We start from the raw sequence: 57,671 nt of genomic DNA, 5'->3' as shown, positions 1-57,671 counted from the left end.
TTGTACTCACTACCTTCGTACAATACCGTTACTTCCGGCGAACCGCTGCTTTCCTCGGTTGTATTTTCAACCACCTCGCCGGGCGTTGGGGCTGCCGTCAGGAAGCTTTCTTTACAGACACGGTCAGCCGGTACGTTCAGAATCGACAGCGCATTGCGTACCTCATCCATCATACCATCCGGCCCGCATAAATAGAAGCTGGCCGATTGCCGTTCAGCAGCCGGCATATTTTCCAGCAACCTCACCAGCATGTGCTGGTTCAACCGGCCAGACAGGCCGCTCCAGCCATCATTTGGCTGGCTCAGCACGTGCGTAACCTGAAAGCGATTGGCTCCGTATGCCTGCTCCATCGCATTCAGATGGGCCTTGAAGATGATCGAATCCTGATTCCGGTTGCCATAAATAAGCCACACGTTGCTTTTCGGCTCGGTGTGCAGAATCGATTTGGCCATCGAGAACAGAGGCGTAATACCGCTACCCGCTCCGATCAGCACAACCTGCCGGCTGTTACTACCGTCGAGCTTCGGCACAAACGTACCCATTGGTTCAAGGCTCTCCAACACATCACCCGCTTTCAGACGATCCAGGAGATAATTGGAAACCAGACCACCCGGCACCCGTTTGATGGTTACAGACAACGATACATCCGTGTGCGGTGAGCTCGACATGGAGTACGAGCGGCGTACTTTCTGGCCGTTGACGGTCATCAGAAAGGTCAGGAACTGTCCTGGCTGGTAGCGAACTTCTTCGTTGATCGGATGCCAGAAGCTGACCGTTACAGCATCCGGCGTTTCACGCGTAATATCTTTTACTTTCAGAAAATAACGACTTGCCATAATTGACGCGATGCAACACGGCCTCTCCGGCACATGTTGTACTTGATAATTGACTAGTGAGGTTGTTTATGTAACAACGACCTGTCAGCTGTAGTTTGTAAAAAGAAAAAATTATCCGTTTTGCGTAAGCAGCTGCCGGTGATACTGTACCAGCCCATCGCCCGGTGCTTTGAGGATAGTACCCATCCGGTAACCGTTTCCGGTTACCTCCACCCGCAGGATATCCGCAAAATAATACGCAATTGAGCCGACAAAGTGTACCGGCCACGTAGCGGCTTCCGGAAATGACGTTACATAAATAGTCAGGAAATCACGGAACGCCTGACGGACCAGCTGCTGTACATAAGGATGTGTCAGATGCTCCGACAGGAACGGCGTAAATGCCGCAAAATACCGGTTCGGAAAGGGTTTCCGATAGGCATTTTCGAGTAGTGTGGCGCGGTCAAGATCATACCGGCGATCAAAGACCACTTTCAGGTCAGCAGGCATACGGTTCTGGAAGGCATCACGCACGAGCGTTTTCCCTAAATAGCCGCCACTGCCTTCGTCACCGAGCCAGAAACCCAGCGGCTGCCCCCAGCGAACAATATCGTGCCCGTCGTAACAACAAGCATTCGAGCCCGTTCCCAGGATACAGACAATTCCCTGTTCCTGCCCGGCTGCCCCTCTGGCTGCTCCCACCATATCACTGGTAACCTCAACAGCGGTCAGGTTCGGAAATAAAGCCCGCAACGCCGTTTCTACTGTTCCACAGGAAGCAGGACTATTGCAGCCTGTACCGTAATAATAAATCCGGCTAACAGCGGTCGGGTCAAGCGAGGGAATCAGTTGCTCCCGTAATTTTGTGATGATCTGTTCCGGATCTTCAAAATAAGGATTAATGCCGTCGCTAATCATCTGCTGCGCCGGTCCGGAAGGGGTTAGTAGCCGCCAGTCCGTTTTGGTTGAGCCGCTGTCTGCCAGTAAAATCATATGGTTTCAGTACCTGTTCGTCCGTTGAAGTAACTTCATATACGAATCAGGCGTATCATTCGTTTATAGATATGCATCAGGCCAGCCGGCCGACTGCCGCAAACCGTCCGAAGACCTGTTCCGTATGCGGGGCATCGGCAAGTTCATCGGTTAAGTCCTGGCCAGCCCAGTGCTCATAATGCCTGCCATTACGCCAGAGCCTTGATCCGGTTACATCGTAGATAATTCCGCGAAAGGCAATCCAGATTTCTTCGCGGTCTGATCCATTCCGTAAAGCAAGCTGTGCGCGGCTGTAAGCAGGTAATTCGTTCACTATTTCTTTTATTAACTTAGCAACACCCGTCAGCAAATCATCGTACTAATTGACAGTTCATCCCGTCAAATATCCGTCTTACGCTGACTCCATTTGCGAATGCACACAAATTTACTGTATCTTTAACCACTTGTGTTACGATTACTAACAATCATGAAAAAGACCTCGCTTGTAGCCTTTTCTTTATTAGTGGGCTTATTCGTTATCATGTCAGGGTGCAAAAAAACACCGACGCCACCTGTATCTGAACGGATTGCCAAAGCCTGGACTGCCCGCATCGTTGACGAAAACCAGACAACCGTTTACACGCGGGGAGGCACCAATAATGTCCGCCCGGGCTATTCAAGCTTTAAAATAGACCTCAGCAGTGCCACAACGGCCAGCCTGGTTGAATTTGACGGCAGTAAGTTTACAGGACAGTGGTCTGTACCGAGCGATACCCGACTGGTACTGAGCAACCTGAATCCGCAACCGACCGGTACCAACGGTACGATCGAATTTACCATCAACAGCCTGACGGATACCGAACTGAAACTGACCCGTACAACGGCCAGCCAGAAAACCGGCGGTACGATCAACGTCTATACGCTTTCAAATCCGTAAGCGGAAACGAACATATTTTCTTTCTAAGCCGTTTCTTTCAGGAACGGCTTTTTGTTATTACCATCCGCTCAGCCAGAGCATTCAGTATACTTATGACAGATTTGAAAGAGTTAGGCGAATTCGGCCTGATTGACCGGATCCGGCAGGCAACCCCTCCACCGGTCCGCCCCGAAACAATCCGGGGTATTGGCGACGATGCCGCCGTTTTCGATTTTGGCGGCGACGAATTTGGCCTGATTTCGACGGATATGCTGCTCGAAGGCATTCACTTCGACCTGACCTACGTGCCGCTAAAACACCTCGGCTTTAAAGCAATTGCCGTTAATGTGTCCGACATTGCCGCCATGAACGGCATCCCGACACAGGTAACGGTCAGCATCGGTATAAGCAGCCGTTTTCCGGTAGAGGCAATTGATGAACTGTATGAAGGCATCCGCACTGCGTGTGAGGCCTATAAAGTAGACCTGATCGGCGGGGATACGACGTCATCGCGTACGGGGCTTACTATTTCAGTTTCGGTACTGGGTAAAGTACCGAAAGACCTGATTGCGTACCGGAATACGGCACAGGCTAACGATGTTATTTGCGTAACCGGTGATTTAGGCGCGGCTTACATGGGTCTGCAATTGCTTGAGCGCGAGAAACAAGCCTATATGGCCGATCCGAATATGCAGCCGGAGTTGTCGGAAGAACGTTCGTATCTGCTGCAGCGCCAGCTCCGTCCCGACGCCCGGACCGACATTGTTCATGAACTGCGGGATCTGGGCCTGCGCCCGACCGCTATGATTGACATTTCCGACGGACTGGCTTCTGAGGTCATGCACCTGTGCCGGCAGTCGAATACCGGTGCCGTCATTTTTGACGAAAACGTCCCGATTGATGATCAGACCCATCTGGCGGCCACCGAATTTAAGATCAGTGCGCTGACGGCGGCGCTGAACGGCGGTGAAGATTACGAGCTTTTGTTTACCGTCCGCCCGCAGGAGTTTGAGGTTTTGAAAAATCATTCCCGCATCACGGCCATTGGCTACATGACTGCCGATCCGAGTCAGATCATTCTGTCGACCCGCGCCGGTCAGCATTCGCAGCTCCGCGCGCAGGGCTGGGGCCATTTTTAAGGTAAAACCGGCCGAAGGCAATTCCTTCGGCCGGTTTTATTGATTCGTGTCCTGAAGAATTTTCCGAAACTGTGCAAATGGTATTGCTGGAACAGGTGGAAATAGATCAGGAATTTTCATTAAATTAAGAATGTGCCGGTCATCGGTTACCAAGTAATCTACATTTGCGCCTATTGCACAATCAACAAATTTGTTATCATCCGGATCATCCGTGACTAATTGGTATTTAAAAGACGGTTCAAAGCGTTCATGATTAACAGCAACCAGTAACGAACTAACTACATAATTAGCTACATCCTGGTTAAATTTCACGCTGATCAACTCGGTATACTCTGTTAAAATTTCATTGCTGAACACCCAAATGAATGATTCCTTTACAAACGCATTATAAAGCCATTTTTTCGACCCACGTTTAGCCACAGCACTTAGTAGTCCATTCGTATCAACAACCACTTTCATGCTGTTTCGGAGCGTAACTTATTGAAGTACTGCGTACGGTTCTCATTAATACCATTCGTCTCCTTCTCTATTGTTTTTGCATCTATTCGCTTCTCTTTCAAAATTCTTTCTGCTTCTGCTTCTGCTTTCTTTGCCAGATGCTTTACTAAAACCTGACGTACAGCGGTTAAATCCTCTTCTGTCAGCTCCCGTTCAAATAATTGCAGTAATAAAGCCTGGCCGTTGGTCAGCTTTCTGGGTTGCGGCATATTTCCCATAATTGTATCATTAAGTTGTATTCCTATTTTATAACAACAAATGTCAGCTCAATATTTCTCGCTTCTAACCGTAAATCACTCCGTAAAGATCGCCAGCCAGGTTTTCACGCCCTCCACATAATTGCCCAGCCGCAGATTTTCGTTTGCCGCATGCTGGTTATTGTCCAGATTCACCATCGGCACGTGAATGGCCGGAATGTTTAAGGTACGCAGGAACGGTACAATCGGAACCGAGCCGCCCGTCATCCGGATCTTGATCGGATCACGGCCAAACGCCCGCTGCATGGCATGGGTCAGCCACTTGTCTTCAATACCGCCGAAATCGGTCCGGAAGGGCAACATGGCCGCTTCACCGGACTTCATCTGAATAAGCTTCGGGTATTGCGCCCGCTCGGCTTCCGTCGGTTCGTGATCAATCACCTGATAGCCCCGTTGTTCGATATGCTGCCGGATCAGCGCTTTCAGGCGCTCAGGGTCCGACTCAGGCACCAGCCGCAGGTCAAGCTCGGCAATCGCCTTATCCGGAATAACGGTTCCGGCCTGCTTACCAACGTTGGCGCTCGACAAACCACGGATGTTCAGTGACGGATATTGTAGCGCTTCCTGATAATTCCGGCCCACTTTGTCGGGTGCGGCAAAGCCCAGTTTCTGCTGAATTTCAGCCGGATCGTCGGGCACGGCAGCGAGAATTTTAGCCGCCGCTTCGTCAATGGTAACACCGTCGTAATAGCCCCGAATCGTTACCCGGCCGTCTTCGTCTTTCATACTACCCAGTAACTGTGCCATCCGGAGAGCCGGATTCGGGGCATAATTCCCGTAATGACCACTGTGTTGCGCCCCGCGCGGGCCGTAGGTTGTGAGCGTAACCGTTGCGATGCCGCGGCAACCATAGACCAGCGTCGGCTGGTTTGACAGGTGCCGCCCTCCATCCATGATCATCATAAAGTCGGCAGCCAGCTTGTCTTTATAGGCCAGTACAGCGCCGGCCAGGTACGGCGACCCGATTTCTTCCTCACTGTCCAGAATCACTTTGATGTTGTACCGGAACGGGATTTTCTCTGCCTGCATGGCCGTCAGTGCGCTCAGCAGCATGACAATCGGCCCTTTATCATCCGACGACGACCGGCCGAAAATACGCCAGTCGGGGTCGTATTTCGACTGAAGTAGCGCCCAGTTGATAACCTCCCACTGGTTACCTTCCGCCATTTTTTTCTTCAGCACCGGCTTATACGGCGATTCCTGCTGCCAGTCGGCGGGGTTAACCGGCTGGCCGTCGAAGTGCATGTAAAACAGCAGCGTTTTCAGCTGACCTTTCGGCGTCACCTCGGCTTTGTGTTCTGCAAACACCAGCGGGTGGCCGCCCTTTGTGGGCAATACCTCAACGGAGAACCCTCGCTGCGCGAAAGCCTGTTTCAGCCAGTCGACATTCGGCTGGATGTGCGCATCTATGTGGGCATTATTCGGCAGCGACAGAAAGTTGAACAGATCGCCGTACGACTTACGTACGTGTTTCTGCGTGATCGTTTCCAATTGGTCGGGCGTCAGCGACTGGGCGTATCCCGGCCTGACAAGGCTTGTGATGAGTGTAAGGCTAAACAGCAGTTTTTTCATAATACCTTAAAAATAAGCGTATTTTGATTTTCTGCTATAAGATCCTGCATTTTCATGTGCCTGCCTGTTTAAAAAGCCCGTACAGATACACATAATCACGGTTTTAGTATCGTCTTACCGATCGCTACCTTTTCAATCTCAGCACGGTTCATCCGTTCGGGCCGCGAGCCGCCATCAACAAACAGCTGCGCCTGATCTTTCACATGCGGGTTCATAAAATACCCGGACTGGCCGGTCGGCAACACGCTGCGGCCCGTTTCCGGCTGACCGAAATCAACAATCCGGCGCAGGGCAGGTCCGGCACTCACATTATACAAACCGGTTGAATCCATCCGGAAATCCATATTGTTAATGGTGTTCCGGCCACCCGGTGCTGCCAGCGGGCCTACGCTGAACCATTTACCAATCACCGGCAAAATGCCCAGCGGATGCTTATGCTCAACCGTGTGGACGCGCTCCCACTGCCAGTTGGCAGCATCACTTCCCAGTTGCTTTTCCAGTGCGGCGGCGGTTTCATTCAACGAAGCCGTCAAGATCATGGCCCGTGTTTCCTTAGCCGGCGTTTTCCGGTTATCCCACCACGGCGAGGCGTCGTTACGGAACCAGTGCGGCATGTTGCGTTCCATATTCATGTTATGTTCGAACGCCTGGAACGTCTCTGTACCCAATTCATCTTCAGCGGCATTCCGCAGGATTGTGTAAATGAACTTATAGTACATCGCCGGTTCTACATCTTCGCGGTTATGACGACCATTCCATGTTGCCAGTTTCTGCGCTATAGTTTTGGCAAGCGGCGTAAGCTTTGTCTTATCAACGACGGGCAATATATCCCTAAGCAGTGACGCACTGACCGGCGACGTTACATCATTGATCACCGTCCGTACATCGGCTTCGGTCCAGTCCTTTTTCGGCGTACGGATCAGCTGGTCAATGCGGCCGGCGCGGTCACCGGCCACGTAATAACCAGCCACCAGTCCGTTGCCCATATCATCAGGCTGATTATTGGCCGTATACAGTACTCCTGAAACCGGATTTAAAATCTGCGGATTCAGGTCAAAATCAACCCAGCCCTGCGGATCGTCCTTACCGGTTGATCCGTCAAGAATCAGCATCGGGTTTACGCCCGGTGCCCGCTTCGGTAATTTTCCGGCCGCCCACCACGCAATGTTACCGGCCGTGTCGGCCCACATGATATTCAGGCCGGGTGACGTCAGCTTCGACGCAGCTTTCCGCGCCTCGGCCGCATTTTTTGCGTGTGCCAGGTCATAAAACATTTCCAGACTCCGGCTCGGAAACTGCTGATAAATCCACCACAGGGCAATCGGCTCTTTTTCGCCCTCGATTTTGTCAAATGAGCCATTCAGGATTACCCCGTGCCGCGACTGTTTCACCGGCAGTGTCACATCTGCTTCGCCCTTCACCTTAATGGTTTCCTTCCGGATCGTCAGGTTTTCCCAGTGGTCTTTATACCAGACCTGACCGGGATTGGCCGGATTAGCTTTTTCGCGGAAGAAATCAGCATCGTCGTTTTCAAACATGGTCAGGCCCCACCCACCGTGTTCAGAATGACCCAGCAACGGCACCGGCGAACCCGCCAGAAAACTGCCGTAGAACCGGAAGCCGGGGCATTCCAGATGCGCTTCATACCATACCGATGGTTGTGCAAAGGCGATATGGGTATCATTCGCCAAGATAGGCTTCCCTGATTTTGTCTTCTGTCCGCTGATCACCCAACCGTTTGAGCCGTGGTATGGCGGAAAAGGAGCTTCTCTTTCCAGTTGAGTCAGTTGCTCACTCATCCGCAGTAATGACCGGGCGGCCAGAATATCACCGGGAGTTGCCTGCACCGGTGTTTTGGGATCTCCCTCCTGCCACATATTCATGACATCGTTAAAGTATTCCGTGCCGAGTTTAGCGTTGATCATGGTTGCCATTGCTTCAGTTCGGAAGGCATCGACAAATGTATAGCCCATGTATCCGGCAATGATCTGCATATCCTCCAGCGTAAACTCCGATTTCGGAATGCCGGCGATAGTAAACTCGACGGGTGTTTTTCCCTTTTTAATATACGCGTTAATGCCTTTCAGGTAGGCCTCTGCCGCTTTCCAGTGGGGTGCATCCGGATTTTCCCGCCGCAGCGAGTCATTGGACCATTCCGCATGCTTCCGAAAGCCGAGTGTCCGGAAAAACCGGTCAGATGCCAATGCTTTGGCACCGAATAATTCTGCCAGCCGGCCATCGGCCAGCCGCCGGATCATTTCCATCTGAAACAGCCGGTCCTGCGCATGCACATAGCCAAGGGCATAGAACAAGTCGGCTTCGTTCTGCGCATAAATATGGGGAACGGCATAGTCGTCGTACAGTACGTCGACCGGTGCTGATAATCCCTGCAAGGTTACTTCAGCATTGTAGTCCGGATTTAAGCTACGGAGCCAGAGCCAGATACTTATACCGGCCAGGATAAGTAACAGAAAAAGGGTTATCAGAATCTGCCTGAAAAGACGCATAATTTCTCTAATAGTAGTATGTGATGATTACCCGTAAAAATAGGACAAATTCCATGCATACGACTTATATTTACCGGTCATTCCCGACAGAGACTATAAAAAAAGCCTCTCCGGATTCCGGAGAGGCTCTCAAATTGGTGTCGTAACCGAAAATTAGAACCGGAAGTGCGAGAACGCCTTGTTGGCTTCGGCCATACGGTGCGTATCATCCTTCTTCTTCACAGCTGCACCTTCACCTTTTGAAGCGGCAACGATTTCAGCTGCTAAACGGTCAACCATAGTTTTTTCACCGCGTGAACGAGCGTAACGGATAAGCCATTTCATGCCTACCGAGACTTTCCGATCCGGCCGAACTTCAGTAGGTACCTGGAAGGTAGCACCACCAACGCGACGACTTTTAACTTCTACTGAAGGCATTACGTTGTTCAAAGCCTTTTTCCATACGTCGATACCGTTTTCGTTTGTACGTTTCTGTACAACGTCCAGGGCATCATAGAAAATAGAATAAGCTAAGCTCTTTTTACCTTCGAGCATCAGGTTGTTAACGAATTTCGTTACCAGAACTTCCCGGAATTTCGGGTCTGGTAAGACATATCTTTTGGGCGGTTTTGCCTTTCTCATTGTGTCTTCAGATGTTAATCTTACTCTGCCACCTCATATAGGGCGGGCAGTTAATTAATTTTATTTCTTTTTACCTTTTGCCGGCGGTGCACCTTTGCCACCTTTAGCAGGAGCCTGACCTGGCTTAGGACGTTTTGTACCGTATTTAGAACGGCTTTGCAGACGACCGTTTACACCGGCTGTATCTAACGCACCACGAACGATGTGGTAACGTACACCCGGAAGATCTTTTACCCGGCCACCACGCACCAGCACGATTGAGTGCTCCTGCAGGTTGTGACCTTCTCCAGGGATATAGGCGTTAACCTCTTTACCGTGTGACAAGCGTACACGGGCTACTTTACGCAGCGCCGAGTTTGGTTTTTTAGGCGTCGTTGTGTACACACGTGTACAAACACCCCGACGCTGAGGGCATGCATCGAGCGCCGGTGATTTCGACTTCCACACCAGCTTCTCCCGACCCTTACGCACTAACTGTTGTATGGTAGGCATTATAAGAATTGATTGATAATTACAGTCTTATCGAAAATTGAGGTGCAAAGATAGACAAACCTCCTTGAAAATCAAAACATTTCCCGGATGATTTCTTGCTTTATAGCCGTTTTCTGGTTACGCATGTAACTCCTGACATCGGATTTGGCTAAGTTTTAGTAACATAATGCCGTATATTGACGTTAGGCCTTACATATGGCCCTTTCTAAATGACAAATCGTTATTTTGGCCGTCAACAGGGTTCGTCCAACATTCCTCTATACTTGTGAAAAAAGCTGTTACAACAATATTGCTCATCATACTGGCACTTGTCCTGCTGGTGGCTGGCTTCGTTGTTTTCATCGCCACAACCGGCTGGGGGCAGCAGATCGTTACGCAACAGGTCAATAATTATCTGGCCAAGAAACTAAGCTCGCCTTTCCGGATCGGCCGCGTTTCCTACCAGATTCCTGACTATGTAGCGCTGGAAGATGTACTGTTCATTACACCTAAAGGCGATACCTTACTCTCCGGCCAACGCCTCTTTGTAGACCTTGACATGTGGGGCCTTACGAAAGGACGTATTCAGCTCAATCAGATTGATCTGGAGCGTGTACGGCTGAATCTCACCCGTACACTCCCCGATACGACCTTTAACTTCCAGTATCTGGTTGATGCCTTTGATACCGAAGAAACCGGCGAACAGGTTCAGAAAGCCGATACAGCCGCCGCACCACTCGATTTTAACCTGGCTGCCGTCTTCCTTAAAGATGTCCGTATAAAGTATAAGGACGATGTTGCCGGAGCTGATGTGAATGCCTCGGTCGACAGCCTGCGGGCAAATCTGGACAAAACGATTCTGGATAAATCTGTTTACCACATTAAGGACGTTACAGTAGACGGTCTGACGGCAAAAGCCCGTATTTACCCCGGCCTGCCGGCTACCGAAGAGCGTGATCCTGACCCCAGCGATACCCTCGATCTGGGCTTAGGTAAATGGCAGATCCGGCGGTCTGCCTGGGATATACAGGTTGATGAAGCCAATTTTCAGTCCAGAGGTCAGATTGGCAGTCTTGCGATGGAATCAGATTTTTTCTACCTGAACGGACAAAAAATAGGTATCCGCTCCCTGCAACTCAGTAACTCAGACATTGCTGCGATTCTGACTAAACCTGTTACGAAACTGCCGCCGATCACGAAAGCCACTACGGCGCAAAAGAAAGAAATTGTAAAAGAAGCTAAACAGGAGGTTGCCACTGATCCGGGCTGGTCGGTTGCGCTGAAGCAATTACAGCTGGCTAATAACCGGCTTCGCTTTGATGACCAGACACAAGCCCGCCAGCCAAAAGGCCTCGATTACGGCCACCTCGACCTGACTGGTCTCTCGCTGACCGGACAGGCGATCTCGTATACACCCGACCGGACTTCGGCCCGTTTGCGGCAGGGAAAATTTCAGGACAAAAGCGGTTTTGGTATCCAGCGGCTGGATGCTGACGTGATTTACGCGAACACCACCACCTCACTGACCAACTTACTGGTCCAGACCGGCAAATCAGGGCAGAAAGCATCGGTTATCCGCGATAAAATGGTCTTGCGGTATGATTCACTGGCCCAGCTGAGCCTTCCGGCACAGGCCGGCCGTGTCAATGTCCAGGTAAGCCTGCGTCAGAGTACACTTACCATCAACGATATTCTGCAACTGGTACCCTCTCTGAGTACAACACCACCCTTTGCCGGTAACCAGGGCGCAATGATCAATGTAAACGGTAGCGTTACGGGAACGCTCGCGGCGCTGAACATTCCGTCGTTTGATATGTCGACCTTATCAGGCACCCGCCTCAAAGCAGCCGGCCGCCTGACGAATGTACTCGATACTGACCGCATGGGCGTTGATTTAACCATTTCAGAAGCAACCACCCGTCTGGCCGATATCAAAAAGCTGGTGCCAAAAGGCTCCCTTCCCGATTCAATCGGAATCCCGAATCAGCTACGGCTGACGGGGCATGTGAAGGGCTTGCTGAATAATCTTACCCTTGATACGCAGCTTCAGACCGACTGGGGCACTGCCAGCTTCGACGGCAACCTTCAGGGCTTTATGGCCGGTAAAAACCAGAGCTATCAGGGAACGCTGCAATTCGCCCGCTTCGACCTCAACAAATGGCTCATGAGCCAGCAATACGGCCCGGCAACCGGCCGCGCGACGGTAAACGGCCGCGGGATTGATGTAAAAACCATGAATACGTCGTTCCAGGTTGCCATCGACGAAGCGACTTATAATAAATACCGGTATAGTAAGCTTCAGGCAGAAGGACGGCTCGCCAACGGTAACCTAATACTCGACGGGAACCTTGACGATCCGAACGCACGGGTAGCGCTCAATACGCAGGTAAACCTGAATACCGAATACCCAAGCATTAACGGTACAGTCAATATCGCTAATCTGGACGTTACTACGCTTAATTTTTACAAAGAGCCCCTGTCGATGCGCGGCAATCTGGTCATTAATATGACCTCGACAGATCCGGCGCGGCCAATCGGTACGATTCAGGCGCAGGATGCGCTCATACGCTATCAGGGACAGGACTACCCGATTGACTCACTTTACCTACGCGCCAATGCTACCGGTGACCGTAAAGAACTAGTTGCCGCCATGCCGTTCGGTCAGGTTACGCTGAGTGGTTTATTCCCTTACGACCGCCTGTACGACATCATTGCGTCAGAAATCGGCCGGTATGTTTCCCTGCCACAACTGGCTTACAAACCGGTTACCCCACCGTATGATTTCAAGGTGGATGCTACTGTAAAAAACCATCCGCTGATCAAAGCGTTTGTACCAGAGCTGACACGGCTGGATCCCGTACGTTTTCAGGCTTATCTGGATAATACAAAAGATACCACGTTCTCGGCAACAATGGTTGGCGGCGTTGTTGAGTATGACACCATTACCGTTGACAATCCACGCCTGAGCCTGCGCGCCGTAAACAACCAATTGTCACTGAACGGATCCCTGAGTGGTCTGCGTAACCAAAGCGTTCAGCTGAAAAAGACAGAAATTAAGGCGACCGCCGCCAATAACCTGGTTCGTTTTCAGGTAGCGACGAAAGATTCAGTCGATACCGACCGGTACGCGGTGAATGGCCAGGTCGCTATTAATAAAGACACATACAAGGTACAGCTGGATCGGCGCGGCGTGCTGGTAAATTACCAGCCATGGAGCGCCGACACATCCGGATTTGTCCAGTATGGTCCGCAAGGTTTGCTGGTTAACCGCTTTGCGCTGCGGTCGGCTACTCAATCCATCGATGCAAACAGCATTGAGCAGTACCCGAACGCACCGATACGCGTTACGTTACACAATCTGGATCTGTCAAACCTGGCGAAGCTGGCTAATCAGGACACTACACTGGCCAGTGGCAGAATGGACGGAACGGTCATCGTGCGCGACTATATGGGCGACTCCGAGCTTTCGTTTCTGGGTAACCTGTATGTGGACAGCCTGAAGGTGATGGAAAAACCGCTTGGTAACCTGACCGCCCGGTTTACCAATCAATCGGATCAGAAGATTGGTGTGAATACGACGCTGGTTGGTCCGTATAACAACGTACAGGTTAACGGTTTTTACAACCCTAACAACGAAAAGCAGGCGCTGGATCTGAAAGTAAACCTACAGCGGCTGGATGCCCGTACGATTGAAGCGTTCAGCTTCGGCGAACTGCGGCAGGCGCACGGGCAGCTGACCGGCAATATGGACATCAACGGCTCATTGACCAAACCAACGATTAAAGGTTCGGTGGCGTTTGATACGGTGGCGTTTAATATCAAACAACTGAATGCAACGTACCGCATTGATCAGGAGCGTATCCTGTTCAACGGCCAAACCATTACGCTCGACAACTTTGACGTCCGTGATACACTGGGACGCGTACTGACAACAAACGGAACGGTTGTGCTGAATGAATTGCCGGATGTCAGCTATAATCTGAATGTTACGGCGAAAAACTTCCTGGTACTGAATGCCGGCCGGAAAGACAATGACTATGTGTATGGCAACGCGGCGATCTCTACCAACCTCCGGATCCGCGGAAAAGGTACCCAGCCAGCCGTTACGGGGACGATCAAGGTGGATCGTGAGAGCAAAGTAACCCTGGTACTGCCCGACGAAACGCTGGATGCCAACGAAGCACGTCAGGTTGTTACGTTTATTGCGCCCGGCGATACACTGGCCCTGAACAAATACCTGCAACCGGCCAAGATCGATACCATTCCACGGATTGCGTTTGAGCAGCTGAGTAACGCCAACATTTCGCTTAACCTGGAAGTAGACGACAGTTCGGAATTTACCATTGTTATTGACGAGCGTAACGGCGACAACCTGCGCGCGCGCGGAAATGCCAATCTGAACGTAACCCTCAATCAGGCCGGTGAGGTGCAGGTCCTTGGCCGCTACGAGGTGACCGAAGGTGAATATGACCTGACCTACGAGGTCCTGAAGCGGCAGTTTGCGATAGATAAGGGAAGCTACATCACCTTTACCGGTGACCCCTTAAAGGCTGACGTCAACATTACGGCGATTTACCAGACACAGGCGTCGCCGGCTAACCTGATTGCCAATGAATCATCCGGACAAACCAGTGCAGTGGCTCAGAACCGTATACCGTTCAATGTAGTGCTGAACATGCGTGGAAATCTCTCAAACCCCGATTTGAGTTTTGATATTGTAATTCCTAAGGAGAACTCGAATGTTGCCATTGACCCTAATACTAAACGGGATATCGATAATAAGCTATCGACCCTCCGCCAGGACCAGTCACAGATCAACAAGCAGGTTTTTGCACTCCTGATTCTGAATAGCTTCATTGCCGAAAACTCATCTAATTTCTTTTCTGGCGGTTCGGGCGGCGGCCTGGATGCGGAAAACCTTGCGCGGACCAGTGTTAGTAAACTGCTTACTGAACAGCTTGACCGGTTTGCTTCCAGCATCATTAAAGGAGTGGACGTTAATTTTAACCTGCTGTCATCAAGTCAGGCGAATACCTCCTCACTGGGCGCCACAGGGACACGGACTGACCTGAATGTGGGGTTATCAAAACGTTTCCTCGACGGACGTTTATCGGTGTCGGTCGGCCGTAACTTTGAAATCGAAAATAATACAGGCATTAACCGGAATCCAAATGAAGTCTTTGATAATCTGTCTGTAAATTATAACCTCAGTAAAGATGGCCGGTATATCCTGCGCGGTTACCGGCAGAATCAGGCGAGTGCATCTAACTCCAGTCAGGGAGTTATCTATGGGTATGTGATTGAAACCGGCGTTGGTTTTATTATCACCGTTGATTTTGATACGCTTAAAGAGGTTTTTAACAAAAATAAAGCCTCAGAACTATGAGACTATCTGTGCTGAAATCCATCGTCAGAAATATATTTTTTACTTGTCTGTTCGCCTCTTTGTATGCCTGCAATGTTGCCAAACACTTACCGGCCAATGAACGACTTTATGTCGGTACAGATATCACTCTGAAAGCCGATCCAAGTGTTTCTAAAGATGAGCAGAAAGCATTAAAGACCGGTCTTGAGGGGCTAGCCCGCCCGCGACCAAATAAAACTTTGTTTGGTTATCCATACAAAGTAGGGCTTTATTATTTGCTGGGCGAGCCAAAAAGTGAAAATGGATTCAGAGCATGGTTCCGTAAAAAGCTGGGCGAACCTCCCGTCTTTGCCAGTTCCAAAGCCATTACATCGAACACAGTGGTATGGGCGGCTTATCTGGAAAATGAGGGCTATTTTCGCTCCGGTGCAAGCGGAGAGTTGAAAGAAACCGGTTATAAAGCTCGTGGTGTTTACACGGCTACTATACAACCCCGGTATTACATTGACTCAGTCACTTTTCTGGTTGACTCAAGCGATGCGCGTAAAGCACTGTATTCAAGCTCACCACGGACTATACTGAAAAAAGGCGACCCCTATCGATTTGAGAACATTAAGGTTGAGCGGGAGCGTATCAACCAGAATCTGAAAAACAGAGGTTTCTTTTATTTTCAGCCGGATTACATTTCACTGTTAGCAGATACGGCCCGTAATAATCACACTGTACGGCTGTATGTAGCCATTAAACCGGATGTTTCTGCAGCAGCTTTGCAGCAGTACTATATTCGTAATCTTTACGTTTATACCAATTTTAGCCTCGACAATCTTTCCCGCAATGACACAAACCGTTCGCAGGCTTATACGGCAAAAGGGGATACATCTTTACGACGGGTTTACATTGTTGATTCTGCGCGTTTGTATAAACCTCAGCTGTTTAACGACATTCTCGGGTTAAAGCCGGGCAGACGATTCAACAGCCGCGGGCAGGATATTACGTTAAGCCGGTTTATCAATGTAGGTGCTTTTAAATTTGTACGGAATCGGTTTGCTCCCCTCTATGAGCGGGATACGGCGTTTCTTGATGTACATTATTATCTGACCCCCCATCCAAAACGGTCTGTTAAACTGGAGCTGGACGGCATTACACGCTCTAATGGACTGGCAGGTTCGCAGTTAACCCTCGGCTGGCTCAACCGTAATTTTTTTGGTCGCTCGGAACAGCTATCGATTAACGGAACCGCCGGCACCGACTTTCAATTGGGTGGTAATGCTGCAGTGTCCCGTAATTTTCGTTTCGGTGGGAATATCTCTCTCACCTTCCCAAGACTTGTGTCGCCCTTAAAGTTTCATTATGATAGACGACAGCTTTTACCAAAAACAGTTTTTACAATTGGGGCTGAACGAATTATTCAGGGAGCAGCAGGTGTGGCTGATATTCCTGATTCTGTTAGAAAAGGACGGCTCTATAGTATTAACTCACTAAATACCTCATTCGGATACAGCTGGCGAAAAAATCAGCAGATTGAACAAACATTTACTCCGTTCAGTATTAATTATGTTTTCCTCAACCCGAACAATGACCTGTTTTTGCCGTTGCTTGTTGATACACTAACGAGGCCGAGATACGAAAACCTGTATTTTAACACAGACCAGTTTATTTTAAGTACGCTTTATTCTGTTGCTTATAACTCTCCGTTACGCTCTAATTCGAAGAGTACTTATCGCATCCAGTTTACCGCTGAAACCGCAGGTAATTTAGCTTCTTTACTTATAAAAGCAGATGAATATGGAACGAAGCGTATTCTGAATAATACCTTTTCTCAATACATACGGGCAGATCTTGACATTAGATATTACTATAAACTATCGAATAACATTACTTGGGCCAATCGCCTTTTTACAGGTGTTGGTAATCCTTATGGAAACTCTACAATTATGCCTATTACAAAACAGTATTTTGTCGGTGGCAGTAATAGTCTTCGGGGATTTCGGGCCAGAGCTATAGGTCCCGGACCGGCAGCTCGTGATACTACGGGTAAAGTACCTTTCTTTTTTGATGGCGGCGGTGATATGAAGCTCGAGGCAAATACAGAGCTCCGCGCTAAGTTTACTCAATATTTACATGGCGCAGTATTTGCCGATGCTGGTAATGTATGGATGCTCAAAGAGCAAATTCTAAATGGAAAAGGCAGTATTTTCTCTAAAGACTTTTACAAGCAGATTGCTGTTAGTGGCGGTATCGGCCTTCGCGTAGACCTGTCCTACTTCCTGGTCCGCGCCGATATAGGTATCCCGCTTCGAAAACCATATCAGACTAATGGCAGATACTGGACGTTCAGCCAAATGGATTTCGGGGATGGTTACTGGCGGCGACAGAACCTTATTCTCAACATAGCTGTTGGCTATCCGTTTTAACAAAAAAGGCGAAAGAGATCATCTTTCGCCTTTTTTGTTACGCCTGACCAACCGGCCCGCTGAAACCGCCGGGGAACGGAAAGGCACTGTCTTCGCTGTTAATACTTCCGTACGCTTCTTCATACTTCCGGATATTATCCTTCAAAGCCGATAATAACCGTTTGGCATGCTCCGGCGTCAGGATTATCCTTGACTTAACCTTTGCCTTCGACAGGCCGGGCATTAACCGGATAAAATCCACAACAAACTCACTGTTTGAGTGAGCAATCATGGCTAAGTTAGCATACACTCCTTCCGCAATGTCTTCCGGTAATTCAACGTCGATCGTTGTTTCCTGATTAGGTTGTTGAGGGTTCATCCTGCGTGTAGTTTGAGTTCTTGCCTTATACAAATAAAGCCAGCCCGTTTCCAGGCTGGCTTTGTAATTTACTGCCAATCCGGCTCACCCTTTGATAAGCCTGCTGACTATACCGTTGCCCGGCGCTTGCTCCGTGAGAACTGCTCGCGGGATTCGGTAATGGTATCGTATTCTTCTTTCGAGCCGACAATCGTTTTCTGGTAACGGCGAACCCCTGTACCGGCCGGGATCAGGTGACCTACGATCACATTCTCCTTCAGACCTTCCAGCGTATCGTTCTTACCACGAATCGATGCTTCGCTCAAGACTTTCGTTGTTTCCTGGAACGAAGCTGCTGAGATGAAGCTTTCCGTACCCAGTGAAGCCTGCGTGATACCCATCAGCGTCGGCTGAGAAACCGCGGCCATGGCTTCACGAACGGTTACCGTCCGCAAGTCACGACGTTTCAGGCTTGAGTTCTCATCGCGCAGACGGCGGGCTGAGATAATCATACCTGGTTTCACGTTTTCTGAATCACCGGCGTCAACAACTACCTTCGCATCCATCACCTTGTCGTTTTCTTCGCGGAATGTCCACTTGTCAACAACCTGGCCTTCGAGGAAGTTTGTATCGCCTGAGTCGATGATTTCAACTTTCTGCATCATCTGACGCACGATGGCTTCGATGTGCTTATCGTTGATTTTTACACCCTGCAGACGGTATACTTCCTGAATCTCGTTCACCAGATATTCCTGTACGGCAGTCGGACCTTTGATGGCCAGAATGTCGCTCGGCGTGATAGCCCCATCCGACAGCGGATCACCGGCTTTCACGAAGTCGTTATCCTGAACAAGGATGAACTTCGACAGAGGCACCAGGTATTTCTTCTTGGTACCGTCTTTCGACTCAATATAGATTTCGCGGTTACCACGCTTGATCGTACCATATGTAACAACACCGTCGATTTCCGAAACGACCGCCGGGTTCGACGGGTTACGTGCTTCGAACAATTCTGTTACCCGTGGCAGACCACCCGTAATATCCCGTGTTTTACCAACGTTACGCGGAATCTTGGCCAGTGGCTGACCGGCTCTGATCTGCTGGCCTGATTTTACAACCAGACGCGCACCTACCGGAAGGTTGTAGCCTTTCTCGGTGATGTCTTCCAGCAGCGTACTCTTACCGCTCACCACGATAGCCGGGTTTTTCGTCTTATCACGGCTTTCGATGATCACCATTTCCTGGAAGCCTGTCTGTTCGTCAAACTCCTCGCGGTAGGTAATGCCATCTTCAATGGCGTCAAAGCTGATCGCCCCTGTCAGTTCAGACAGGATAACGGCGTTATATGGATCCCAAACGGCAAGCTCGTCGCCTTTCTTCACCATATCACCATCTTTCACGCGCAGGAATGCACCGTACGGTACGTTGTTGCTGATCAAAACCAGGTTACGGTCTTCGGCACTGACAATCCGGACTTCACCTGAACGACCCATCACAACAGTCTGAGAGTTACCTTCGTTGTCTTCCGATTCAACGGTACGCATCTCTTCAAACTCGATACGGCCGTCGAACTTCGCACGGATTGAGGCATCAACCGCAATGTTTGATGCCGTACCACCTACGTGGAATGTACGAAGTGTCAGCTGTGTACCCGGCTCACCGATTGACTGAGAAGCAATTACACCCACGGCCTCGCCGATATCAACGATCCGGCCTGTTGCCAGGTTACGGCCGTAGCATTTCGCACAAACACCTTTCTTCGACTCACAGGTCAGTACAGAACGGATTTCAACCGTTTCAAGACTGGTTTCGTCAATCTGGGCTGCAATTTCTTCCGTAATGATGTCGCCTGACGCAATGATCAGTTCTTTCGAGATCGGATCATACAGATCGTGAACCGTTACACGGCCCAGAATCCGCTCTGACAGTGGTTCAACGATATCTTCGTTGTCTTTCAGCGCTGAAATCTGCAGACCACGCAGTGTTCCACAATCGTCCTCAGAGATAATCACATCCTGTGCAACGTCATGCAGACGACGCGTCAGGTAACCGGCATCGGCTGTTTTAAGGGCCGTATCGGCAAGACCTTTACGGGCACCGTGCGTTGAGATAAAGTACTCCAATACGTCGAGGCCTTCTTTAAAGTTCGACAGGATCGGGTTTTCAATGATCTCACCAACCGAGCCCTGCAGGTTTTTCTGAGGCTTAGCCATCAGACCCCGCATACCACCTAACTGACGGATCTGCTCGCGCGAACCACGGGCTCCCGAGTGCATCATCATGAAGATTGAGTTAAACCCTTGCTGGTCTGACTCCAACTGCTTCATCAGTGTTTCGGTGATCCGTGAGTTAACACGTGTCCAGATATCAATTACCTGGTTATAGCGTTCGTTTTCCGTAATCAGACCCATCAGGTAGTTATCCCAAACGCCCTGTACCGACTGTTTCGCTTCCTCAATCAAGCCTTGTTTAGCTTCAGGAATCTTAACGTCGTTCAGACCGATTGACAGACCACCACGGAAGGCCATCTGGAATCCGAGTTCTTTAATTTCGTCAAGGAATGCTGCCGTTTTTGAACCACCCGCAATTTTAAAGATCAGGGCAATGATCTGCTGAAGTTTCTTCTTCGTCAGCAGTTCGTTGATGTACCCTACTTCTTTCGGTACTGACTGGTTGAACAACAAACGTCCGGCAACAGTCTCAATAAGTTTTGTCTCCAGCTCACCCTGCTCATTACGTACCTGAACCCGGCACTTAATGTTAGCGTGCTTCGACAATTTACCTTCATTGATCGCAATGATCACCTCTTCCGCCCCGTAGAATGTCATGCCTTCACCCGCAATCGGATACTCAGGTGTGCTGCGACGTCCTTTCGTTACGTAATACAGACCTAACACCATGTCCTGCGATGGTACGGTAATCGGTGCACCGTTGGCAGGGTTCAGGATGTTATGCGAGGCAATCATGAGCAGAGACGCTTCCAGAACGGCTTCCTGACCCAGCGGTACGTGAACCGCCATCTGGTCACCGTCAAAGTCGGCGTTGAAGGCCGTACACACAAGCGGGTGCAGCTGGATAGCCTTTCCTTCGATCAGCTTAGGCTGGAACGACTGGATACCCAGACGGTGAAGTGTAGGAGCCCGGTTCAGCAATACAGGGTGACCTTTCAATACGTTTTCCAGGATATCCCAGATAACCGGATCTTTGCGGTCAACGATCTTCTTCGCTGATTTTACCGTTTTCACAATACCCCGTTCGATCAGCTTGCGGATAATAAACGGCTTGAATAATTCAGCCGCCATATCTTTTGGCAGACCACACTCGTGCAGTTTCAGTTCCGGACCAACAACGATTACCGAACGGCCTGAGTAGTCAACACGCTTACCAAGCAGGTTCTGACGGAAACGTCCCTGCTTACCTTTCAGCATGTCTGACAGTGATTTCAGGGCACGGTTACCTTCTGAACGAACCGCGTTAACCTTACGTGAGTTGTCGAACAGTGAGTCAACAGCCTCCTGTAACATCCGCTTCTCGTTACGCAGGATCACCTCAGGTGCCTTGATTTCGATCAGACGCTTCAGACGGTTGTTCCGGATAATTACCCGGCGATACAGGTCATTCAAATCTGATGTTGCGAAACGGCCGCCATCCAGCGGGACAAGCGGGCGCAGTTCCGGCGGAATCACCGGCACCATCTTGATCACCATCCACTCAGGGCGGTTTTCAATACGGCCGTTGGCTTCGCGGAATGCCTCAACTACTTTCAGACGCTTCAACGCTTCTGCTTTCCGTTGCTGCGACGTATCCGTTGCAGCTGCGTGACGCAGGGAGTATGACAGCTCATCAAGGTTCAGGCGTGATAACAACATTTCCAGTGCCTCAGCCCCCATTTTGGCGATAAATTTCTGCGGATCTTTATCATCAAGATGTTGGTTGGTACCTGGCAGTTTGTCGATAATATCGAGATATTCGTCTTCAGTCAGGAAATCAAGTTCGTTGATACCATCAGCTTCCTTCACACCTGCCTGAACGACAACATACCGTTCGTAATAGATAATCTGGTCGAGTTTCTTAGTAGAAAGACCGAGCAAATAACCAATTTTGTTTGGTAAGCTCCGGAAGTACCAGATATGCGCAACGGGCACCACCAGTTCGATGTGTCCCATACGCTCACGGCGTACTTTTTTCTCGGTAACTTCCACCCCACAACGGTCGCAGATAATGCCTTTATAGCGAATCCGCTTGTATTTGCCGCAATGGCATTCCCAGTCTTTCACTGGCCCGAAGATCCGCTCACAGAACAAGCCGCCCATTTCAGGCTTATATGTCCGGTAGTTGATGGTCTCGGGTTGAGTTACCTCACCGTATGAACTCTCCAGAATCGACTCGGGCGATGCCAGACTGATCGTCACGCTCGCAAAATCGCTATTGAGTTTTTTGTTCTTTTTGAAGGACATTGGTTCGGTCCGCCGAAGCGGGAGTTTTATGTTTAAGGATAGAACGGATAATGCAGGAAGAGGAGGCAGAAAACAGGCAGTTGTTGCCCGTTTTCCGTCCTCCCTTTACCGGTATCTCCTTTATTCTAAAGTAATTTCAAGTGCAAGACCGCGCAACTCGTGTACCAATACGTTGAACGACTCCGGAATATTCGGCTTCGGCAGGTTCTCACCTTTTACGATTGCCTCATATGCCTTCGCACGGCCAACAACGTCATCGGATTTAACAGTCAGGATCTCCTGCAGGATGTTTGCCGCACCGAATGCTTCGAGGGCCCATACCTCCATCTCACCAAACCGCTGACCACCGAACTGTGCCTTACCACCCAGCGGCTGCTGCGTAATGAGGGAGTATGGTCCGATCGAACGGGCGTGCATCTTATCATCTACGAGGTGACCAAGTTTCAGCATGTAAATAATACCTACTGTTACCGGCTGGTCGAAGCGGTCACCCGTCAAACCGTTGTACAGATATGTACGACCGAATGATGGTAATCCGGCTGCGTCAAGCTCGGCTACAACCTGAGCCTCGGTAGCTCCGTCGAAGATCGGCGTAGCATATTTCCGGTTCAGTTTTTCACCGGCCCATGCCAATACCGTCTCGTAAATCTGTCCAAGGTTCATCCGGGAAGGTACACCAAGCGGGTTCAGAACGATATCCACCGGACGACCATCTTCCAGGAACGGCATGTCTTCATCACGGACAATCCGGGCAACAACCCCCTTGTTACCGTGGCGACCCGCCATCTTATCCCCTACTTTCAGCTTACGCTTCTTAGCAATATATACCTTCGCCAGTTTCACAATACCTGCCGGCAGTTCATCACCTACTTCAAGCGTAAAACGCTCACGTTTGAAGCGGCCGGTAATTTCATTACGGCGGTTGTTGTAATTCTTGATTAACTGAACAATCAGCTTGTTGGTATGCGTATCTTCCGTCCAGCCGTCAAGGTTCAGATCCAGCAACAGGTTCACCTCTTCCGCAACCGCATAACCACTTTCGTCGCGGTATGGGTTTTTGTCCGGGAACAGGTTCTCCGACACGTTGCGGCGGTTAAACTTAACGCCTTTGCTGACGATTTCGTCGCCAAACTTATGCCGCACGCCCTGGCTTGTTTTGCCTTCGAGCAGTTGCGTCAGTTTTTCGATCATCCGCTCGCGGATCGCAATCAGATCACGGCTGTAACGCTTCATCAGCGCCTTTACCTCGTCCTTATGCTTGCCACGGTCTTCTTTTGACGGACGCGCAAACAGCTTCGTATCGATCACAACACCTTTCAGTGAAGGCGGTGCTTTCTTCGAGGCATCTTTTACATCACCGGCTTTATCACCGAAGATGGCACGGAGCAGTTTTTCTTCCGGTGTCGGATCGCTTTCACCCTTTGGTGTAATCTTACCAATCAGGATATCGCCTTCCTTCACTTCAGTACCTACCCGTACAATACCATTTTCATCCAGGTTACGAACGGTTTCTTCGGATACGTTCGGGATTTCAGACGTTAATTCTTCTTCACCACGTTTTGTATCCCGTACTTCCAGTTCAAACTCTTCGATGTGAATAGATGTAAAGATATCTTCCCGAACAACTCGTTCAGAAATCACGATAGCATCCTCAAAGTTATATCCCTGCCAAGGCATGAACGCCACTTTCATGTTACGTCCAAGCGCCAGCTCGCCGCCCTGCGTCGCATACCCTTCACAAAGCACCTGACCTTTTTTCACCTTTTGATTCTTCAGAACAATCGGTTTCAGGTTGATGCATGTATCCTGGTTGGTCCGGCGGAACTTAATCAGGTTATATGTTTTCCGGTCTTCGTCGAAGCTAACAGCCAGTTCATCATGGCTGAGTTCATAGCGGACAACAATTTTCGTTGCATCCACAAACTCAATCATACCATCTGCTTCAGCGACTACCAGCGCACGTGAGTCAACGGCAACACGACCTTCCAGACCCGTACCTACAATCGGCGCCTGCGGGCGCAGCAGTGGCACAGCCTGGCGCTGCATGTTTGAACCCATCAACGCACGGTTGGCATCATCGTGCTCAAGGAATGGAATCATTGACGCCGCCACCGATACAATCTGGTTTGGCGCAATATCCATATAGCTCACATTGGTAGGCTCAGCCATCGGGAAGTCACCCTCAAAGCGCGACTTAATCCGGTCAACCTGGAACGTACCGTCATTATTGATCTGGGCGTTAGCCTGAGCAATGTAGTGTGAGTCTTCCTCTTCCGCAGTCAGATACATCACCGGCTTCTCCGGCGCAACTTTACCGTTCTCAATGACACGGTACGGCGTTTCGATGAAGCCCATGCTGTTAATCTTAGCATAGACACAAAGTGATGAAATCAGACCGATGTTCGGACCTTCCGGCGTTTCAATCGTACAGAGACGACCGTAGTGCGTATAGTGAACGTCACGAACCTCGAAACCGGCGCGCTCACGCGACAGACCGCCTGGCCCGAGTGCAGACATACGACGCTTGTGCGTCACCTCTGCCAGCGGGTTCGTCTGGTCCATAAACTGAGACAGCTGGTTGGTACCAAAGAACGAGTTGATAACCGAAGACAGTGTCCGTGCGTTGATCAGGTCAACCGGTTTGAAATCTTCGTTATCCCGCACGTTCATCCGCTCTTTGATTGTCCGGGCCATACGGGCCAGACCAACACCAAATTGCGCATATAATTGTTCACCTACAGTCCGTACACGACGGTTGCTGAGGTGGTCAATATCATCGACTACTGCCTTGGCATTGATCAGACCGATCAGATACTTCACGATCGACACGATATCCTGTGTCGTCAGCACTTTTGTATCCGAAGCGACATCAAGGCCAAGTTTTTTATTAATCCGGTAACGGCCTACATCCCCTAAATCATAGCGTTTGTCTGAGAAGAACAGGCTCTGAATGATTTCACGAGCGGTTTGTTCGTCCGGGGCATCGGCGTTACGTAACTGCCGGTAGATTTGCTCAACGGCCTCTTTTTCCGAGTTCGAGCTATCTTTCTGCAGCGTGTTATAAATGATATTGTAATCGGCCACATTCATGTCCTCCTTGTGCAGGATAACTGATTTCTGACCAGATTCAATAATCGTATCGATATCGTCAACCGAAATAACCGAGTCGCGCTCCATGAGCACCTCGTTGCGGCTGATTGATACTACCTCACCGGTATCTTCATCCACAAAGTCTTCTGTCCATGTACGAAGCACCCGTGCAGCCAGACGACGGCCGATGGCTTTCTTAACATTAGCCGGTGTCGCCGGAACCTCTTCGGACAAACCGAACAGGTCAAGAATGTCTTTATCAGAACCAAAACCAATGGCACGTAACAGCGTTGTAACCGGGAATTTCTTTTTCCGGTCAATATACGCGTACATGACGTTGTTTACGTCTGTTGAAAATTCAATCCATGATCCTTTGAATGGAATGATCCGCGCAGAGTAAAGCTTGGTACCATTTGTGTGCTTGCTCATCGAGAAGAACACACCTGGTGAACGGTGAAGCTGAGAAACAATTACCCGCTCGGCACCATTGATAACAAACGAGCCTTTTTCAGTCATGTAAGGGATATTCCCTAAGAACACTTCCTGCTCGATTGTTTCAAAGTCTTCGTTGTCGGGGTCATTATTTGACAGCCTCAGCTTTGCTTTGAGAGGCACTGAATAGGTCAGGCCGCGATCAATACACTCGTCAACGGAATACTTCGGCGGATCGACAGAGTAGTCAATAAACTCCAGTACGAAGTTTTCCCGTGAATCAGAGATTGGGAAATTTTCTTGAAACACCTTAAACAAACCCTCTTGTGAGCGGTGGTCAGATGGCGTATCAAGCTGGAAAAAATCTTTGAAGGATTTAATTTGAACATCCAGGAAATCCGGATATTCAATCACTGGCTGGATTGTCGCAAAGTTTTTGCGCATGCTGTTGTTTTTTGCGTTTGTAGCCAAGAATGTGAGCAAAACTGTATAACTTTACCCTGAGAATATTCGTTATAACTCCTGCTAAGGTAGTCATACAATGCCCCAGACGTCACCCGTCCCGAGGGGGCATAAAGGAACAACGTGCAGTAACTTAAAATAGTTTACTGACACGAACTTTCATAGACAAAAAAGCCTCCAAGCAGAAAAGACCTGACGTTGGCCAGGCCTCCTCTACTTGGAGTGATATCAGAAATAGGGCTGAAATTATTTAATTTCTACTTCAGCACCAGCTTCTTCCAGTTGTTTCTTCAGCGCTTCAGCTTCGTCTTTCGACACGCCTTCTTTCAAAGGCTTAGGAGAGCTGTCAACTAATTCTTTCGCTTCTTTCAGGCCCAGACCTGTCAGATCTTTAACCAGCTTCACAACAGCCAGTTTACCGGCACCCGGAGCCTTCAGGATCACGTCGAATGAAGTTTTCTCAGGAGCGGCTGCAGCAGCATCGCCACCACCTGCACCACCAGCTACCATTACCGGAGCAGCAGCAGCCGGTTCGATGCCATACTCATCTTTCAGGATAGCTGCCAGTTCGTTAACTTCTTTCACTGTCAGGTTTACAAGCTGCTCAGCGAACGCTTTCAAATCTGCCATTTTAGTATTCTTGATTAAATTGTTTTACGATTTTGTTAGATTTTGTGGCTTTCTTGTTTGAGCCACGAGTATTGTTTTGCACTGGTAAGAGCAGTACGACTGACTGTCTTACGCTTATGCTTCCTCGCGCTCTGAAAGCGTTTTGAGGATGCCGGCCAGTTTGCCGCCGCTGCTCTGAAGGGCTGAAAGCACATTCTTCGCAGGTGACTGCAGTAAGCCAACGATATCGCCGATCAACTCCTGACGGCTCTTCAGCGAGATTAATGTATCCAGCTGATCTGCGCCGATAAACAGGCTTGCATCGATCGAAGCTCCTTTTAGTTGCAGTTTATCATTCGTTTTACGAAACTCTTTGATCAACTGCGCCGGTGCTTTCTGGTTTTCAGCATGGAACATTACGCCCGACTGACCCTTCAGAACCGTATCGTTAAACGGAGTAAAATCCGCTCCGGCAACTGTTTCAAGTGCTTTTTTGATGAAGGTATTCTTCACCACTTTGTACTCGATACCACGTTCAAAGCACATGCGGCGGAGTTGGTTGACCTGGTCAACCGTCATGCCACTGGCTTCGGTGATATAGAAGAAAGGAATGGTCTGAAACTTCTGAGCCAATTCCTCAATGATTACTCCTTTTTCCTCCCGTGTCATGATTAAATTCCAACTACTGTGCTTTTGTCAATGATTACGCCCGGACTCATTGTGCTTGACAGGTGAATCGATTTTACGTAAGTACCTTTAGCCGATGATGGCTTCAGACGTAACAGCGTAGCGATGATTTCCTGTGCGTTTTCAGCAATTTTCTCCGGATCGAAAGATACCTTGCCAATGCTCGTGTGAATGATACCGGTTTTATCAACTTTGAAGTCGATTTTACCAGCTTTTACTTCACGTACAGCGTTGCCAACTTCCAGTGTTACCGTGCCCGATTTAGGGTTTGGCATCAAACCGCGCGGACCCAGAATACGTCCCAGACGACCAACTTTAGCCATGACGTTAGGCATCGTGATGATCACGTCTACGTCTGTCCAGCCTTTTTCAATCTTCTGAATATAGTCATCTAAGCCAACGAAGTCAGCACCAGCGTCTTTCGCTTCTTGCTCCTTGTCCGGTGTACAAAGTACCAGTACGCGAACCGTTTTACCTGTACCGTGAGGTAACGTAGCAACGCCACGAACCATCTGGTCAGCTTTACGCGGATCAACGCCCAACCGAACGTCAATATCTACGGAAGAGTCAAATTTCGTGTATGAAATCTGCTTCAGGATATCAGCAGCTTGCAGCAGCGAATATTCCTTGGCAGCATCATACTTCGATAAAGCTTCCTTTTGTTTTTTTGTCAACTTAGCCATGTCTCGTAAATTGCGTTTGGCTTACTGGTTGTCCCAGGGAGCGGTACCCGACACTGTGATCCCCATGCTGCGAGCTGTACCAGCGATCATGCGCATTGCAGACTCAACTGTAAAGCAGTTCAGGTCCGGCATTTTCGTCTCAGCGATTTGCTTTACCTGATCCCACGATACTGAACCAACCTTTGTACGGTTTGGCTGAGCTGAACCACCTTTAACCTTGGCTGCTTCTTTCAACAGAACGGGCGCCGGCGGAGTCTTGATTACAAAGTCAAATGTCTTGTCTTTGTAATAAGTAATCAACACCGGCAAGATCATGCCCATCTTATCCTGCGTACGGCCGTTGAACTGCTTGCAGAATTCCATGATGTTAAGACCTTTGGAACCCAGAGCCGGACCGATCGGAGGTGAAGGGTTAGCTTGACCGCCTTTTACCTGCAACTTTACGTAGCCACCTACTTCTTTTGCCATTTTCTTGTGTCTTTAAACAGACTCAATTTGTGTTTATCATTCCAGAGGGAAGCCTGAACAATAAACGGAAAACAAGGATTAACCTAGCTTTCTTTATCTACTTGTGCGTAACTCAATTCAACAGGGGTATTCCGGCCAAAAATCTTAACAACAACGTTTAATTTTTTACGGTCATCGAATACCTCTTCTACTGTACCAACGAAACCACTGAACGGTCCGTCAATTACCTTTACAGATTCACCTTTCAGGAACTGTACGGTTGGTGCGGCAACTTCCTGCGTTTCTTCATCCACTTTACCCAGAATCCGGTTAACTTCTGCCTGACGCAGTGGAACAGGTATCTTTGTGGTACCGCTTGTGTTGCCTAAAAAACCAAGAACACCGGGCATGTTTGTGATCAGGTCAAGCGCACGGTTATTTGACAGATCAGCCGAAATCAGGATATAGCCAGGGAAGAATGATTTTTCCCGAATGCGCTTCTTACCGTTACGCATTTCATATACCTTTTCTGCAGGAATTAATACCTGCGGAATAACTTCGTCTAACTTTTGCCGAATAATTTCGTTATCCAGGTAGGATTTAATTTTTTTCTCCTGCCCTGATACCGCCCGGATGACATACCAATTAATGCCGTTGCTCATAATAATGTTGATTTTGGACTTACGATTACCGCGTTAATACACCCGTAACCGTTATTCGTAAATCAGTTTAGAACGACTGATAAAAGGCATTCAGTGCATTCTCAAACAAGAAATCGATCAGACCAACGACCATCGCAAAAACTAATGAAGCCACTAGAACCAGAGTAGAACTGGCCTGTAGCTCACTAAATTTTGGCCAAGTGACATTGTGCTGAAACTCCTCCCAGGAGTCTTTCAGAAACGAAATAAACTTGTCCATCTGTAAAAGGATTTGCACGGGTGGAGAGATTCGAACTCCCATCAACGGTTTTGGAGACCGCTATTCTACCCTTGAACTACACCCGTAGATTGTGAAGAAAGCCGGTAGAAATCTCTTTCCTCTTATATTGCCCGTTGAAACGGACTGCAAAATTACTAATTAATTATAAAAAAACAAGTGCACCATCTTTCGATAATGCACTTGTTTCAAATAATATTATTCGATGATCTCAGTTACCTGACCGGCACCTACAGTACGGCCACCTTCGCGGATCGCGAAACGAAGACCTTTCTCCATAGCGATCTGGTTGATCAGCGTTACTTCGATAGTGATGTTATCACCAGGCATAACCATCTCTACGCCATCCGGCAATTTGATCTCGCCAGTTACGTCAGTTGTACGGAAGTAGAACTGAGGACGGTATTTGTTGAAGAACGGCGTGTGACGGCCACCTTCTTCTTTTGACAGAACGTAAACCTCAGCTTTGAATTTAGCGTGTGGTTTTACTGAGTTTGGCTTACAGATAACCATACCACGACGGATATCGGTTTTCTCAATACCACGCAACAGAAGACCTACGTTGTCACCAGCTTCACCACGGTCCAGAATTTTCCGGAACATTTCAACACCAGTTACAACTGACTTCAGGTTCTCAGCGCCCATACCCAGGATTTCAACCTGCTCGCCTGAGTTGATGATACCACGCTCGATACGGCCAGTTGCAACAGTACCACGACCAGTGATCGAGAATACGTCTTCGATTGGCATCAGGAATGGCAGATCAGTCTGACGTGGAGGAAGTGGAATGAAGCTATCAACAGCAGCCATCAGCTCGTCGATTGTAGCAACCCATTTCGCGTCGCCATTCAGACCACCCAGTGCAGAACCCTGGATAACCGGAATGTTGTCACCGTCGAATTCATAGAAGCTCAACAGTTCGCGGATTTCCATTTCTACCAGTTCAAGCAGTTCCGGATCATCCACCATGTCCACTTTGTTCATGAACACAACCAGCTGAGGTACACCTACCTGACGGGCAAGCAGGATGTGCTCACGCGTTTGTGGCATCGGACCGTCAGTTGCAGCAACTACCAGGATAGCACCGTCCATCTGAGCGGCACCAGTAACCATGTTTTTCACATAGTCAGCGTGACCAGGACAGTCGACGTGTGCGTAGTGACGGTTAGCAGTCTGGTATTCTACGTGAGAAGTATTGATGGTAATACCACGTTCTTTCTCTTCAGGTGCATTGTCAATTGAGGAGAAGTCCCGAACTGCGGCTAGACCTTTTTCCGCCAAAACTTTCGTAATGGCAGCCGTCAGCGTCGTTTTGCCGTGGTCAACGTGACCGATTGTACCGATGTTTACGTGCGGTTTGGAGCGGTCAAAGTTCTCTTTTGCCATGTTTAAAAACGTTAAAAAACGCTTAAAGAATTAACTATTAGTTTATTTTTGAATTTGCTGAGAAACAAGAAAGTGCCCTGATGAGCACTTTTCCGTAGGCCTGAGCAGAACATTTTACTGTTCTTCCCGAACGGGGCAAATCAACGCGTCCGATGGCTGGAGCCTTCTATCGGATTTGAACCGACGACCTCTTCCTTACCAAGGAAGTGCTCTACCCCTGAGCTAAGAAGGCGAACATAAAAATGTACAATGTATAATGATTAATGAGTAGCATTTTTCATTTTACACTGTACAACTTTTTGTCGTAGAGCGGGAGACGAGGTTCGAACTCGCGACCTATAGCTTGGAAGGCTATCGCTCTACCAACTGAGCTACTCCCGCATTTATGTCTGCTTCCGGTTTTCCGACTGTTTAGTACTATCACCGCCGGACAGTAAAAGCGTTGTGGGGAGTGGAGGATTCGAACCTCCGAAGGCGTACGCCAGCAGATTTACAGTCTGATCCATTTGGCCACTCTGGAAACTCCCCTGCTCTTTTTATTCGTATTTCCAACCCGCGTTCCGGTTTGGAGTTGCAAAATTACACGGTTTTAGCCTTTTGTCAATATCCAGCTCAAAAAAAATGTTTTCATTTCCAACATTTTTTTTGAGCATGCCCTTTGCTTCTCGCACAAATTTACTGTCTATCAGAGACTTACACCAAAACTAAGTCCTCGTACATCAGGTCCTTTTCCAGACTGAAATACAGGATTTAACTCATACTTAACAAAAAGGTTCGTTCTAACGATCCCTAACTGAGCCATGAGCCCGTAACGCAGATCATTGGTGTAATAGCGGTCATGATCCCGTTTTTTTGATCCGTCTTCGAACTTAATTTTTGAATAGCTGTCTACCCTATAACCGGCATAGGCACCCAGTCCGATGTGCAGTATTTTTTTCCCGGATTCATTGTAAAAACTCACTCTGGGTACAATTGGTAACTGAACATTACAAACTGTAAGCTTCGTACGCTTTACTGCCTCCTGAATATCCACAAACTGAAGTTGTGCCGGCCCTTTCTGAACGGTTACATCATTCTCAAATGAGTAGTTATTCCAGGCTACCTCAATACCGTACTGCAGACTTAAACGGGCTTTCTTTCCTTTAATGAGCGTTGGCCGCTGTCCTATTCCGAGTGCAAAATAGCGCGAACCCAGTGGCTTCAGATCATAACGGTTTGATGGATAGGCTGCCGTTTCCGTTTCTGTCAACAGTGTATTTAACCCGATCTGGAAGCTCGTAAATGAGTTCAGGCTTGTGGCTTTTTTGCGGGCTTTTTCAGCTTTACTATCGCTAACTTCCCGGCTTTTCTGAGATGTCTGTGAGCTACTCTTTATACTATCTCTGTCCGCTTTTATCGTTACACTGATCCTGCCTTTATCTTTGGTTACCACAATCACCGTATCGCGCAGATACCGCTGACCATTGGCTCCTTCAATCGTGATTCTGGCCTCCTGTCCGTCCGGAATCGAATCCAGCTTGGCTCCCATATCACGGATTACCTTGTTCAGATCATAGTTAGCCAGTGCTTTTATACCTGCCTTATCCGGTGCATGGATGACAATTCTGGTTTTATTTGCGAACTGAATGACCAGTGAATCCGCCACACTACCCGATTTCGCCAGTACGCCGGCTCCGTGCAGGATACAAATCAGGCCGACAACCAGTGAGCTATATACTTTCATTGTTTACTTGCTTTTTTTGTCTCCAGACTCTGTCTGACGTTACCATATAACCTTGAAATAAGACCTGCGTCCTCTTCATCTCCTGCTTCACCCTTATATGCCAGTGCTTCTCCGCTTTTTATCCTTTTCAGCTTCTTAAACAGTTTACTGGCTTTTGACAAACCTTCGTCCTCTGCGTTTTCCTGCTGACTAAGCGCTTCTCGTTGAATTATTCCGCCTGCCTCACCGGCTTTGGGTATCGTCTGCACAGGCGTATTGATTACAACAACCAGTTTCCGCTCCACAGACTCTTCAGTAATTCCCGGTTTCAGTGATTCTACGGTCATTGGCTTTACTGTCTCCGGTACGGCTGCCGGCAGTTTCTCCACAGGTATCGAAACCTTTGCCACCGCTTTGTTCTCTTCCGGCACCGGCCCTTTAACCGGCTGCGGGATACCAGTAACCTCAGGTTGAGGCATAATAACTCCCTGTCGGGATATTTCAGTGCTGGTTCCTGCTTTATCGGCCACCTTTTTAGCTTGTCTTCCGGACTCATTTTCAGCAAGTGTTGTCTCGGTATTCACCGCTAAAGGCATTTTGTCAGGCGCCGGCAAGCTTGTTGCCGTACGTGGCTTACTGGTTATACCGGTTTCATTCGCCTTTTCAGTAATTACCGCCACTGCCGGTTTTCCGGTTTCATTTGTCGGATACAGCTTCCAGCCAATTCCGCCTGCCAGCACAACACAGGCTGCCGCAGCGGCATACCGATACCATACGGGCACAATCCTCGCCGTCCTGTCATTTCCCAGACGATGCTGCAGTTCGTCCCATGACTTTGCCCCTGGTGTAATCGACATATCGCCTAGCTTACGGGCAAACAGGTCATCAATTGGCTGTTTTTCTGTATGCTTCTTCATAGTGATATTCCTGAATTTTCTTTAAACCTGCCTGTAATAATGAGCGTGCGCGGCTTAACTGTGATTTTGAGGTGCCTTCGCTGATTTTAAGCATCTCAGCGATTTCGGCATGTGAATAACCTTCAATGGCATACAGGTTAAATACTGTCCGGTAGCCATCCGGCAATTGATTTACTAACCGCATTAGTTCCTCCGATTCCAGCGATGTTTCAGCCCAGTCATAATCCGGTTCGGCGCCCATTTCATCAATCGGGATTTCCTGACGCCATGCCTTCTTTTTCCGTAAAAACATCAATGATTCGGTCACCATTACCCGTTTCATCCACCCTTCAAAACTTCCTTCTTCTCTGAACTGATCAATTTTTTCATAGATTTTCATGAATCCATCGATCATCACCTCTTCCGCATCAGCCCTGTTGGCAACATAACGAACGCATATTGCCAACATTCTACCCGAATATCGCTCATAAACCACCTTCTGGGCACGGGCTTCCCCACGCTTCAAAGCTGTTACGAGTTTAGCTTCTGTCGGATAAAAAGGTATAATTCTTAACATAACGCTGCTTTACCGTCCGTTTGTTATCAAGATGCTCAATCTTCCCCGTAAGGTTGCATGGGCATCCGTTTTTTTATAAAAAAAGCCGGAGTCGTTAGTAACTCCGGCTTCTCACTATTTATAAGTCAGGTCTGTATCGGATACCTGCCACAAAATGCAACCATACGATCCTTGATATTCTGAAATTAACCGGCGCGATCAGCAGCATGATGGGCACAATCACACCAACATAAACCCATCCGTCCGGATCACCGGCAAAATAGAAGAGCGTGAATGCAGTTAATAGGGCAATCGCTCCGGATATCGCATAGCTTACATACATAGCTCCATAGAAGTACCCAGGTTCTATTTCGTACCGTAGTCCGCAATGCGGACAATGTGTATGCATGTCATCAAAGCGTTTCAGATTATAGAATGGGGCAGCAAAGATCTTACCCTTTCTACAGGCGGGACATAGCCCCTCTGACACGGCTTGTAATTTCGAGACGTTTTGCATATTCTTTCCGGCTGTTCCGGTACCACACAAATGCTACTATTCCCACCATCAGGTATGGAATTGCCAGCAAATAGATAATGCCGAAGTTCAAATCAGATGCGACAACACTGCGGCCATTGCTAACCGTACTCTCTACTGTCCCACGGCACATGGCACACTGTGCTGATGCTGACAGATTAGCGGCTAATATGATAACTGCCGATAAGAAAACTGTTATTCGTTTCATGGCTATCAATATTAATGCAAGTAATATGGTTTAATCAGTAAATAAACAATTACCCCCGTTGTACTGACATATAGCCAGATCGGGTAAGCCCATCTTACTACTTTCCGGTGACGTTCGTACTGACCCGATGTAGCAAAATACACCGCCTTCAGCACAAACCATACGACTACCACTGATAACACAATGTGTGATATTAACAGAAAATAGTAAACCGGACGGATGGCTCCTTCCCCGCCAAATGGCGTTGATTCATTTGACAGGTGGTACAGCACGTAACTTACCAGAAAGACCGAACCGAGTGTAAAGGCGGCTAACATGGTTTTCCGGTGGGCTTCAATTTTACGCTGTCTGATAAATATCAGCCCGAAAATCAGCAGTACAGATGTCAGTGAGTTGATCACTCCATTCACATGAGGCAACCAGGTTGTCCATGCTCCAAGGTCAACTTTTTGCCTGATTCCGAGCAATACGGCCACCGCAACCGGAATGGCAATGGCTAAGATGTTTATCAATCGGTTGGCTTTTTGCTCTTTTTCCGTTTGAATTGCTTCCATAGCAGGTTTATTGTTTGCTGTAGATATCCAGCAGGACACGTGTTTCCAGAATCAGCCGATCAACATCTTCTTTATCTGTACCATCGTAAAATCCTCTGATATATCCTTGTTTATCCACTAACACAACTTTTTCGGTGTGAATAAAAGTTTCGTCCGGCTTTCCGTAATCAAGTCCTTTGTCAACAACCGGCAAAAAATACCCATGCTGCGCCAACGTATATATCTGCGCTTTATCACCGGTCAGGAAATACCATTTTCCGGTAATGGCGTCATATTTTTTCGCATAGGCCTGCATAATTGCCGGTGTATCATGCAACGGATCTACCGAAAATGACAATAGCCTGATACTACTCTGGTCCCGGAATACTTCCTGTATACGGCTGAGCTGCGTTGAAATTTTCGGACAAATGGTACCGCACCGCGTAAAGAAAAATGCCGCGATGTGGATTTTATCTTTCACCAGATCGCTGGTTACCGGCTGTCCGCTTTGATCAATCAGGTTAAACGTACTGACTTTCCGGAAAAGGGTATCTTCTACTTCCTGGCCAAAATCATTGATTTGCCGGCCGCGCATCGGTTCGCCGGTTGTTGAATCAATAACCGGTATGTATTTTCTGAGTTTATAGTGATTTTCACTTAAACCTTTCAGGGCGATATAAAACAAAGCCGGGACCGCCAGCACAACTAGCAGGATCCCGGCTTTAAACTGTTTAGACATAGTTTAACGGACCATGAAGATAGATTCTCCTTCGATCAGCAATGCAACCAATAACCAGACAACGAACATGCATGGAAGCAGAACAGCCCAGATCAGGCTTTTTACTTCGTGCTTCAGGTGCATAAACTCGCCTACGATGTAAAACGCCTTAACAATGGTTAACCCAATAAAAATAGACGTCTTGAATGGTCCTGTATGAATCGTAAAAGCAATCAGGAACTCCAGTGCCGTAATTGCACCAAGAATATAAAATGTTTTCCAGATCGCTTTAGTCTGTGGAGGTGCAATTTCCACCTCTTCGTGATCATGTGTGTAGTTATGACCTGCCATGTTTCAGAATATCGTCAATTAAACAAGATAGAAGAAGGTAAATACGAATACCCAGACAAGGTCTACAAAGTGCCAGTACAGACCAACTTTTTCAACCATTTCATAGTGTCCGCGACGGGCATACAGGCCTGTTGCAGTACGGTAGAAAATCAGGATATTCAATACAACTCCACTGAATACGTGTGTACCGTGGAACCCTGTAATAAAGAAAAACAAATCAGCAAATGCAGCCGGACCGTATTCATTTTCGGTCAGATTTGCCCCGAAAATTGTACGTACGTCACCAGTCAGTACGTCCGTTATCAGACGTCCTTTTTCGGTTCCGTGAATAAAGTGGCTCCACTCCCATGCCTGACAGCCCAGGAATGCGAAACCGCCGATAATCGTCCAGAGCATGTATTTCTCAACAGAGGCGCGGTCCATACGGTGACCGGCTTCTACCGCCAATACCATGGTTACGCTGCTAAAGATCAGGATAAAGGTCATGATACCCACAAAAACCAGCGGGAGATCAACACCATGCAGGAACGGTACTGAGTTATAGACCTTCTCCGGAATCGGCCAATAAAGGTCTGAGAACTGAAATGCTCCATGTACTGCCGGATCATAGGCCGGGAAGCTGAAGCGAATTAAGCCATACGTTACAAGTAAGGCTGAAAAGGTAAAGGTATCTGATAACAGGAAAAACCACATCATCAGTTTACCGTAGCTTACCCTCATAGGCTCAACCCCACCCATCCAGGATTTCTTGTCGAACACTTCGGTTGAATCCGTCGTTACAGTAGCCGCCATGCGTCAGAAATTAAATCAATGAAAATAGATCAAAAACAGGAATAAATAAATCCAAAGAATGTCAAGGAAGTGCCAATACGTTGCCGCAATCTCAATCTGATCTAAGCTTTTTGCATGGACACGAAGCTGAAATGATGCTTTCAGTGCAAATAACAGAACAATTAGTCCTGAAATCAAGTGAAAGGCATGTAATCCTGTAAATACATACATAAAGGACCCGGCCGGGTTGCCAACAAAGAAAACTTTTTGATCAACCAGTTGGACCCAACCTTGAAACTGCATGTATAAAAAGGCCATTCCGGCTACAAAAGTAATAGTTATTGCCGTCTTCAGTGTGTTGAACCGATCTTTTTTTGCAGCCCAGTATGCCCAGTGAATCGTTAAACTACTTACAATTAACACTGCTGTACTGTACCCAAAAACAGGTGGAATATCATATTCCAGCCAGTTACCTTCGGCACGCCGCACCAGATAGGCACTTGTCATGGCGGCAAAAAGCATGATGATACTTACAATGAACAGCCACAGAATAAACTTCCGCGGATTCATCGATAATGTTTCCTCAGGCTCCTGCTCAATGAAATTTACGCTTTCTAACTCCTCATTCATGTCAAATCTTGTCTAGAACGTAAACAATCTGTACGATTGGCAGGTACAAAAATGACCCGAACATTAATATTAACGCATTTTTGTCAGTCCCCTGCCGAACCAGCCGCAGATTAAGGTATAGGAAAGCAATACCGCAAATCGTTGTTACCCACGCAGCAATTTCGCCGGTAAACCCTAATTGTGTCGGCAGTATGCCTAACGGTAATAATACCATCGTAAACACCATCACAATCAGTGCTGTTTCTAACGATTTCGGCTTGTTTAATGGTAATAACCGGAAACCGGCCTTTTTGTAATCTTCATCCAGTACCCAGGCAATTGCCCAGAAATGCGGAAACTGCCACACAAACTGTACAGCAAATAACACCAGCGCTTCCAGGTCAATAACTCCTTTTGCCGCAACGATACCGATCAACGGTGGTAATCCACCGGGAATTGCTCCCACAAATACAGCAATTGGTCCAACCCGTTTCAATGGTGTATAGGCGAAACTATACAGCAGATAGGAGATAAACGAAATGGCAGCAGTCAACGGATTGTAATACAGGGCCTGTATCAGAATACCGATAAACAGCAGGATTGCGGCAAACCATAAGGCATTCCGTTTACTCAGCCTTCCTGACGGCAGCGGCCGCTGGCCGGTACGCTTCATCATCCGGTCAAGCTCAATTTCGAGTACTTGATTAGTCGCATTGGCTGCTCCGGTAATCATCAGACCGCTCACGCTGAAGAGCAGAATCATTCCTGCCTGGTAATCCTGTTCTACGCCTAGCATATAACCCAGCGCTCCGGATAAACCCACAATTACTGCCAGTCTGAGTTTCAACAGTTCAATATAAGCCTTGAACTTTGCTCTCCACTTTTGCCGCGATGACTCTACCTGCTCCTCAACCGTAATCATATTATGCGAACGCTTTTCCCGGATTTGTCCGGCTATCATAAATTGCGGGAAAGAACCTCTCCCGATTTAATAACAAAATCATCACAAATTGAATCCCCAATGTGATCACCGATAAGGTGAGGTGCATTGGCTGGCCAAATGCAGGCATACCGAAATATGCCAGTAATATGCCCGTAGCAATCTGTGCAATTGTTAAACCGACTATGGCATTCCCTAATGTCTGCACCAGTCCACGGACCTGCTGCCGGCGCAGATTCCAGTACCAGACCAGTTGTGACAGTACCACAATCCAGGTAAATGACCGGTGGATTATAAACTTAATCCCAAGATGATCCGCCCATTCACCCCTTCCGGCTTCTCCGAGCCGTTCAGCTACATAATCTACTTCCTCGCGGACCTGTGTGCCCAGGAGTATCTGTACCAGCAGGACCAGTGACCCGATAACCAGAAACCGGTTAATCAGTTCACGTCGCTTCAGGCTGGCAATCTCAACCACACTTGAGTAGGACCTCGCTGTTACGTACAACAATATGCCTACGATAACAATCGATAACAGCATATGCAGCGTGATAATCCACGGGGCAAGCACGTTTGAAACGACTTTGGCACCTAACCACCCTTCAAAGCCAACCAGCAAAAATGCAGTAAAGCTGAGAACTGTGATTGTTCTGTCCTTTTTCCAGAAACGGATTGATGTAATGAAGGTAAGGAAGATAAAAATACCCGTTAATACGCCTAAAAGACGGTTCAGGTACTCAATCCAGGTTTTTACAGGGTTGAATGCAGTATTGGCATATCCTCTGTGACTGTAAATCTCCTGGTAATTTGAGGGAAGTTGCGATACGTCCGTTGGAGGTACCCATTGCCCGAAGCATCGGGGCCAATCCGGACAGCCCATTCCGGAGCCTGTTCCTCTAACGATACCACCTGCCAGAATAACCAGGTAGATGATAATAACGGTTAGAAGAGCCAGTCTCCGGAACTGCTGTTCCTTCTTATTAGTGAGGTTGACGGAACTGGTCATTTAAGTTTTCGGCCTCCTCAATCTCTTTCTCGAATGCGATCAGCTCATTTTCATGAGGCAGGTTCGATTCCGGAGTCTGAGAATATGGAACGGTTTGAGGGATGAAATCATCCGCTGCACCAGGTTTGCTGTAATCATAAGGCCAGCGATACACAGCTGGGATTTCTCCCGGCCAGTTGCCGTGACCCGGCTCGACAGGTGTTGTCCACTCCAAGGTGTTTGACTTCCATGGGTTCTGCGGTGCCTTGCGGCCACGGAACAGGCTATAGAAGAAGTTGAACAGGAAGATGAACTGGGCACCAAACGATACAATGGCTGCAATTGAAATAAACGCATTCAGGTCTGTAAAGATGGTTTTCGTCCATTCGTAGCTTGTGAAAGCATAGTAACGGCGTGGGAAACCAGCGATACCTGTATAGTGCATCGGGAAGAATACGCAGTATATACCGGCAAATGATAACCAGAAGTGAATGTAGCCAAGCTTTTCATTCATCATGCGGCCAAACATTTTAGGGAACCAGTGGTAAACACCCGCCAGTAGACCAAATGCAGACGAAGCACCCATTACTAAGTGGAAGTGAGCAACTACAAAGTACGTATCGTGTAGCTGAATATCAAGCGCTGAGTTACCCAGAATCAGACCGGTTACACCACCTGAGATAAAGAAGGATACCAGACCAATTGAGAACAACATCGCCGGCGTGAACCGGATGTTACCGCGCCACAATGTTGTAATGTAGTTGAACGCTTTTACCGCAGACGGTACCGCAATGATCAGTGTCAGGAACATGAAAATTGAGCCCAGGAACGGGTTCATACCCGTCACGAACATGTGGTGTGCCCATACGATAAAGGCCAGGAATGCAATACCCAGCATTGAGGCAATCATAGCACGGTAACCGAAAATCGGTTTACGTGAGTTTGTCGCAATAATTTCTGATGTGATACCTAATGCAGGAAGCATTACGATATAAACCTCAGGGTGACCCAGGAACCAGAACAAGTGCTGGAACAGAATCGGGCTGCCGCCAACGTTTGGCAGGGCTTCACCATTGATGTAAATTTCTGACAGGTAAAAGCTTGTTCCGAAGCTACGGTCAAAAATCAGCAGCAGGGCCGCTGAAAGCAGAACCGGGAATGAAATCAGACCCAGTACAGCTGTCAGGAAGAACGCCCAGATTGTTAGTGGCAGCTTGCTGAATGTCATACCACGTGTACGCAGGTTAATAACCGTTGTAATGTAGTTAATACCACCCAAAAGCTGTGATACAATAAAGAGCGCCATACTCACCAGCCATAGTGTCATACCCAGACCTGAACCAGGGTTAGCCTGTGGTAAGGCACTTAATGGCGGATAAACTACCCAACCGCCACCGGCTGGACCTGTTTCAATCAGCAGAGAGGCAAACATAATCACACCAGCAATAAAGAAGAACCAGTATGAGAGCATGTTCAGGAAGCCTGATGCCATGTCACGCGCACCTACCTGAAGCGGAATCAGGAAGTTAGAAAATGTACCACTCAAACCTGCTGTCAATACAAAGAATACCATGATGGTACCGTGCATTGTTACTAAGGCAAGATAAAAATTGGGGTCAAGCTGATTAGACTCGTTTATCCATTCGCCGAGAATTGGCTTCAACCAACCCATGCTCATTTTAGGAAAACCTAACTGAAGCCGGAATATAATTGACATACCGATCCCGATTACTGCCCACAAAATACCTGTAATCAGGTATTGCTTCGCAATGGTCTTGTGGTCTTCCGAGAAAACGTATGTTCGCCAAAAACTTTGTGGCTCATGGTGATCGTGCTCATGTGTGTGAGCGTCATGCACCAGGCTTGTGTCGACAGTCGCCATCGTTATTGGTTTAGTTAAGTTAAGTTATCGAAGTGAAACACTGGCAGAGCTTGCGCCGCCTTGCTGAGTTGATGCTGTTGTGCTGTCTGAAGGTGCTGCGGTTTCGGTTGGCAGATACTTGGCAGCTTTCGCTTTCAGATTTGCCGGAATCCGTGAAGCGTATTCAGGATAAGACGTTAACAACGGCTTTTGCTCTGAACACCATTTTTTCCATGAAGCCTCATCTTCAACCACAATTTTAGCACGCATTGAGAAGTGGCCACGGCCACAAACTTCCGTACAGGCTAATTCGTAGTTAAAGTCAGGGTTGCCGGTAATGTTACGCATTTCTTCCGTTGTTTTATCTGCAACAAACCAGAAACGGGTTGGCATACCCGGAACAGCATCCATTTTCACACGCAGGTGCGGAATGAATACGCTGTGCAGTACGTCACGGGCACGGATTTTCAGCAGTACCGGTTTTCCTACCGGAATATGCAGCTCACCCTGCGAGTTAACAAAATCATCAAACGATGCTTCGTCGCTGAAATCAACGCCGACTTCGTTATTGCTGTCTGTCAACTTGTAGTTGTATGCACCCAGTTTGTTATCGTCAATACCAGGATAACGGGTAATCCAGTTAAACTGCTTGCCAACGATTTCGATTACCTGTGCATCCTGAGGAGCTTCCGACATGATATCCCGCCAAGCTCTCCAGCCTGTAAATACCATTACTGCCATTACCACCGCAGGAACAACCGTCCAGATAAGCTCCAGTTTGTGGTTTTCCGGATAGTAAGAAGCTCTTTTACCTTCGCGGTACTGGTATTTGTACGCAAAGAAAAACAAGAGGGCGTTCGTTACCACAAAAGCAGCCGTTACGATACCCATTGACACCCAGAACAGTGTATCTGTCCGGCGTCCGTGAATTGAACCGGCTTCAGGTAAAAAGTACTGTTTTGCACTCATGAATGATACAACGAAGCCGATCATTGCGAGTGCAAAAAATACCAAAAAGAGAGCGCCGTTAATACGGTTGCTCATGCCAATGCGGCCTTCTTCAACAGGGCCGTTGACATTCCGCACTACAGCCGCCATTCTGGATACCACCAGAGCAGCAAGGGCCAGAAATATTATAGATAATAAGCCTACAAGATAAACCATACAATTCGACAGGTTAAATATCGTGGTGTAATGCCTCTTCTAACATCGGGTGGTTTTTCGGAACCAGATTCGCCTTTGTCAGCTGAGTCGATAACGACCAGATGAAACCACAGGCAAAAATCAGGATCATCCCGAATTCAATCGGACCAAAACCACCGTGCTCTCCGACTGTACCAGGCATAATGTTATTGTAGAAGTCAAAATAGTGACCAACAATAATCCCCCAGGCAGCAATCTTCAGGAAGATGTTCGTACGCTTCGCATCTCTTGTCATTAAAACAAGGAATGGGAACGCAAAGTTTAAGAAAAGGTTCACCCAAAATGTTACCAGATACTTTTCACCGTAACCGCTGAAACGCTCACGGTAATAGATTGTTTCTTCAGGTAAGTTAGCGTAGTAAATCAGCATAAACTGAGCGAACCAGACGTACGTCCAGAAAATACTGAAGGCAAACATAAACTTACCGAGATCATGCAGGTGGCTCTGGTTAACCCATTTCAGATAACCTTGCTCTTTCAGCGTCACGACAGTTAATGTCATAACTGCCAGACCTGTTACGTGCCAGCTTGCCAGTGTATACCAGCCAAACATTGTTGAGAACCAGTGTGTGTCGATTGACATCACAAAATCCCAGGCAGAGGTCGATGATGTTACACCAAACACAACCAGGAATATCGTTCCGAACTTAATGCTTTTGTTATAGTACTCCGTCCCGCCATACAGATCTTCCTGTAGTGACAGGTTCCGCAGTACACGCCACAGACCATACCAGAGCCCAAAATAGGCCACCATCCGGATCAGATAGAAAGGCGTATTCAAAAAGCCTTTTTTACCATTAATGATCGGATCAAATTCAGGGCTGTTCGGATCATACAATCCTTCGTGCGTCCAGTGGAAGAGATCGTGACCGGCGATAAAGAATACGGCCAGCATGATCAAGCCTGTTACCGGAAGGAACGCCGGCATAGCTTCAGGAATCCGCTTGAAAGCAGATGACCAGCCAGCTTGTGCCAGGTAGTTGTATGATAAAAAGAACATACCGACAACAGAAATGCCGGTAAAGTAAACTGCATTAACCCAAACGTTTGCCCACAGACGGGTCGTCCATTTGTACTCATGGTGAGCAGCAGCATGCTCGTGACCGGCAGCAGCATGAGCCGCTCCATGATGAGCCTCATGACTACCGGCACCAGATGCCAGTAAGTATGCGCCAAGACCAACCAAAGCTACACCAGCAACAATACCAATGATTAATCGGCGTTTTGATTCTGCTGTAAACTCATACTGTTCGTCGAGCGATGGTATTGCGTGAACAGATGCCATTTTTAATGTATTAAGTAGTTTTAGATTTCAGGAACGATTGATTCGGGGCAGTTCAGCCGGTTTGACATCACTACCCCGAAACCTGAAATAATCTATTATCCTTCTTGTAATTTATGAACGTAGTGAACGATTTTCCAGCGCTCTTCAGGCGTCACCTGCGAGCCATGCGGCCACATCCGGCCTTTGCCGTTTGTGATCACGTGGAAGATGTGCCCGTCGTTCATTGTCTTATAGGCATCTGCGGAGTAACTTGGTACACCTTTGTACATCTTGCCTACTAAGCCATCTCCTTTTCCACCCTCACCATGACAGTGCTGGCAGTAACGTCCGTACAGAACCTTTCCTTCTTCCAGCGTTTTTTCATTCGATGGAACCGGATTTTTCAGTACACGCTCTGCAATGCTGATGCTGTCTGCAGGAATGTTATAAATCATTAGGTCTTTCACTGTGCTGTCGCCTGTACCAAACGAAGTATGGTAGTTCGGCCGTGCCACAGTACCCTTTGCCGGTAAGCGCATATTCAGACCATAAGCGTTGTATGGGTGCTCACGCGTCTGCTTATATGGCTCATAACCAACCGGTTCGTACATGTTCGGTGCGAATTCCGTACCCGTATCATCATGACCGCGTTTGCAGGAAGTTCCCATCACGACCACGCTCAGGATTGCCAGGGCTGATATGCTGATATGCTTGATAGCCATTGCCAATTTTGGTGATTAGAACTGTTTAACGTTTACTTCAGCTGCTCCTGAAGCTTTCAGAATTTGCCCGATCTTCTCTTCATCAAGTTTGTTTTTGCCCAGATCAATGGCCATTGCAAACTTGTTATCTGTTGTACGAAGATCGAACATCAGTGGCTTGACAGTGGGGCCAAGGCCATTGGATACAATGAATGTACCCACCATGCCAAGCGCACAGAACAAGACTGTCAACTCAAATATAATCGGGATATATACCGGAAATGAGTAGGAGTCTTTACCACCAACCACCATTGGCCAATCAAGCTTTTCAGTATACATCGTCAGCGCTAAGGCCGTTAATGTACCTGTCAGACCGAACATGAATGCGGCAATACCGATCCGTGTGCGGGGATGACCTAAGGCTACGTCCAGACCGTGAATAGGAAACGGTGAGTATACTTCATGAATACGTACACCGGCGTCCTTCACTTCTTTTACGGCCTTAAGTACTACATCGTCATCGTCAAAAATGCCGACTAAAAATTTACTAGCGCTACCGTGAGATTCTGCCATTGTCTTAACTACCGTTCAGTTTTGTTATTCAGCATCCTTGTTGAATGCTGGTTTGGTTACCCGCTCCCCTTTTGCTACGCCTGATACTGATTTAGGCAGTGTTTCAGACGATGACTTGATTACAGTCTTCACTTCAGCCATGTTTACAACCGGCAGGAATTTCGAGAACAGCAGGAAAAGCGTGAAGAAAAGACCGAACGAGAAAATATAGTCGCTGATATCGAACAGTGTCGGGTGGAACATCGCCCAGCTCGACGGCAGGTAATCACGGTGCAGTGACGTTACAATGATTACAAAACGTTCGAACCACATACCGATGTTTACAACAACTGACAGAACGAATGTCCAGACAACGCTCCGGCGGATTGCGCGCGACCAGAACAGCTGCGGCGAGATTACGTTACACGTCATCATCGCCCAGTATGCCCACCAGTAAGGACCGGTAGCACGGTTGATAAACGCGTAGCTTTCAAATTCAACCCCTGAATACCAGGCAATAAAGAACTCTGTCAGGTAAGCAACACCTACAATCGAACCAGTCAGGGTGATAACCTTGTTCATCGACTCGATGTGTTCGAATGTGATGTAATCTTCCAGCTTAAATACGACACGGATAATCAGCATCAGGTTCTGCACCATGGCAAAGCCTGAGAAGATCGCACCCGCAACGAAGTATGGAGGAAAGATGGTTGTGTGCCAGCCCGGAATAACAGAGGTAGCAAAGTCAAAGGATACAATAGTGTGTACTGACAATACCAGTGGTGTTGACAGACCCGCCAGGATCAGACTGATGTACTCGTAACGAGCCCATGTTTTTGCGGATCCGTTCCATCCTAATGAGAATGCACCGTAGATATACCGTGATACTTTGCTCTTCGCACGGTCACGGATGGTAGCCAGGTCAGGAACCAGACCAATATACCAGAACACAAGCGATACAGTAAAGTACGTACTGATGGCGAATACGTCCCAAACCAGTGGTGACTTGAAGTTTACCCACAGTGAACCAAAGGTGTTAGGCAGTGGTAATGCCCAAAGCGCCAGCCATGGACGGCCCATGTGCATCAGGATGAAACTCGCAGCACAGATAACGGCGAAGATTGTCATCGCTTCTGCAGCACGGTTTACGGCAGTCCGCCATTTCTGGCGGAAGAGCAATAAGATGGCAGAGATCAGTGTACCGGCGTGACCGATACCTACCCACCATACGAAGTTGGTGATATCCCAGGCCCAACCTACGGTTTTATTCAAACCCCAGACACCCAGACCTTCCCACCATGTCCAGAATACGCACGCGGCACCGTATATCAATACTATCACAGAGATAGTAAATGCAATGGTCCACTCGCGGGTCGGACGGCCTTCTACCTGTCTGCTCACATCCTCCGTTACGTCAGCGTAGGTTTTACCTCCTGTGACAAGCGGAGTTCTTACGGGTGAAGTGATATGCGACATAAATTTCTAATTTACGATATACGGTTTACGCGTGTTCTTCTTTTTTAGCCTCTTTCGCCTCTTTTTTAGGCTCAGCATCCTTATTCCGGATTTTAGTCAGATACGAAATCTGCGGCCGGACGTTGATCTCTTCCAGAACGTGGAAAGCACGACCCTGCTCTTCTGAAGCCAGAATCTTAGAAATGCTGCTTTCCGGATTGTTCATATCACCAAACGTAATGGCGTCTGTCGGACAAGCCTGCGCGCAAGCTGTCTGAACTTCATCAGGTAACAACCGGCGGCGTTCTTTCTTCGCTGTCAGTTTACCTTCCTGAATCCGTTGTACACAGAATGAACATTTTTCGATTACCCCGCGTGAACGAACTGTAACGTCAGGGTTGATAACCATTTTACCTAAATCGTTATTGAAGTGGTAATCGAAGTTATCGTTATCGAAATACTTGAACCAGTTAAAGCGACGTACTTTATAAGGACAGTTGTTCGCACAGTAACGTGTACCCACACAACGGTTGTACGTCATCTGGTTCAGACCTTCTGTACTGTGTGTTGTTGCCAATACAGGACATACCGTCTCACACGGAGCGTTTGTACAGTGTTGGCAAAGCATTGGCTGGAACGTAACTTCAGGATTTTCTGAAGCAACTTCAAGCGCCTGGAAACCGGCAATCATGCCCATGCTTTCAACATCCGCATCGCTGCTGTAATAGCGGTCGATACGCATCCAGTGCATTTCACGACGCATAATTACTTCGTCGCGGCCTACCACCTGAATGTTATTTTCAGCATTACAGCCGACAACACACGCACCGCAACCAATACATGAGTTCAGGTCAATAACCATACCCCATGAGTGGTTAGGCTTGCCATAGCCATGCCATAATGTGATGTTTGTTGCATCAGTAACGCCTTCAGACGTCACCACTTTTGGTTCGTGGCGGCCGGCTTTCGGGTTCTTTTTGTATTCACCCAGTACGGACTCCTGCAATACGGCATGGCGGCCCATTACCGTATCGTGCGTTTGTGTCTGAGCGATCTCGCGTTTACCGCTTGATTTTTCAACTTTTGCACTAACACCGGCAAATACAACATAACCGTTTGCTACTGATACCAGCGGGTAGACGCTCTTTCCAACGCCATTGGCTGCCTTACCGGCTTTTTCACGACCATAGCCAATTGCAACGGCAACTGTCTTGTCGGCCTGACCCGGCTGAACCAGAACAGGAACTTCAATAGCCGGCTTACCATCTACAGTTACGTTTACCAGATCACCCTGCTCCAGACCCAGCTCAGATGCCGTACGCTGTGAAATGGCAGCGTAGTTATCCCAGCAAGCCTTTGAGACCGGATCAGGTAATTCCTGTAACCAAGGGTTGTTAGCAGATGAGCCTGTACCTAAAGCAACTGTTTCGTAGATAGCCAGTTCGATACCGTCGTTAGCAGCTTTGTAGCGTGAAGCAACCGCAGAGGCAGCTGATGCGAGGCTGGCGGCATTGAAGGATGCACCCGTGGCGGCTACACCTTTAGCCGGTTCAAACACACCATCGTTCAGCGCTTTAACCCAGAATGATTCAAATGAACCACCACCGGCTTTAGGGAACATGTTTGTCCGCCAGAAACCTTTCAGGAAAGCAGCAAAATCACCTGACTTGCCGGCCCATGTCAATAAGCTTGACTCAAACTGGCGTGTCTTGAAGATATTTGTGATGGTTGGCTGCATCAGGCTGTAGAAGCCGGCTTTTGGTTCAGCATCGCCCCAGCTTTCCAGGAAATGAGGAGCCGGTGTGATGAACTTACACAGTGAAGCAGTTTCTTCAGCACGGTCAGCAAATGATACCGACAGCTGTACTTTTGGTAATGCCTGAGCCAGTTCAGCACCACGCGGGTGATCATAAACCGGGTTGGCACCAAAGAAAAGAACCGCCTGAACCTGACCTGCTTTTGCCGCATCAATAAATGCGTTCATCTGCACGTCATTTCCCTGACGGTAGTTAATTGGTGTATTGATGTCAATTGTTGTCCCGTAGCTGCCCAGCAGGCTGTTCAGCGCATTGACTACAATCTGAACGTTCGGATCATTTGAACCGGCAACAACCAGAGCCGAACCGCGTGCAGCGATCAGGTCTTCAGCAGCCTTGTCCAGATAACGAATGTCCACAGCCGGTGCACTGATTGGCGAGCCTCCCAGTTTTGCGGCTACTTTATTGTAGAGAGCGGCTGCTACCAGTCCTTCCTGCGAAGGCTTGTAGGTACCACGGTAGTCAGCATTTGAACCAGTCATTGACAGGATTGTCTCAAACTGATAATGACGTGACATCTCTTTTTTCGTAGCACTCAGCTTCCGCGTCTGCGCATACGGTTTTGCAAATTCAAGCGGAGCAACCCATGTACCGAGGAAATCAGCACCGATGCTTACGATTGTTTTTGCCTTACTGAAATCATAAGAAGGAATTACAGCCTTACCGAACGACGCCTGGTTTGCCTGTACGATACCGAACGCGGAGCTGGCATCATACATAATGTGCTGAGCTGTCGGGTATTTTGCGGCAAATTCAGCAACAACAGCTTTCGTCGAAGGGCTTAAAACAGTTGACGTAACAATGCGGATCGCACCGTTACGGCCAGCTACTGCGTTCAGTTGACTGATAATTTCACGGTCAACCGTTGCCCAGTCAGCGTCAGCTTCACCTTTTTTAGGTCCTTTCAGTTTGTCGATGTCATATAACGACAAAACCGACGCCTGCACCCGGGCAGTTGTACCGCCTTTTGTAATGCTCGACGCAGGGTTACCTTCAATTTTAATTGGCCGGCCTTCCCGCGTTTCTACCAGAATACTAGCATAATCACCACCTTCAACGTATGTTGAAGCGTAGTAATCAGAAATTGACGGGAATGTAAATTCCGGTTTGTTCAGATAAGGAATTGCCTTACGAACAGGAGCTTCACAGGCTGCGAGTGATACGGCAGCGATGCTAAAGCCCATTGCTTTCAGGAAGTCACGGCGTTGTGTGTTGGAGCCTCCCAGAAGATCGTCGGCCGAGTTTACATTCGAAAATTCGCTGTTTGCGTTTTTTACGAACGTTGCATCGTTACGAAGTTCTTCTACACCCTTCCAATACCGTTTAGATGTATTTTCCATGCGTGCTTTAATACGTCAGATTACCCTTTTCTTTGAGTCACCGAAGTGGTGGAAATTAATAGTGGCATTTTGAACACTCCAGACCACCAATGTTTGCCACTTTAAGCGGCTCTTTGCTTTCCTTACGGTGCAGGGCAACCAGCTTGTCGTAATAAGCGTTGTCTTTTGTGTTAACTTCAGTTTTGCGGTGGCAATCAATACACCAGCCCATGGTTAACGATGAGCGTTGTTCAACTACCTCCATTTTTTCAATCTCGCCGTGGCATGTCTGGCACTGGACATTACCAACATTGGCATGCTGTGCGTGATTGAAGTACGCCAGATCAGGCAGGTTGTGCACGCGGATCCATTCAATAGGACGGTTCTGCTCGATGGCTGCGTAGATTTTCTGAATTTCCGGCGATTCTTTTTTGATGACTCCGTGGCAGTTCATACAAATGTTTGCCGAAGGAATCGTTGCCGATTTACCGCGGTTTGCACCCGTGTGGCAGTAGTTACAGTCAATTTTGTATTGACCGGCGTGCAGCTTGTGCGAGTAAGCGATTGGCTGCTTAGGCGCATATCCCTGCTGAATACCGATACCATACAGACCGTCAAGCGTTGACTTAACAACCACAAACAGGAAAATCCAGATCACAATTGAACGGATAACCGGATTGTTGATGGTGTTAGTCAGGCCATCGCGTAAACGCTGCATGAACGGCGCTTCCGTTGTACCTTCACCACCGGCAGGCGCAACGGCCTTAGACAGGATCGATACAATGGCCAGCAACACACCCAGAACCAGCAGCATCACGACCAGCAGCGCGACCAGAACAAACGTAAAGAGGTTTGAAGGCGACGCTGATTCAGACGATGCAGCAGCAGCCTGTCCACCACCGGCCGGAGTAGCTGTTGTAGCAGCAGCAGCAGGTGCACTGGCAGAATCAATGTAATCAAGGATGCTTGTGATGTCAGAATCCGACAAGTTCGGGAAGCTCGACATCGCAATTTTGCTATACTTATTGTATACACCTACTGCATAAGCATCTCCGCTAGCCACCACGGCCTGCGAGTTGCGGATCCATTTTTTAAGCCAGTCTTCGCCAGGTGTACGCTGACGAACTCCTTTCAGACCAGGACCGACCACTACTTCATCAGAAGCAGCATGACATTGGGCACAGTTGTTAGTGAACAACGACTTCCCTTTTTCTACGTCTCCGCCACCGCCGGCGGGAGCCGAAGTAGCCGCAGCCGGATCTCCTCCGGCAGCCGAGTCCTGCGCCATTGCCTGACCACTACCAACCAGGATTGCCAGTGACAGAGCGAATGCTCCGCAAAACGTCGATAAGCGACTCATTGCAAATTGCTTATTCATTGACTGTTGATACATACTTTTTACCAACTTATTATTGGCACACAAAAGTAATGCAGGATTACTATTCAGTCAAAAAATGGTTTTTTTATTTTCCATACCACCTTTATTTATAACTTTTCTAAGCAACAGGCTGACAGGCAGCCTTCTGCCGCGTTTTTCTTACCGTTTATCCAATTTTTCTTTGTAAAAAATAAATTTTTCTACGATTAATTAATTCAACAATTCTATCATTATTTTAATCATATAAACATTTCTTATATTTCTGCTTAAACCGGTAAAAAATAAAAATCCCTGTACCGACTTACTGTCAGTACAGGGATGGTTGAGGTTCCGAGCGGATTCGAACCGCTGTAGAAGGTTTTGCAGACCTCTGCCTAGCCACTCGGCCACGGAACCTTTTTGTATGTCGCATCCGTCATCGCTGTCGAATGGGACTGCAAAACTAGAAGAAAATTGTTTTTTTCACAATATCCGCCCGAAAATATCGCAAAAAATAAAAGGGCCGGCCTTCGCGGCGTCAAGACAATGTCTGTTCGCCGATCAATCCGACCCTTTCTTTGCAACCTATACCCGAAGGCTACCGGTTACTACTTATTTTTTGCCTTCCAGCTGTTCTTTCAATGCAGCCAGTGCATCAAGATCACCTAATGTAGCACCACGTTCTGCCTGAGCAGGAGCTGCTTTCTCGGCTTTTGGCGCCTTAGGCTTCGCTTCTTTCTTAGGCTCGTCTTTTTCCTGCCATGTCTTCGTGTGAGACAGCATGATGCGTTTCTCTTCTTTCGAGAACTCAGTTACTTTGAAGTCAAGTGACTCACCAACTTCTGCCAGTGAACCGTCTTCTTTGCCGAGGTTTTTGATTGAGCAGAAACCTTCGATACCGTATGGCAGCTCCAGTGTAGCTACTTTATCGTTTTTGCTCAGGATAGTGCAACGGTGTGTTGATCCAACATAGAATACTGACTCAAATGTATCCCATGGGTTCTCTTCCAGCTGCTTGTGGCCCAACGCAAGACGACGGTTTTCAACGTCCAGTTCAAGAACGATCACTTCCAGTTCTTCACCAACTTTGATGAAGTCTGACGGATGCTTGATTTTCTTTGTCCATGACAGATCAGAAACGTGTACCAGACCATCGATACCTTCTTCCAGTTCAAGGAACAGGCCGAAGTTTGTCAGGTTACGTACAACACCCTTGTGCTTCGTACCAACGGCGTATTTAGCACGCAGTTCAGGACGAGTCCATGGATCTTCTGTCAGTTGTTTAATGCCCAGTGACATTTTACGCTCGGAACGGTCCAGTGTCAGGACAACAGCTTCAACTTCGTCACCCACTTTCAGGAATTCCTGTGGGTTACGCAGGTGCTGTGACCATGACATTTCAGAAACGTGGATCAAGCCTTCAACGCCCGGCATGATTTCCAGGAACGCACCGTAGTCAGCTACGTTAACGATCCGGCCCTTCACTTTCGAGCCAACCTGGATATCTTCAGCAAGTGCATCCCAAGGATGAGCCTGCAGTTGTTTCATACCTAATGAGATCCGCTTCTTGTCCTCATCGAAGTCAAGCACAACAACGTTCACACGCTGATCGAGGTGCAGTACTTCTGACGGGTGGTTGATACGGCCCCATGAAATATCAGTGATGTGCAACAGACCGTCGACACCGCCAAGGTCGATGAACACACCGAAGTTGGTCATGTTCTTGATAACGCCTTCCAGTACCTGACCTTTCTCAAGGTTGTTCAGGATCTGCGTACGCTGTGCTTCAAGGTCTTTCTCGATCAGTACTTTGTGCGATACAACCACGTTGTCGTTCGCATAGTTGATCTTAACGACCTTAACTTCCATTTTCTTACCAACGAAGACATCGAAGTCGCGGATTGGCTTCACGTCGATCTGCGAGCCTGGTAAGAATGCTTCGATACTGTAAATATCTACAATCAGACCACCCTTCGTCCGGCGCTTCACGAAACCATCGATAATGAGGTCTTCGTCCAGAGCCTTCTGAATTTTTTGCCATGCTGTGATCACCTTGGCTTTCTTACGAGACAGCACCAGCTGCCCGTTCGGGTCTTCCTGGTTTTCTACGTAAACTTCAACTTCGTCACCCATTTTCAGGTCCGGCAAATCCCGGAATTCTGAAGCAGGAACTAAACCGTCTGACTTGAAACCAATGTTCAGGATCACTTCACGATCTGTAATCCCTACCACGGTGCCCATAACAACTTCTTTCTCGTTTACCTGCGACAGTGTGTCGTTGTAAAGTTGTTCCATGCGGCTGCGTTCGTCAGCCGTATACCCGCTACCGAATCCTTTGTTATCTGCCCGGTCCCAGTCAAATTCTGGCAGATTGTCGCTTTTCTGCGTTTTGCTCATAAAAGTTTGGTTGCTTGACCCTCTTAGCTACATCAGACTGTGGGTCAAATGGCAGTCTGAATTTAAGTTTTACATCTTTGTAAAAAGGATTGCAAAGGTAAGCTTTTTTCGTAACAAAAAGTTCTTTTCGCACAAAAAGCGTTTGAGTTTCAGGAATAAATGGCCGGGGCTGCCAGCCGGCCGGATAAGTCATTAAGCTCATCCTTAGCCAGCTGGCAGCCCCGTGCTGCAACCGTGTGTATTTTTGTTACCCGTTAATCATACCGGCGTTCCCGTTTTGCAATAAACGGCATCCAGCTGGCATCGACAGCGCCCGAAAATTCGCGGAGGAAAAGCAGAAAGGATGGCTTAAACGGACGTTGCCGGATATTCAGATTGGCTTCTTCGGGTGTGTAGTCCCCTTTTTTAGAATTACAGCGCTTACAGGCTGTTGTCAGATTATCCCAGTTAGTTTTTCCTCCCCTCGATTTCGGCATCACGTGATCTAACGTCAGGTCTTCTGTTGTACCGCAGTACTGACACCGGTGCCCGTCCCGCTTAAATATATTCTGCCGGGTCAACATAACACCTTTATAAGGCAGGTGTACGTACCGGTGCAGACGGATTACGGTTGGCATCGGAAATTCAGCCTGAACCGTACGGAGCTTGAACTGATCAGATTCAGCAACGAGTTCGGCTTTATTCAGATAAACAAGCAAAAATGCTTTCGGAACGGAACAGATACTAAGCGCACTATAGTCTTGGTTCAAGATTAATACTTTCCTGCCCATATGTGGTTAAGACATTCTGTTTTTTAGCAATTTACAGAGTTATCCACATTTCCACAAGATGTTCTGCGCGTTAAATTATTTAATTGACCCACAGGCAGAATGTATTTTTTCCTTAACAAAGCTAGTAACGCTCCCGCTGCATACTGCGCTCTGCCTCACGTTCTTTGATGCTGTCGCGCTTATCGTAAAGCTTTTTCCCTTTCGCAAGCGCGATTTCCAGTTTGGCAAATCCCCGGTCCGATGTATAGAGCCGTACCGGTACAATTGTCAACCCCTGGTCCTTTAGTTTTTCGGTCAGTTTCCGGAGCTCCCGCCGGGTCAGCAACAGCTTGCGGTCTCGCAGGGGCTCATGGTTGTTGTAGGTACCTTCGGTATAGGCCGAAATACTCATCTGGCGGATAAACAGTTCCTCGCCCAGGAACAGGCAGTAAGCATCCTGTAAATTAACTTTCCCCTGCCGGATTGATTTAATTTCAGTACCAGTTAATACAAGGCCGGCCGTGTATGTATCAATAAAGTAATACTCAAAAGATGCTCTGCGATTTTTGATGTTTACTTCTTTTGCAATAGCTGCAGATGCCATATTGACTAATTAATGAGGATAAATACTATCTTATGTAAACGAAGAAAAACGGCGGAGGTTCGCAGGAAGCCGGAAATGTAGTAAATACAAAAAAAGACGCCCGGAGGATCGATGTGTGCGTTGTTGAAAACGGTACCAAAGTCACAGCCTCAAGACCTGATACAACATCGATACCTTCCGGGCGATATCTTTATCTATGAAGGAAAAAGCAGATAATTCTAAAAAAAATACAAGCAATAATTGTGCCTATCTAATTTTATCTGCTTATATCCCTGAAGAATACAATAGATTCAATGTTTTGCAAAGCATACCGGGAATCCATAAAACACCGGGCGGTATGTTTTGATTCTAACAAAAATAATACCATTTTTTGTCACTTCACAAAGCACTGCCTTTGATATACGTAAAGTAGTCCCAAACGGATTTCTTTGTTTCAAATTTAGCGAAATTATTTCTTCGCTGCCTCCTGAGTTGACTTGTATTCTTTATTCAATCCTTCAAGCACCTTTTTAGTTACATCATTAGGCGCATCAGCAAACAGAATCCCGCCGCCTTTTGTGTAACCCAGTACAAACTCGTACTTATTTTGCTTGTTGTATTTTTTCAGGTACTCAAAAATCTTGTTGTAGAGTTCTTCATTTTTTTTCTGCTCATCAACCGCCAGCTGCTGGGCTGCACGCTCACGGTACTGCAGTAATTCCTGTTGTTCCTTCTGGAGGGCGGCTTCGGTAGCGCGTGCCTGATCCATGGTCATAGTTTGTGCGCGCTGCTGAAAGAAAGCGGCTTTATTCTGCAGATTACGGCCTTTTGTATTCAGGTCATTATCTAATTGAAAACGCTTGCTTTCAAGCACTTTCTGGGTGTCTTTAAAGAAATCGTATCTGGTCAGCAGGGAGTCAACGTTGACGTAAACAATCGATTTACCTTTCGATTCGGTAGGTACAGCCGTTGCTGTTGTTTCTTGTGATGGGGTCCCTTTAAAATGCAGATAATACAGTACAGCGACGGCAACAGCCAGTACAATGTTAAGAATCAACGAAGCGTTCTTCACGAGATAATCAGTTAGTTATTATTAATTGTTTCTACAAAATTATCAAAATCATTGCCTAATTACGCCCTTTTACTTACGATTTGTTGCGAGGGCGCAATTGCCTGCCGGATATAGTAACCTGCCAGTCCGGCTAAACCGGCTGCCAGACCCGCCACAAACGGCACCAAAAGCAATATTCCTGCGGGTGAGGCACTTTTAAAGATCAGCTGGCTCATACGGCTTGTCATGATCCCTTCCGTCTGAAAGTGGATCAGCAACGCATACCCTGCCCATACCAGCGCCGCCCCGATGAACGCCTGCCCGAAAGACTGACCGGCCTTCTGCCCTAACCAGCTGCAGGTAGCTGCGGCCACCAGCGCCAGACTCCACCAGGGCAACAAGAGCTGGGCCAGAAAACTTAATACGGCGATAATCAGAATCAGTCGCATAATGAATTTATCGTTGTTGTAAGACTAACTTATAGGCTAACCGGGGATGCTTATCGGTGGCCTGCTGTAAATAAAGCAGTTCGTTCAGCTTGCCGTCGGCCCATGTCTGTATCATATTCTGGTATAACGGACTGCCGGGGTTACCGGACTGCCCGCCGGGATAAACCCCGTACGCTTTCGGCGACGGACCCAATGCCACAACCATCCGCCATGAAGGCCCGTGCTTTTCGGATGTAGCATTAACTACGGAAGCACCTCCCCCATTCTGAACACCAATGGCACTGAACGCATCCATGCCTGGAATCAGGTGACGGATTGAGGTGTTTTTATGCTTGCTCCACGCCCAGGCCGGACCCAATTCACCGTGTTTTTTCTGCAAGGAGTCACAAGCCGCCTGAAACGCCTGCGTGACAACATCGGTAATGGTTTCGCGCTGCGGTGTTTTCACATTATCAAACCAGCGTGCCTGCGGCTCCCGCTGCATAAGGGTAAGCGTCCGGTCGAAGCTTGGGTAGCGCATAGGCAGTGTATCGCCGGCGTCAAATTCATCTTTCCAGACGCTTTCCATCAGTTGCTCATACCATACGGTAAAGATACTGGCTCCGACTGCACCGGCATCGTTGTAGCGGTTCCACGCCTTGACGATCTCCAGCGCTTTCGTCTGCGGGCCACTCAGCCGCTTTGCCTCAACCAGCGGCATCCAAACCGGCAGGGCGTCAACCGCCCGCAGGTTCAGGTTATCGTTCTGAAGGCCACGCAGACTGTCGGCCGTAGCGCCCTGCATTGCCGTCAGCCGCTGGTTGATTCGCCGGCCACGCTCTGCGGGTGCAAACTGCCAGTTCAGGTAATACGGATACGACGGATCGGTTGAAAACTGATTGGCTGAGCTGACAAAGCCGCGCGGCGGATTTTTAACCCGCGGATTCTGTTCAGCCGGAATCCAGCCCTGCCAGTCATAGGCCGAACTTGTGCCGTCCAGAATAAACTTACCCTGATCCTTCCACTTGAGCGGAAAGCGGCCATTCGGGGAAAT

At 48.2% G+C, this 57,671-nt stretch carries 50 protein-coding genes and 5 tRNA genes (2 of these 55 cut by a window edge); 5 read left to right on the top strand and 50 right to left on the bottom strand.

The genetic code is table 11. From position 1 onward, the window contains the following. From AC23NW_RS08525 to AC23NW_RS08515, 3 genes are all read right to left on the bottom strand, one after another. Positions 1 to 836: the 5' portion of a 2Fe-2S iron-sulfur cluster-binding protein gene (locus tag AC23NW_RS08525; RefSeq protein ID WP_487448859.1), read on the bottom strand. It extends 232 nt beyond the left edge of the window; only the first 836 of its 1,068 coding nucleotides appear in the window; it begins with the start codon at positions 834 to 836; its stop codon lies off the left edge, out of view. Positions 837 to 947: 111 nt separating this feature from the next. Continuing rightward, positions 948 to 1,808, bottom strand: a complete 861-nt coding sequence (locus tag AC23NW_RS08520; protein ID WP_487448857.1) for an N-acetylglucosamine kinase — start codon at positions 1,806 to 1,808, stop codon at positions 948 to 950. A gap of 76 nt (positions 1,809 to 1,884) precedes the next feature. Continuing rightward, positions 1,885 to 2,121 carry a cytochrome b5 domain-containing protein gene (locus tag AC23NW_RS08515; protein ID WP_487448855.1) on the bottom strand — a complete coding sequence of 79 codons (237 nt, stop codon included), beginning with the start codon at positions 2,119 to 2,121 and terminating at the stop codon, positions 1,885 to 1,887. 153 nt (positions 2,122 to 2,274) lie between these two features. Between AC23NW_RS08515 and AC23NW_RS08510 the strand changes: the two genes are divergently transcribed. Together AC23NW_RS08510 and thiL are read left to right on the top strand one after the other, a co-directional pair. Continuing rightward, positions 2,275 to 2,724: a hypothetical protein gene (locus tag AC23NW_RS08510; RefSeq protein WP_487448853.1), complete on the top strand. Its 450-nt coding sequence runs from the start codon at positions 2,275 to 2,277 to the stop codon at positions 2,722 to 2,724. Between the two features lie 92 nt (positions 2,725 to 2,816). Beyond that, positions 2,817 to 3,842 carry a thiamine-phosphate kinase gene (gene thiL / locus AC23NW_RS08505; RefSeq protein ID WP_293835628.1) on the top strand — a complete coding sequence of 342 codons (1,026 nt, stop codon included), beginning with the start codon at positions 2,817 to 2,819 and terminating at the stop codon, positions 3,840 to 3,842. Positions 3,843 to 3,878: 36 nt separating this feature from the next. On the opposite strand, the gene AC23NW_RS08500 is transcribed toward thiL, so the two are convergent. The 6 genes from AC23NW_RS08500 to rpsL all read right to left on the bottom strand — a co-directional run bounded on the left by AC23NW_RS08500 (position 3,879) and on the right by rpsL (position 9,789). Continuing rightward, on the bottom strand, positions 3,879 to 4,301 hold the full coding sequence (locus tag AC23NW_RS08500; protein ID WP_487448851.1) for a putative toxin-antitoxin system toxin component, PIN family: 423 nt from the start codon (positions 4,299 to 4,301) through the stop codon (positions 3,879 to 3,881). Continuing rightward, positions 4,298 to 4,558: a hypothetical protein gene (locus AC23NW_RS08495; RefSeq protein WP_487448850.1), complete on the bottom strand. Its 261-nt coding sequence runs from the start codon at positions 4,556 to 4,558 to the stop codon at positions 4,298 to 4,300. The genes AC23NW_RS08500 and AC23NW_RS08495 overlap by 4 nt, the downstream gene beginning before the upstream one ends. 75 nt (positions 4,559 to 4,633) lie before the next feature. Continuing rightward, on the bottom strand, positions 4,634 to 6,169 hold the full coding sequence (locus AC23NW_RS08490) for a M20/M25/M40 family metallo-hydrolase (RefSeq protein WP_487448849.1): 1,536 nt from the start codon (positions 6,167 to 6,169) through the stop codon (positions 4,634 to 4,636). Positions 6,170 to 6,264: 95 nt separating this feature from the next. Next, a complete protein-coding gene (locus AC23NW_RS08485; protein WP_487448847.1) occupies positions 6,265 to 8,676 on the bottom strand; it encodes a penicillin acylase family protein in 2,412 nt (803 codons plus the stop codon). A gap of 153 nt (positions 8,677 to 8,829) precedes the next feature. Further along, positions 8,830 to 9,297 carry a 30S ribosomal protein S7 gene (gene rpsG, locus AC23NW_RS08480; protein ID WP_071503343.1) on the bottom strand — a complete coding sequence of 156 codons (468 nt, stop codon included), beginning with the start codon at positions 9,295 to 9,297 and terminating at the stop codon, positions 8,830 to 8,832. 60 nt (positions 9,298 to 9,357) lie between these two features. Beyond that, on the bottom strand, positions 9,358 to 9,789 hold the full coding sequence (gene rpsL, locus AC23NW_RS08475) for a 30S ribosomal protein S12 (protein ID WP_071503344.1): 432 nt from the start codon (positions 9,787 to 9,789) through the stop codon (positions 9,358 to 9,360). Between the two features lie 265 nt (positions 9,790 to 10,054). On the opposite strand from rpsL, the gene AC23NW_RS08470 reads away from it, so the two are divergent. Further along, positions 10,055 to 15,154: a translocation/assembly module TamB domain-containing protein gene (locus AC23NW_RS08470; RefSeq protein ID WP_487448845.1), complete on the top strand. Its 5,100-nt coding sequence runs from the start codon at positions 10,055 to 10,057 to the stop codon at positions 15,152 to 15,154. Continuing rightward, on the top strand, positions 15,151 to 17,547 hold the full coding sequence (gene tamL, locus AC23NW_RS08465) for a translocation and assembly module lipoprotein TamL (protein WP_487448843.1): 2,397 nt from the start codon (positions 15,151 to 15,153) through the stop codon (positions 17,545 to 17,547). Before AC23NW_RS08470 ends, tamL begins: the two co-directional genes overlap by 4 nt. A 37-nt stretch (positions 17,548 to 17,584) precedes the next feature. Here tamL and AC23NW_RS08460 read toward each other — a convergent pair whose 3' ends face one another. From AC23NW_RS08460 to smpB, 38 genes are all read right to left on the bottom strand, one after another. After that, on the bottom strand, positions 17,585 to 17,905 hold the full coding sequence (locus AC23NW_RS08460; protein WP_293843640.1) for a DUF3467 domain-containing protein: 321 nt from the start codon (positions 17,903 to 17,905) through the stop codon (positions 17,585 to 17,587). A gap of 107 nt (positions 17,906 to 18,012) precedes the next feature. After that, a complete protein-coding gene (rpoC, locus tag AC23NW_RS08455) occupies positions 18,013 to 22,341 on the bottom strand; it encodes a DNA-directed RNA polymerase subunit beta' (RefSeq protein ID WP_487448841.1) in 4,329 nt (1,442 codons plus the stop codon). A gap of 120 nt (positions 22,342 to 22,461) precedes the next feature. Next, positions 22,462 to 26,307, bottom strand: a complete 3,846-nt coding sequence (rpoB, locus tag AC23NW_RS08450; RefSeq protein ID WP_293844083.1) for a DNA-directed RNA polymerase subunit beta — start codon at positions 26,305 to 26,307, stop codon at positions 22,462 to 22,464. 264 nt (positions 26,308 to 26,571) lie between these two features. Then, positions 26,572 to 26,955, bottom strand: a complete 384-nt coding sequence (rplL, locus tag AC23NW_RS08445; RefSeq protein WP_293844086.1) for a 50S ribosomal protein L7/L12 — start codon at positions 26,953 to 26,955, stop codon at positions 26,572 to 26,574. Positions 26,956 to 27,069: 114 nt separating this feature from the next. Beyond that, the gene (gene rplJ, locus AC23NW_RS08440; protein ID WP_293844089.1) at positions 27,070 to 27,603 is read right to left on the bottom strand and encodes a 50S ribosomal protein L10; all 534 of its coding nucleotides are present in this window, start codon (positions 27,601 to 27,603) and stop codon (positions 27,070 to 27,072) included. Between the two features lie 2 nt (positions 27,604 to 27,605). Then, on the bottom strand, positions 27,606 to 28,304 hold the full coding sequence (gene rplA / locus AC23NW_RS08435; protein ID WP_293844092.1) for a 50S ribosomal protein L1: 699 nt from the start codon (positions 28,302 to 28,304) through the stop codon (positions 27,606 to 27,608). 21 nt (positions 28,305 to 28,325) lie between these two features. Then, positions 28,326 to 28,772, bottom strand: a complete 447-nt coding sequence (rplK, locus tag AC23NW_RS08430) for a 50S ribosomal protein L11 (protein ID WP_293844095.1) — start codon at positions 28,770 to 28,772, stop codon at positions 28,326 to 28,328. Between the two features lie 83 nt (positions 28,773 to 28,855). Beyond that, the gene (nusG, locus tag AC23NW_RS08425) at positions 28,856 to 29,413 is read right to left on the bottom strand and encodes a transcription termination/antitermination protein NusG (protein WP_293844098.1); all 558 of its coding nucleotides are present in this window, start codon (positions 29,411 to 29,413) and stop codon (positions 28,856 to 28,858) included. Between the two features lie 67 nt (positions 29,414 to 29,480). Next, positions 29,481 to 29,672, bottom strand: a complete 192-nt coding sequence (secE, locus tag AC23NW_RS08420; RefSeq protein WP_293844104.1) for a preprotein translocase subunit SecE — start codon at positions 29,670 to 29,672, stop codon at positions 29,481 to 29,483. 15 nt (positions 29,673 to 29,687) lie between these two features. Next, a tRNA-Trp gene (locus AC23NW_RS08415) sits at positions 29,688 to 29,758 on the bottom strand. Between the two features lie 130 nt (positions 29,759 to 29,888). Next, positions 29,889 to 31,076, bottom strand: a complete 1,188-nt coding sequence (tuf, locus tag AC23NW_RS08410; RefSeq protein ID WP_293844101.1) for an elongation factor Tu — start codon at positions 31,074 to 31,076, stop codon at positions 29,889 to 29,891. 157 nt (positions 31,077 to 31,233) lie between these two features. Next, positions 31,234 to 31,308: transfer RNA gene (locus AC23NW_RS08405), tRNA-Thr, on the bottom strand. 76 nt (positions 31,309 to 31,384) lie between these two features. Next, positions 31,385 to 31,457 (bottom strand) — tRNA-Gly (locus AC23NW_RS08400). A 64-nt stretch (positions 31,458 to 31,521) separates the two neighbouring features. Next, a tRNA-Tyr gene (locus AC23NW_RS08395) sits at positions 31,522 to 31,604 on the bottom strand. 157 nt (positions 31,605 to 31,761) lie between these two features. Beyond that, complete coding sequence (locus tag AC23NW_RS08390) at positions 31,762 to 32,799, bottom strand: outer membrane beta-barrel protein (RefSeq protein ID WP_487448839.1); 1,038 nt, start codon at positions 32,797 to 32,799, stop codon at positions 31,762 to 31,764. Continuing rightward, positions 32,796 to 33,695 carry a hypothetical protein gene (locus AC23NW_RS08385; protein ID WP_487448838.1) on the bottom strand — a complete coding sequence of 300 codons (900 nt, stop codon included), beginning with the start codon at positions 33,693 to 33,695 and terminating at the stop codon, positions 32,796 to 32,798. Before AC23NW_RS08385 ends, AC23NW_RS08390 begins: the two co-directional genes overlap by 4 nt. Beyond that, on the bottom strand, positions 33,664 to 34,251 hold the full coding sequence (locus AC23NW_RS08380; protein ID WP_293834147.1) for an RNA polymerase sigma factor: 588 nt from the start codon (positions 34,249 to 34,251) through the stop codon (positions 33,664 to 33,666). Before AC23NW_RS08380 ends, AC23NW_RS08385 begins: the two co-directional genes overlap by 32 nt. 118 nt (positions 34,252 to 34,369) lie before the next feature. Beyond that, the gene (locus AC23NW_RS08375) at positions 34,370 to 34,639 is read right to left on the bottom strand and encodes a DUF983 domain-containing protein (RefSeq protein WP_293834148.1); all 270 of its coding nucleotides are present in this window, start codon (positions 34,637 to 34,639) and stop codon (positions 34,370 to 34,372) included. A 52-nt stretch (positions 34,640 to 34,691) separates the two neighbouring features. Beyond that, positions 34,692 to 34,973, bottom strand: a complete 282-nt coding sequence (locus AC23NW_RS08370; protein WP_487448836.1) for a hypothetical protein — start codon at positions 34,971 to 34,973, stop codon at positions 34,692 to 34,694. Between the two features lie 11 nt (positions 34,974 to 34,984). After that, positions 34,985 to 35,527: a DUF420 domain-containing protein gene (locus AC23NW_RS08365; protein ID WP_487448835.1), complete on the bottom strand. Its 543-nt coding sequence runs from the start codon at positions 35,525 to 35,527 to the stop codon at positions 34,985 to 34,987. A 7-nt stretch (positions 35,528 to 35,534) separates the two neighbouring features. Beyond that, a complete protein-coding gene (locus AC23NW_RS08360; protein WP_487448834.1) occupies positions 35,535 to 36,245 on the bottom strand; it encodes an SCO family protein in 711 nt (236 codons plus the stop codon). Between the two features lie 3 nt (positions 36,246 to 36,248). Then, positions 36,249 to 36,575 (bottom strand): cytochrome C oxidase subunit IV family protein, encoded by a 327-nt coding sequence (locus AC23NW_RS08355; protein WP_293834152.1) that lies wholly within the window; start codon positions 36,573 to 36,575, stop codon positions 36,249 to 36,251. Between the two features lie 18 nt (positions 36,576 to 36,593). Beyond that, positions 36,594 to 37,367, bottom strand: coding sequence for a cytochrome c oxidase subunit 3 (locus AC23NW_RS08350; RefSeq protein WP_293834153.1), 774 nt, complete (start codon positions 37,365 to 37,367; stop codon positions 36,594 to 36,596). A 15-nt stretch (positions 37,368 to 37,382) separates the two neighbouring features. Beyond that, positions 37,383 to 37,976, bottom strand: coding sequence for a cytochrome c oxidase subunit 3 (locus AC23NW_RS08345; protein WP_293834154.1), 594 nt, complete (start codon positions 37,974 to 37,976; stop codon positions 37,383 to 37,385). 1 nt (position 37,977) lies between these two features. Then, positions 37,978 to 38,877: a heme o synthase gene (gene cyoE / locus AC23NW_RS08340; protein WP_487448831.1), complete on the bottom strand. Its 900-nt coding sequence runs from the start codon at positions 38,875 to 38,877 to the stop codon at positions 37,978 to 37,980. A 1-nt stretch (position 38,878) separates the two neighbouring features. Next, positions 38,879 to 39,901, bottom strand: a complete 1,023-nt coding sequence (locus AC23NW_RS08335; RefSeq protein ID WP_293834156.1) for a COX15/CtaA family protein — start codon at positions 39,899 to 39,901, stop codon at positions 38,879 to 38,881. Then, a complete protein-coding gene (locus AC23NW_RS08330; protein WP_487448829.1) occupies positions 39,876 to 41,762 on the bottom strand; it encodes a cytochrome c oxidase subunit I in 1,887 nt (628 codons plus the stop codon). Before AC23NW_RS08330 ends, AC23NW_RS08335 begins: the two co-directional genes overlap by 26 nt. A 24-nt stretch (positions 41,763 to 41,786) precedes the next feature. Next, positions 41,787 to 42,905: a cytochrome c oxidase subunit II gene (locus tag AC23NW_RS08325; RefSeq protein ID WP_487448828.1), complete on the bottom strand. Its 1,119-nt coding sequence runs from the start codon at positions 42,903 to 42,905 to the stop codon at positions 41,787 to 41,789. Positions 42,906 to 42,918: 13 nt separating this feature from the next. Further along, positions 42,919 to 44,229: a quinol:cytochrome C oxidoreductase gene (locus AC23NW_RS08320; protein WP_487448827.1), complete on the bottom strand. Its 1,311-nt coding sequence runs from the start codon at positions 44,227 to 44,229 to the stop codon at positions 42,919 to 42,921. Between the two features lie 95 nt (positions 44,230 to 44,324). Beyond that, complete coding sequence (locus AC23NW_RS08315; protein WP_293834160.1) at positions 44,325 to 44,930, bottom strand: c-type cytochrome; 606 nt, start codon at positions 44,928 to 44,930, stop codon at positions 44,325 to 44,327. A 15-nt stretch (positions 44,931 to 44,945) separates the two neighbouring features. Then, entirely contained in the window at positions 44,946 to 45,482 is a 537-nt protein-coding gene (locus tag AC23NW_RS08310; protein ID WP_293834161.1) for a DUF3341 domain-containing protein, read from the bottom strand. Between the two features lie 24 nt (positions 45,483 to 45,506). Beyond that, positions 45,507 to 46,937: an NrfD/PsrC family molybdoenzyme membrane anchor subunit gene (gene nrfD / locus AC23NW_RS08305; protein ID WP_071503373.1), complete on the bottom strand. Its 1,431-nt coding sequence runs from the start codon at positions 46,935 to 46,937 to the stop codon at positions 45,507 to 45,509. 25 nt (positions 46,938 to 46,962) lie between these two features. Continuing rightward, on the bottom strand, positions 46,963 to 50,073 hold the full coding sequence (locus tag AC23NW_RS08300) for a TAT-variant-translocated molybdopterin oxidoreductase (RefSeq protein WP_293834162.1): 3,111 nt from the start codon (positions 50,071 to 50,073) through the stop codon (positions 46,963 to 46,965). A gap of 55 nt (positions 50,074 to 50,128) precedes the next feature. Continuing rightward, positions 50,129 to 51,430, bottom strand: a complete 1,302-nt coding sequence (locus AC23NW_RS08295; RefSeq protein ID WP_293834163.1) for a cytochrome c3 family protein — start codon at positions 51,428 to 51,430, stop codon at positions 50,129 to 50,131. A 325-nt stretch (positions 51,431 to 51,755) separates the two neighbouring features. Further along, positions 51,756 to 51,826 (bottom strand) — tRNA-Cys (locus AC23NW_RS08290). Positions 51,827 to 52,021: 195 nt separating this feature from the next. Beyond that, entirely contained in the window at positions 52,022 to 53,806 is a 1,785-nt protein-coding gene (rpsA, locus tag AC23NW_RS08285) for a 30S ribosomal protein S1 (protein WP_487448823.1), read from the bottom strand. A gap of 254 nt (positions 53,807 to 54,060) precedes the next feature. Beyond that, positions 54,061 to 54,576, bottom strand: coding sequence for an HNH endonuclease (locus AC23NW_RS08280; RefSeq protein WP_293834165.1), 516 nt, complete (start codon positions 54,574 to 54,576; stop codon positions 54,061 to 54,063). Between the two features lie 121 nt (positions 54,577 to 54,697). Next, positions 54,698 to 55,159, bottom strand: coding sequence for an SsrA-binding protein SmpB (gene smpB, locus AC23NW_RS08275; RefSeq protein WP_487448822.1), 462 nt, complete (start codon positions 55,157 to 55,159; stop codon positions 54,698 to 54,700). Positions 55,160 to 55,355: 196 nt separating this feature from the next. On the opposite strand from smpB, the gene AC23NW_RS08270 reads away from it, so the two are divergent. After that, positions 55,356 to 55,505: a hypothetical protein gene (locus AC23NW_RS08270; RefSeq protein WP_487448821.1), complete on the top strand. Its 150-nt coding sequence runs from the start codon at positions 55,356 to 55,358 to the stop codon at positions 55,503 to 55,505. A 102-nt stretch (positions 55,506 to 55,607) separates the two neighbouring features. Here AC23NW_RS08270 and AC23NW_RS08265 read toward each other — a convergent pair whose 3' ends face one another. The 3 genes in view from AC23NW_RS08265 to AC23NW_RS08255 are tightly spaced (at most 59 nt apart) and all read right to left on the bottom strand, a layout consistent with a single transcriptional unit that may run on beyond the window. After that, on the bottom strand, positions 55,608 to 56,210 hold the full coding sequence (locus AC23NW_RS08265) for an OmpH/Skp family outer membrane protein (RefSeq protein WP_293834167.1): 603 nt from the start codon (positions 56,208 to 56,210) through the stop codon (positions 55,608 to 55,610). A gap of 59 nt (positions 56,211 to 56,269) precedes the next feature. Beyond that, positions 56,270 to 56,638, bottom strand: coding sequence for a hypothetical protein (locus AC23NW_RS08260; RefSeq protein WP_487448819.1), 369 nt, complete (start codon positions 56,636 to 56,638; stop codon positions 56,270 to 56,272). A 7-nt stretch (positions 56,639 to 56,645) separates the two neighbouring features. Further along, positions 56,646 to 57,671 carry the final stretch of a penicillin acylase family protein gene (locus AC23NW_RS08255; RefSeq protein WP_487448818.1) on the bottom strand. Its footprint extends 1,431 nt past the window's final position, so 1,026 of the gene's 2,457 nt are visible here — the last part of the coding sequence; its start codon lies off the right edge, out of view; the stop codon is at positions 56,646 to 56,648.

This window comes from Arsenicibacter sp. R0_47, assembly GCF_057652235.1.
Note: the sequence above shows the minus strand (reverse complement) of the source record. Positions and strands in the feature narration are given on the sequence as shown.

Excerpts from the sequence above, each read along its gene's own strand:
- AC23NW_RS08320 (WP_487448827.1), bottom strand. The coding sequence starts at position 44,229 with ATGGCATCTGTTCACGCAATACCATCGCTCGACGAACAGTATGAGTTT.
- rplJ (WP_293844089.1), bottom strand. The coding sequence starts at position 27,603 with ATGACACGGGAGGAAAAAGGAGTAATCATTGAGGAATTGGCTCAGAAG.
- AC23NW_RS08325 (WP_487448828.1), bottom strand. The coding sequence starts at position 42,905 with ATGGTTTATCTTGTAGGCTTATTATCTATAATATTTCTGGCCCTTGCT.
- AC23NW_RS08510 (WP_487448853.1), top strand. The coding sequence starts at position 2,275 with ATGAAAAAGACCTCGCTTGTAGCCTTTTCTTTATTAGTGGGCTTATTC.
- AC23NW_RS08485 (WP_487448847.1), bottom strand. The coding sequence starts at position 8,676 with ATGCGTCTTTTCAGGCAGATTCTGATAACCCTTTTTCTGTTACTTATC.
- rplL (WP_293844086.1), bottom strand. The coding sequence starts at position 26,955 with ATGGCAGATTTGAAAGCGTTCGCTGAGCAGCTTGTAAACCTGACAGTG.
- AC23NW_RS08495 (WP_487448850.1), bottom strand. The coding sequence starts at position 4,558 with ATGGGAAATATGCCGCAACCCAGAAAGCTGACCAACGGCCAGGCTTTA.
- AC23NW_RS08350 (WP_293834153.1), bottom strand. The coding sequence starts at position 37,367 with ATGGCGGCTACTGTAACGACGGATTCAACCGAAGTGTTCGACAAGAAA.
- rpsA (WP_487448823.1), bottom strand. The coding sequence starts at position 53,806 with ATGAGCAAAACGCAGAAAAGCGACAATCTGCCAGAATTTGACTGGGAC.
- rpsG (WP_071503343.1), bottom strand. The coding sequence starts at position 9,297 with ATGAGAAAGGCAAAACCGCCCAAAAGATATGTCTTACCAGACCCGAAA.
- AC23NW_RS08310 (WP_293834161.1), bottom strand. The coding sequence starts at position 45,482 with ATGGCAGAATCTCACGGTAGCGCTAGTAAATTTTTAGTCGGCATTTTT.
- smpB (WP_487448822.1), bottom strand. The coding sequence starts at position 55,159 with ATGGCATCTGCAGCTATTGCAAAAGAAGTAAACATCAAAAATCGCAGA.
- AC23NW_RS08360 (WP_487448834.1), bottom strand. The coding sequence starts at position 36,245 with ATGTCTAAACAGTTTAAAGCCGGGATCCTGCTAGTTGTGCTGGCGGTC.
- AC23NW_RS08335 (WP_293834156.1), bottom strand. The coding sequence starts at position 39,901 with ATGACCAGTTCCGTCAACCTCACTAATAAGAAGGAACAGCAGTTCCGG.
- AC23NW_RS08490 (WP_487448849.1), bottom strand. The coding sequence starts at position 6,169 with ATGAAAAAACTGCTGTTTAGCCTTACACTCATCACAAGCCTTGTCAGG.
- AC23NW_RS08300 (WP_293834162.1), bottom strand. The coding sequence starts at position 50,073 with ATGGAAAATACATCTAAACGGTATTGGAAGGGTGTAGAAGAACTTCGT.
- AC23NW_RS08260 (WP_487448819.1), bottom strand. The coding sequence starts at position 56,638 with ATGCGACTGATTCTGATTATCGCCGTATTAAGTTTTCTGGCCCAGCTC.
- AC23NW_RS08390 (WP_487448839.1), bottom strand. The coding sequence starts at position 32,799 with ATGAAAGTATATAGCTCACTGGTTGTCGGCCTGATTTGTATCCTGCAC.
- rplA (WP_293844092.1), bottom strand. The coding sequence starts at position 28,304 with ATGGCTAAGTTGACAAAAAAACAAAAGGAAGCTTTATCGAAGTATGAT.
- rpoC (WP_487448841.1), bottom strand. The coding sequence starts at position 22,341 with ATGTCCTTCAAAAAGAACAAAAAACTCAATAGCGATTTTGCGAGCGTG.
- AC23NW_RS08345 (WP_293834154.1), bottom strand. The coding sequence starts at position 37,976 with ATGAATGAGGAGTTAGAAAGCGTAAATTTCATTGAGCAGGAGCCTGAG.
- AC23NW_RS08295 (WP_293834163.1), bottom strand. The coding sequence starts at position 51,430 with ATGAATAAGCAATTTGCAATGAGTCGCTTATCGACGTTTTGCGGAGCA.
- AC23NW_RS08520 (WP_487448857.1), bottom strand. The coding sequence starts at position 1,808 with ATGATTTTACTGGCAGACAGCGGCTCAACCAAAACGGACTGGCGGCTA.
- rplK (WP_293844095.1), bottom strand. The coding sequence starts at position 28,772 with ATGGCAAAAGAAGTAGGTGGCTACGTAAAGTTGCAGGTAAAAGGCGGT.
- AC23NW_RS08280 (WP_293834165.1), bottom strand. The coding sequence starts at position 54,576 with ATGGGCAGGAAAGTATTAATCTTGAACCAAGACTATAGTGCGCTTAGT.
- AC23NW_RS08500 (WP_487448851.1), bottom strand. The coding sequence starts at position 4,301 with ATGAAAGTGGTTGTTGATACGAATGGACTACTAAGTGCTGTGGCTAAA.
- AC23NW_RS08460 (WP_293843640.1), bottom strand. The coding sequence starts at position 17,905 with ATGAACCCTCAACAACCTAATCAGGAAACAACGATCGACGTTGAATTA.
- nusG (WP_293844098.1), bottom strand. The coding sequence starts at position 29,413 with ATGAGCAACGGCATTAATTGGTATGTCATCCGGGCGGTATCAGGGCAG.
- AC23NW_RS08270 (WP_487448821.1), top strand. The coding sequence starts at position 55,356 with ATGAAGGAAAAAGCAGATAATTCTAAAAAAAATACAAGCAATAATTGT.
- AC23NW_RS08330 (WP_487448829.1), bottom strand. The coding sequence starts at position 41,762 with ATGGCGACTGTCGACACAAGCCTGGTGCATGACGCTCACACACATGAG.
- AC23NW_RS08385 (WP_487448838.1), bottom strand. The coding sequence starts at position 33,695 with ATGAAGAAGCATACAGAAAAACAGCCAATTGATGACCTGTTTGCCCGT.
- cyoE (WP_487448831.1), bottom strand. The coding sequence starts at position 38,877 with ATGATTACGGTTGAGGAGCAGGTAGAGTCATCGCGGCAAAAGTGGAGA.
- AC23NW_RS08370 (WP_487448836.1), bottom strand. The coding sequence starts at position 34,973 with ATGAAACGAATAACAGTTTTCTTATCGGCAGTTATCATATTAGCCGCT.
- secE (WP_293844104.1), bottom strand. The coding sequence starts at position 29,672 with ATGGACAAGTTTATTTCGTTTCTGAAAGACTCCTGGGAGGAGTTTCAG.
- tamL (WP_487448843.1), top strand. The coding sequence starts at position 15,151 with ATGAGACTATCTGTGCTGAAATCCATCGTCAGAAATATATTTTTTACT.
- AC23NW_RS08375 (WP_293834148.1), bottom strand. The coding sequence starts at position 34,639 with ATGCATACACATTGTCCGCATTGCGGACTACGGTACGAAATAGAACCT.
- thiL (WP_293835628.1), top strand. The coding sequence starts at position 2,817 with ATGACAGATTTGAAAGAGTTAGGCGAATTCGGCCTGATTGACCGGATC.
- nrfD (WP_071503373.1), bottom strand. The coding sequence starts at position 46,937 with ATGTCGCATATCACTTCACCCGTAAGAACTCCGCTTGTCACAGGAGGT.
- tuf (WP_293844101.1), bottom strand. The coding sequence starts at position 31,076 with ATGGCAAAAGAGAACTTTGACCGCTCCAAACCGCACGTAAACATCGGT.
- AC23NW_RS08365 (WP_487448835.1), bottom strand. The coding sequence starts at position 35,527 with ATGGAAGCAATTCAAACGGAAAAAGAGCAAAAAGCCAACCGATTGATA.
- AC23NW_RS08355 (WP_293834152.1), bottom strand. The coding sequence starts at position 36,575 with ATGGCAGGTCATAACTACACACATGATCACGAAGAGGTGGAAATTGCA.
- rpoB (WP_293844083.1), bottom strand. The coding sequence starts at position 26,307 with ATGCGCAAAAACTTTGCGACAATCCAGCCAGTGATTGAATATCCGGAT.
- AC23NW_RS08380 (WP_293834147.1), bottom strand. The coding sequence starts at position 34,251 with ATGTTAAGAATTATACCTTTTTATCCGACAGAAGCTAAACTCGTAACA.
- rpsL (WP_071503344.1), bottom strand. The coding sequence starts at position 9,789 with ATGCCTACCATACAACAGTTAGTGCGTAAGGGTCGGGAGAAGCTGGTG.
- AC23NW_RS08315 (WP_293834160.1), bottom strand. The coding sequence starts at position 44,930 with ATGGCTATCAAGCATATCAGCATATCAGCCCTGGCAATCCTGAGCGTG.